The 57,671-nt window shown below is 60.5% G+C and carries 48 protein-coding genes, 1 tRNA gene and 2 pseudogenes; 24 read left to right on the top strand and 27 right to left on the bottom strand.

Going from position 1 to position 57,671, the window contains the following annotated elements; translation table 11 throughout:
• Positions 1-97: 97 nt before the first annotated feature.
• Positions 98-592 carry a septal ring lytic transglycosylase RlpA family protein gene (locus tag CWO91_RS11475; protein WP_208753014.1) on the top strand — a complete coding sequence of 165 codons (495 nt, stop codon included), beginning with the start codon at positions 98-100 and terminating at the stop codon, positions 590-592.
• Between the two features lie 63 nt (positions 593-655).
• Here CWO91_RS11475 and CWO91_RS11470 read toward each other — a convergent pair whose 3' ends face one another.
• Positions 656-1,135: a DUF2269 family protein gene (locus CWO91_RS11470; protein WP_130213551.1), complete on the bottom strand. Its 480-nt coding sequence runs from the start codon at positions 1,133-1,135 to the stop codon at positions 656-658.
• Positions 1,135-2,406 (bottom strand): SDR family oxidoreductase, encoded by a 1,272-nt coding sequence (locus tag CWO91_RS11465; protein ID WP_130213550.1) that lies wholly within the window; start codon positions 2,404-2,406, stop codon positions 1,135-1,137. Before CWO91_RS11465 ends, CWO91_RS11470 begins: the two co-directional genes overlap by 1 nt.
• A gap of 278 nt (positions 2,407-2,684) precedes the next feature.
• On the opposite strand from CWO91_RS11465, the gene CWO91_RS11460 reads away from it, so the two are divergent.
• The 9 genes and pseudogenes from CWO91_RS11460 to CWO91_RS42860 all read left to right on the top strand — a co-directional run bounded on the left by CWO91_RS11460 (position 2,685) and on the right by CWO91_RS42860 (position 11,387).
• Positions 2,685-3,467, top strand: coding sequence for a helix-turn-helix transcriptional regulator (locus CWO91_RS11460; protein ID WP_130213549.1), 783 nt, complete (start codon positions 2,685-2,687; stop codon positions 3,465-3,467).
• A gap of 179 nt (positions 3,468-3,646) precedes the next feature.
• The gene (locus CWO91_RS11455) at positions 3,647-4,507 is read left to right on the top strand and encodes a L,D-transpeptidase (protein ID WP_165405362.1); all 861 of its coding nucleotides are present in this window, start codon (positions 3,647-3,649) and stop codon (positions 4,505-4,507) included.
• An 89-nt stretch (positions 4,508-4,596) separates the two neighbouring features.
• The gene (locus tag CWO91_RS11450) at positions 4,597-5,763 is read left to right on the top strand and encodes a cytochrome P450 (RefSeq protein ID WP_130213547.1); all 1,167 of its coding nucleotides are present in this window, start codon (positions 4,597-4,599) and stop codon (positions 5,761-5,763) included.
• A 359-nt stretch (positions 5,764-6,122) separates the two neighbouring features.
• Positions 6,123-7,073 (top strand): sulfonate ABC transporter substrate-binding protein, encoded by a 951-nt coding sequence (locus CWO91_RS11445; protein ID WP_130213546.1) that lies wholly within the window; start codon positions 6,123-6,125, stop codon positions 7,071-7,073.
• Positions 7,074-7,111: 38 nt separating this feature from the next.
• Positions 7,112-8,064: pseudogene (locus CWO91_RS11440) on the top strand (sulfonate ABC transporter substrate-binding protein).
• Positions 8,061-9,665 carry an aliphatic sulfonate ABC transporter permease SsuC gene (ssuC, locus tag CWO91_RS11435; RefSeq protein ID WP_130213545.1) on the top strand — a complete coding sequence of 535 codons (1,605 nt, stop codon included), beginning with the start codon at positions 8,061-8,063 and terminating at the stop codon, positions 9,663-9,665. The pseudogene CWO91_RS11440 and the gene ssuC overlap by 4 nt, the downstream one beginning before the upstream one ends.
• Before the next feature lie 20 nt (positions 9,666-9,685).
• Complete coding sequence (locus CWO91_RS11430) at positions 9,686-10,522, top strand: ATP-binding cassette domain-containing protein (RefSeq protein ID WP_130213544.1); 837 nt, start codon at positions 9,686-9,688, stop codon at positions 10,520-10,522.
• Between the two features lie 32 nt (positions 10,523-10,554).
• Positions 10,555-11,136: a flavin reductase family protein gene (locus CWO91_RS11425; protein WP_130213543.1), complete on the top strand. Its 582-nt coding sequence runs from the start codon at positions 10,555-10,557 to the stop codon at positions 11,134-11,136.
• 95 nt (positions 11,137-11,231) lie between these two features.
• Positions 11,232-11,387 carry a hypothetical protein gene (locus CWO91_RS42860; RefSeq protein ID WP_008131268.1) on the top strand — a complete coding sequence of 52 codons (156 nt, stop codon included), beginning with the start codon at positions 11,232-11,234 and terminating at the stop codon, positions 11,385-11,387.
• A gap of 141 nt (positions 11,388-11,528) precedes the next feature.
• Here the strand turns inward: CWO91_RS42860 and CWO91_RS11420 are convergent, their stop codons facing one another.
• From CWO91_RS11420 to CWO91_RS11380, 9 genes are all read right to left on the bottom strand, one after another.
• The gene (locus CWO91_RS11420; protein ID WP_130213542.1) at positions 11,529-12,677 is read right to left on the bottom strand and encodes a M20 family metallopeptidase; all 1,149 of its coding nucleotides are present in this window, start codon (positions 12,675-12,677) and stop codon (positions 11,529-11,531) included.
• A 253-nt stretch (positions 12,678-12,930) separates the two neighbouring features.
• The gene (gene flbD, locus CWO91_RS11415) at positions 12,931-14,313 is read right to left on the bottom strand and encodes a sigma-54-dependent transcriptional regulator FlbD (protein ID WP_130213541.1); all 1,383 of its coding nucleotides are present in this window, start codon (positions 14,311-14,313) and stop codon (positions 12,931-12,933) included.
• 53 nt (positions 14,314-14,366) lie between these two features.
• Positions 14,367-14,717: a flagellar motor switch protein FliN gene (gene fliN, locus CWO91_RS11410; protein ID WP_130213540.1), complete on the bottom strand. Its 351-nt coding sequence runs from the start codon at positions 14,715-14,717 to the stop codon at positions 14,367-14,369.
• Between the two features lie 3 nt (positions 14,718-14,720).
• Positions 14,721-15,344, bottom strand: a complete 624-nt coding sequence (locus CWO91_RS11405; protein WP_130213539.1) for a FliH/SctL family protein — start codon at positions 15,342-15,344, stop codon at positions 14,721-14,723.
• Positions 15,344-16,438 (bottom strand): flagellar motor switch protein FliG, encoded by a 1,095-nt coding sequence (gene fliG, locus CWO91_RS11400; RefSeq protein ID WP_128936423.1) that lies wholly within the window; start codon positions 16,436-16,438, stop codon positions 15,344-15,346. Before fliG ends, CWO91_RS11405 begins: the two co-directional genes overlap by 1 nt.
• A gap of 45 nt (positions 16,439-16,483) precedes the next feature.
• Complete coding sequence (fliF, locus tag CWO91_RS11395) at positions 16,484-18,097, bottom strand: flagellar basal-body MS-ring/collar protein FliF (protein WP_130213538.1); 1,614 nt, start codon at positions 18,095-18,097, stop codon at positions 16,484-16,486.
• Between the two features lie 181 nt (positions 18,098-18,278).
• On the bottom strand, positions 18,279-18,554 hold the full coding sequence (locus CWO91_RS11390) for a DUF1153 domain-containing protein (protein WP_002714638.1): 276 nt from the start codon (positions 18,552-18,554) through the stop codon (positions 18,279-18,281).
• 288 nt (positions 18,555-18,842) lie between these two features.
• Complete coding sequence (locus CWO91_RS11385; protein ID WP_130213537.1) at positions 18,843-19,550, bottom strand: flagellar hook assembly protein FlgD; 708 nt, start codon at positions 19,548-19,550, stop codon at positions 18,843-18,845.
• 12 nt (positions 19,551-19,562) lie between these two features.
• The gene (locus tag CWO91_RS11380) at positions 19,563-21,188 is read right to left on the bottom strand and encodes a flagellar hook-length control protein FliK (RefSeq protein ID WP_130213536.1); all 1,626 of its coding nucleotides are present in this window, start codon (positions 21,186-21,188) and stop codon (positions 19,563-19,565) included.
• 351 nt (positions 21,189-21,539) lie between these two features.
• Between CWO91_RS11380 and mnmA the strand changes: the two genes are divergently transcribed.
• The 4 genes from mnmA (at position 21,540) to CWO91_RS11360 (ending at position 24,438) form a co-directional block, all read left to right on the top strand.
• A complete protein-coding gene (mnmA, locus tag CWO91_RS11375) occupies positions 21,540-22,721 on the top strand; it encodes a tRNA 2-thiouridine(34) synthase MnmA (protein ID WP_130213535.1) in 1,182 nt (393 codons plus the stop codon).
• Positions 22,722-22,894: 173 nt separating this feature from the next.
• The gene (locus CWO91_RS11370; protein ID WP_130213534.1) at positions 22,895-23,533 is read left to right on the top strand and encodes a class I SAM-dependent methyltransferase; all 639 of its coding nucleotides are present in this window, start codon (positions 22,895-22,897) and stop codon (positions 23,531-23,533) included.
• 204 nt (positions 23,534-23,737) lie between these two features.
• Positions 23,738-24,094, top strand: coding sequence for a hypothetical protein (locus CWO91_RS11365; RefSeq protein WP_130213566.1), 357 nt, complete (start codon positions 23,738-23,740; stop codon positions 24,092-24,094).
• A 267-nt stretch (positions 24,095-24,361) separates the two neighbouring features.
• Positions 24,362-24,438: transfer RNA gene (locus CWO91_RS11360), tRNA-Met, on the top strand.
• A gap of 549 nt (positions 24,439-24,987) precedes the next feature.
• Here CWO91_RS11360 and CWO91_RS11355 read toward each other — a convergent pair.
• On the bottom strand, positions 24,988-25,887 hold the full coding sequence (locus CWO91_RS11355) for a type I restriction endonuclease (protein WP_245471216.1): 900 nt from the start codon (positions 25,885-25,887) through the stop codon (positions 24,988-24,990).
• A gap of 242 nt (positions 25,888-26,129) precedes the next feature.
• Positions 26,130-26,420 carry a DUF1127 domain-containing protein gene (locus CWO91_RS11350; protein ID WP_130213533.1) on the bottom strand — a complete coding sequence of 97 codons (291 nt, stop codon included), beginning with the start codon at positions 26,418-26,420 and terminating at the stop codon, positions 26,130-26,132.
• Between the two features lie 146 nt (positions 26,421-26,566).
• Between CWO91_RS11350 and CWO91_RS11345 the strand changes: the two genes are divergently transcribed.
• From CWO91_RS11345 to CWO91_RS11335, 3 genes are all read left to right on the top strand, one after another.
• Positions 26,567-28,144, top strand: coding sequence for a winged helix-turn-helix domain-containing tetratricopeptide repeat protein (locus tag CWO91_RS11345; RefSeq protein WP_130213532.1), 1,578 nt, complete (start codon positions 26,567-26,569; stop codon positions 28,142-28,144).
• 272 nt (positions 28,145-28,416) lie between these two features.
• Positions 28,417-28,947: a DUF2380 domain-containing protein gene (locus CWO91_RS11340; RefSeq protein ID WP_245471218.1), complete on the top strand. Its 531-nt coding sequence runs from the start codon at positions 28,417-28,419 to the stop codon at positions 28,945-28,947.
• Positions 28,948-29,150: 203 nt separating this feature from the next.
• Entirely contained in the window at positions 29,151-29,438 is a 288-nt protein-coding gene (locus CWO91_RS11335; RefSeq protein ID WP_130213530.1) for a DUF1330 domain-containing protein, read from the top strand.
• 198 nt (positions 29,439-29,636) lie between these two features.
• Here CWO91_RS11335 and CWO91_RS11330 read toward each other — a convergent pair whose 3' ends face one another.
• Complete coding sequence (locus CWO91_RS11330; RefSeq protein WP_130213529.1) at positions 29,637-29,879, bottom strand: DUF1127 domain-containing protein; 243 nt, start codon at positions 29,877-29,879, stop codon at positions 29,637-29,639.
• Positions 29,880-30,035: 156 nt separating this feature from the next.
• Here CWO91_RS11330 and CWO91_RS11325 point away from each other — a divergent pair, with 156 nt between their 5' ends.
• Positions 30,036-31,613, top strand: a complete 1,578-nt coding sequence (locus tag CWO91_RS11325) for a winged helix-turn-helix domain-containing tetratricopeptide repeat protein (protein WP_130213528.1) — start codon at positions 30,036-30,038, stop codon at positions 31,611-31,613.
• Positions 31,614-31,811: 198 nt separating this feature from the next.
• On the opposite strand, the gene CWO91_RS11320 is transcribed toward CWO91_RS11325, so the two are convergent.
• The 4 genes from CWO91_RS11320 to CWO91_RS11305 form a co-directional block, all read right to left on the bottom strand.
• A complete protein-coding gene (locus tag CWO91_RS11320) occupies positions 31,812-37,754 on the bottom strand; it encodes an alkaline phosphatase D family protein (RefSeq protein ID WP_130213527.1) in 5,943 nt (1,980 codons plus the stop codon).
• Between the two features lie 92 nt (positions 37,755-37,846).
• On the bottom strand, positions 37,847-41,749 hold the full coding sequence (locus CWO91_RS11315; protein ID WP_165405361.1) for an AAA and adenylate/guanylate cyclase domain-containing protein: 3,903 nt from the start codon (positions 41,747-41,749) through the stop codon (positions 37,847-37,849).
• A gap of 701 nt (positions 41,750-42,450) precedes the next feature.
• Positions 42,451-43,194, bottom strand: a complete 744-nt coding sequence (locus tag CWO91_RS11310; RefSeq protein ID WP_130213525.1) for an REP-associated tyrosine transposase — start codon at positions 43,192-43,194, stop codon at positions 42,451-42,453.
• 320 nt (positions 43,195-43,514) lie between these two features.
• Complete coding sequence (locus CWO91_RS11305; protein WP_130213524.1) at positions 43,515-43,769, bottom strand: hypothetical protein; 255 nt, start codon at positions 43,767-43,769, stop codon at positions 43,515-43,517.
• Between the two features lie 104 nt (positions 43,770-43,873).
• Between CWO91_RS11305 and CWO91_RS42855 the strand changes: the two genes are divergently transcribed.
• Both CWO91_RS42855 and CWO91_RS11295 read left to right on the top strand, forming a co-directional pair.
• On the top strand, positions 43,874-44,074 hold the full coding sequence (locus CWO91_RS42855; protein ID WP_165405360.1) for a hypothetical protein: 201 nt from the start codon (positions 43,874-43,876) through the stop codon (positions 44,072-44,074).
• Between the two features lie 801 nt (positions 44,075-44,875).
• Positions 44,876-45,067, top strand: a complete 192-nt coding sequence (locus tag CWO91_RS11295; protein ID WP_130213523.1) for a hypothetical protein — start codon at positions 44,876-44,878, stop codon at positions 45,065-45,067.
• 955 nt (positions 45,068-46,022) lie between these two features.
• Here the strand turns inward: CWO91_RS11295 and CWO91_RS11285 are convergent.
• The 5 genes and pseudogenes from CWO91_RS11285 to CWO91_RS11255 all read right to left on the bottom strand — a co-directional run bounded on the left by CWO91_RS11285 (position 46,023) and on the right by CWO91_RS11255 (position 49,250).
• Positions 46,023-46,226 (bottom strand): hypothetical protein, encoded by a 204-nt coding sequence (locus tag CWO91_RS11285; RefSeq protein WP_130213521.1) that lies wholly within the window; start codon positions 46,224-46,226, stop codon positions 46,023-46,025.
• Between the two features lie 605 nt (positions 46,227-46,831).
• A complete protein-coding gene (locus CWO91_RS44195) occupies positions 46,832-47,032 on the bottom strand; it encodes a hypothetical protein (protein ID WP_091898337.1) in 201 nt (66 codons plus the stop codon).
• A gap of 625 nt (positions 47,033-47,657) precedes the next feature.
• Positions 47,658-47,945 carry a hypothetical protein gene (locus tag CWO91_RS11270; RefSeq protein ID WP_130213520.1) on the bottom strand — a complete coding sequence of 96 codons (288 nt, stop codon included), beginning with the start codon at positions 47,943-47,945 and terminating at the stop codon, positions 47,658-47,660.
• A gap of 510 nt (positions 47,946-48,455) precedes the next feature.
• Positions 48,456-48,714: pseudogene (locus CWO91_RS11260) on the bottom strand (hypothetical protein).
• A gap of 239 nt (positions 48,715-48,953) precedes the next feature.
• Positions 48,954-49,250, bottom strand: a complete 297-nt coding sequence (locus CWO91_RS11255; RefSeq protein WP_130213519.1) for a hypothetical protein — start codon at positions 49,248-49,250, stop codon at positions 48,954-48,956.
• Positions 49,251-49,926: 676 nt separating this feature from the next.
• Between CWO91_RS11255 and CWO91_RS11250 the strand changes: the two genes are divergently transcribed.
• Positions 49,927-50,913 carry an enoyl-CoA hydratase-related protein gene (locus CWO91_RS11250; protein ID WP_165405359.1) on the top strand — a complete coding sequence of 329 codons (987 nt, stop codon included), beginning with the start codon at positions 49,927-49,929 and terminating at the stop codon, positions 50,911-50,913.
• Between the two features lie 116 nt (positions 50,914-51,029).
• Here the strand turns inward: CWO91_RS11250 and CWO91_RS42850 are convergent, their stop codons facing one another.
• On the bottom strand, positions 51,030-51,179 hold the full coding sequence (locus CWO91_RS42850; protein WP_165405358.1) for a hypothetical protein: 150 nt from the start codon (positions 51,177-51,179) through the stop codon (positions 51,030-51,032).
• A gap of 1,129 nt (positions 51,180-52,308) precedes the next feature.
• On the opposite strand from CWO91_RS42850, the gene CWO91_RS11245 reads away from it, so the two are divergent.
• Positions 52,309-53,247, top strand: coding sequence for a metallophosphoesterase (locus CWO91_RS11245; protein WP_130213517.1), 939 nt, complete (start codon positions 52,309-52,311; stop codon positions 53,245-53,247).
• A gap of 7 nt (positions 53,248-53,254) precedes the next feature.
• Here CWO91_RS11245 and CWO91_RS11240 read toward each other — a convergent pair whose 3' ends face one another.
• Complete coding sequence (locus tag CWO91_RS11240; RefSeq protein ID WP_245471213.1) at positions 53,255-53,572, bottom strand: CDP-archaeol synthase; 318 nt, start codon at positions 53,570-53,572, stop codon at positions 53,255-53,257.
• A 272-nt stretch (positions 53,573-53,844) separates the two neighbouring features.
• Here CWO91_RS11240 and CWO91_RS11235 point away from each other — a divergent pair, with 272 nt between their 5' ends.
• The gene (locus CWO91_RS11235) at positions 53,845-54,783 is read left to right on the top strand and encodes a metallophosphoesterase (protein WP_130213516.1); all 939 of its coding nucleotides are present in this window, start codon (positions 53,845-53,847) and stop codon (positions 54,781-54,783) included.
• A gap of 600 nt (positions 54,784-55,383) precedes the next feature.
• Here the strand turns inward: CWO91_RS11235 and CWO91_RS11230 are convergent.
• Together CWO91_RS11230 and CWO91_RS11225 are read right to left on the bottom strand one after the other, a co-directional pair.
• Entirely contained in the window at positions 55,384-56,232 is an 849-nt protein-coding gene (locus CWO91_RS11230) for a class I SAM-dependent methyltransferase (protein ID WP_130213515.1), read from the bottom strand.
• A gap of 238 nt (positions 56,233-56,470) precedes the next feature.
• Positions 56,471-56,788: a hypothetical protein gene (locus CWO91_RS11225; protein ID WP_130213514.1), complete on the bottom strand. Its 318-nt coding sequence runs from the start codon at positions 56,786-56,788 to the stop codon at positions 56,471-56,473.
• A 425-nt stretch (positions 56,789-57,213) separates the two neighbouring features.
• Between CWO91_RS11225 and CWO91_RS11220 the strand changes: the two genes are divergently transcribed.
• Positions 57,214-57,671, top strand: a 458-nt coding sequence (locus CWO91_RS11220) for an adenylate/guanylate cyclase domain-containing protein (protein WP_130213565.1), incomplete at its 3' end; no start/stop codon positions are given.

Genomic DNA, 57,671 nt, shown 5'->3' with positions numbered 1-57,671 from the left:
AATCCGCAAAATATCGGCGCAAGTTTCGTGAACGCTTCCGCGTTCGCTTGCGCCTGTTTGCGGTGCCGGGAACCGGACGACGAAAATCACAGGAGTTATGATGCTGTTCCGCTCGAGCGCCGCAATTTGCGGCGCCCTGCTTGCGCTTGCCGTTTCTGTTACCGTTGCTCGAAGTGAAACGCGTGGGGTTCACTCAAGCACCGTCATCGATACCGTCTCTGGGAATGCCGTCGTTGGCGCTGCATCCATGTACAATCCATTCAAGCCCGGCAAGGAGGAGGGCGGTCCGCGCACAGCATCCGGCGAGCGTTATGATCCCTCTGCCTGGACGGCTGCCATCAAGACAAGCTTGCGCCGGAAATTTGGTGGGGTCCAATTTGGTGTGAGGCCGAAATATGCTCTCGTCGAGGCCGCAGGCAAGAAGGTCATCGTCAAGATCAATGACGTCGGACCACTCAGGCCCGGCCGCATCATTGACTTCAACGAGCGCACGATGCGCCATTTCGATCCAAGCCTGGAGCGCGGAGTCATTAAGGACGTGAGGGTCAGCCCGCTTTCGGGGGACGATTGGACACTGGGACCGGTGGGCTGAACAACCCACGTGGAAGAGGCGGTGCACGTCCCGGACAGCGAGGCTCTGAAGAGGCGCGCCAATTCAGTCCCAGTATGGAATAGCTGGGCGAGCTATCATCAGCCAGAAGATAGCCAGCACCGCTGCGAACGCCGAAAATCCGAAGGCGAACCACCACCGGAAGAGACGGTCATACTCGGCGGGCAGCTTGGCGTCGGTCTCGACCGCACGGACGGCAAGATCGCGCATTCGCATCTGCATCCACACCACCGGCAGCCAGAAGGCGCCGGTCACCACATAGAGTGCGATGGATGCCGCAATCCAGCCATCGCCAAGGGAATACCCGCTCGACCAGGCGAGCCATGTGCCGGTGATCGGCTGCAGGATCACGGCACTCGCTGTGAACAGGAAGTCGGCCAGCACGGCCGTCCGCGCGACCCCCGCGATCTCGCGCGGGTCACCGCGCAGATGCGCCACCAGCATGAAGAAGGCGATGCCGGCACCGGTGCCCAGCAGGACTGCAGCACCGATGATGTGCACCATCTTCACAAGGAAATAGAGCATCAGCGATCCTCTCGGATCGCCATGGCGACCAGATTGAGCATCAGCACCGGCCAGATCTTCAGCATCGGACCAAGCGGATCGGCCCACAGCCGCGGCACCAGTGTCGTACCGATCACGACATAGGTGAGCGAGATGATCAGTGCTGCCCACAGCCCATAGCGGCTCAAAGGTCGCCAAAGAATCGCAAGGCCAATGACGATGTCGGCGAGCGCGCCGGCGATGACGGTGAGAGCCGCGAATTGTTCTTGCAGCCTGCCTTCCCGGACCAACGACATTCCAATTTCCCAGCCCGGGCCGAGCGAGATGATGCCTGTGGCGATCCAGAAAAGGCCGAAGACGCCGAATATCAGCGGCTTGAGCACATAGAGCCGTGCAAACCAGCGTTCTTGCACCGAGGCGGGCTCGCGTGCGAGCGCGACTTCGAGATCGCGCGGCCTCATGCCGGTAACCTGACGCCAGAGCTCGGGATCACCGGTCGCGCCGCGCCGCATCTCGCCCTGTGCCGTCGCGTTGACCGGCGTTGCCCAGCCCAGCATCTGCGCAACGTCACCGGCGCGGTAGGCTGCCGAAGCCGCCCAGGAAGGCAGGTGCAGGCGGTAAGCCGGCCTCCAGCGCAGCCAAGAGCGAAACAGCGCGACCGCGTCGCTGAAGGCCATCCGCCGCGGACCGGCCAGATCAAGCGCGAGGCGGGAAGGTGCGTCAGGTTGCAGGAAGAACACAACCGTGTCGACGACGTCGTCGAGATGCACCGGTTGGATCGCTGCCGTGTCCGGCATGACCGGTAGAACCGATAGTGACGCCAGCCCTCGCAACAGCGCGCTGCCGCCATAGGCGGGCCGTCCCACCACGACCGAAGGCCGCAGCACGACCCAATCGAGGTCCCGCGCCATCAAGGCGGCTTCGCCGTCCCGCTTGGTGCGAGAAAAATCGGTCCGGGCATCGCGATTGCTGCCTATGGCCGAGAACAGGATGACACGGCGGACGCCCGCGCTTTCACAGGCGGCATAAAGCGCCGCACTGCCGGCGACATGAACGCCTTGCATGTCCTGCCCCTGCAGGGCACCCGCCGCGTTGATGACGGCATCGACGCCTGCAAGAAGGCTCTTCCATGTCGAAGCATCGGTGGTCCGAGCAACATCGAGGATGATGTGGCGCGTATCGGGTGCCGCCGCATGACGCGACACCAACACGCATTCATGCCCTTCGGCGGATAGCCTGGCGTGGATTGCCGATCCAATAAGGCCCGTACCCCCAACGAGAAGGATGCGCATTACCGGGTCCTTCGGTTGGCGGCCCAGATACCGCAAACCGCTTCAAACTCTGATGATGCTGACGAATAAAGCGGGGCTGATGCGATCGTTCCTCGCGGCGGAACTGCTGAGTTCGCTGCAACCAGCGCCTAGATTACCGGCCGTTACCGCTTACGCTTCCGCGCCCATCGTGGACACTATATCGGCCTTGGCCCTCGGCAGGTTTTGACCTCGTTGCAGCCTTTCGACCTGTCGCGGTTGCTGGTAAAATCGGCACAAAGCGCTAGGGAGAGAGAACGATGCGGTCTCAGGCGGTGCCTGCACATCCAGCGGCTGGCGATGTCACGTCGGCGGTGCTCGCCATCGGCCGAGCCGATTTCCCGAACGTCCTGATCGATACGCTGCGGCGGCAGGCCGATGTCGGCCATTGCATGGTGTTCGCGCTGAGCCGCGACGGCGCTGCGCGCTGCCTGCTCGATGCCGGCAACATCCCGATCGGCGGTGATCTCAGTGCCGCCTATGCCGGACATTTCCACGAATCCGATCCCAACCGCGATGCGCTGTTCGAAGGCGAGGGCGGTGCGCCGATCATGCTGCCGGCGTTTGCGCCGCGCATGTATGGGGCGCGTTACCGGAAAATCTTCTTCCAGGATTCCGGCATCGTCGACAAATGCGCGACCGCGATCTGGGTCGATGACACCTGCTTCTACGTCAATTTCTACCGCATCGCCGCGCAAGGCCGATTCAGCGCCGCGCAGCGCGAGCGGCTTTGGGCGATTGCACCGGCGATCGGCGCGAGCGTCGCGCGTCATTTTCAGCAGACCGCAACGCCCGATCAGTCTTTAGCTGCCTTGTTCGCGACGAGCGCGCCGCTTGCCGGGCTCACCCCGCGAGAGCAGGAGGTCTGCCGGCACATCCTCGCAGGCTACAGCTCCGAGGCGATCTCGAAAGGACTCGGCATCAGCCTGCATTCGACCCTGACCTATCGCAAGCGCGCCTATGAGCGGCTCGGCATCTCCTCGCAGAATGAATTGTTCGGAATTGTGCTGCGCCTGCTCGCGGGGCCTCATGGCCTGAACTGAGGGGACTCTAAGTCCGCGATATCTATTTTCAAAGCGGATATGCCGAATTTCAAAGCGGATACGCCGAACAAGAACTCGGCGTTAACCACCGCTAACGGTTCCAGTCTGAGCGACATCGCTTCGAAGTTTCTTAAATTTTGCTGGGTACCTCTTCCAGGCACAGTGACCTGGGGAAAGATATGGGTAAGCGGGCGAAACGTGGAAAGGCAGAGACGCTCGCGATACCAATGGTCGCGAGAGTCGCGATTGGCGCCGTGGCCGTCGCCGTAGTGGGGTACAGTTTGCTGTCTCGCCCGACGAGCGTGCAACCGATACGAAAATCGGCCGCGCAACAAGCCCAGGCGTCGTCAACTCCGGCTTACGTGGCAACTCCAGTTCGTGCATCAGCGCCAGCTCCGGCTCCGATTCCGGCCCCGGCGCCTCCGGTCGAACCACCAAAAGCCGCTGACGGTCCCGGAGCACTCGTTCGGCAGGTGGTTGACTACGCCAGCCATCAGACGCCGGGCACCGTGATCATCGATACCGGAAACACTTTCCTTTATTTCGTTCTGAACGACAGGCAAGCGATGCGCTACGGCATCGGTGTCGGCCGCGAAGGTTTCACATGGTCCGGTGAGCAGACTGTGGCCCGTAAAGCAGAATGGCCGGATTGGCATCCGCCTGCGGAGATGGTCTCGCGTCAGCCTTATCTGCCACGGTTCATGGCAGGCGGTCCCGGCAACCCGCTCGGCGCTCGGGCGATGTATCTCGGCGAGACCGAATATCGAATTCACGGCACCAACAACCCCGATACGATCGGGAAGCGGGTTTCGTCCGGCTGTATCCGGCTGACCAATGAGGACGTCGTGGACCTTTATGAGCGGGTGAAAGTCGGAGCGAAAGTGATCGTGCTTCCGGCAACCGCTGCCCGTCGACCATCCCAGGGAACGCCGACCGACGCCGCTTTCCGGTTGCCGGACCCGGCATCGCCGTCGAAGCGGCCCTCGGCGGCTAACGCGCAGATGCCGTCATCTGGACCGAAGATCGCCGAGGTTCAGTAATTCAGTCCGTCCCTATCGCTAGGGACAGACGCCTGCCGCGGAGTTCGGTAGTCTGGCCTGGAACAAACGAGAATCCAGGGGAGACCGCCTTGAGCACCGCGCCGCGCATCGACATCGACCCCGATACATTCTGGGCCGACCCCTATCCGATGCTGGCGAACATGCGCAAGGAGGCGCCCATCGCCTTCGTGCCGCAGCTCGGCTCGACACTGCTGACGAGCCGCGACGACATCTCGATCTCCGAGAAGCAGATCGACGTGTTCTCCTCGCACCAGCCCGCGGGCCTGATGAACCGGCTGATGGGCCACAACATGATGCGCAAGGACGGCGAGGCGCACCAGGTCGAGCGCCGCGCGATGTTTCCAACGGTGTCGCCGAAGACGGTGAAGGCGCATTGGACCGCGCAGTTCCAGGCCCATGCCGACCGCATCCTCGACGCGATCGAACCCGGGCGCATCGATTTCATGCGCGACTTCGCCTTGCCCTTCTCCGGCGAATGTCTGAAGTCGATCACCGGCCTCACCAACATCGGCTTTCAGGACATGGACGCGTGGTCGCAGGGCATGATCGAGGGCATCGCCAACTACGTCGGCGATCCCGCGGTCGAGGCGCGCTGCCATGCTGCGACGTCGGGCATCGACGCCGCGATCGACGACATCCTGCCGGTGATGCGCAAAAATCCCGACCAGAGCATCCTCGGCGTGCTCCTCGCCTCCGGAATGCCCATGGAGAGCGTGCGCGCCAACGTCAAGCTCGCGATCTCAGGTGGCCAGAACGAGCCGCGCAAGGCCATCGCGGGCACGGTATGGGCTCTGCTGACCCATCCCGACCAGCTCGATCTCGTCCGCAAGGGCGAAGTGTCCTGGCTCCAGGCGTTCGAGGAATATGCCCGCTGGATCTCGCCGATCGGCATGTCGCCGCGCCGCATCGCAAGACCCTGGAGCATCCGCGACGTCTCATTCGAGCTCGATGAGCGCGTGTTCCTGATGTTCGGCTCGGCCAATCGCGACGAGATGCATTTTGAGCGTGCCGACCAGTTTGACGTGAGACGAGACACGTCCAAGAGCGTTGCCTTCGGCGCCGGCCCGCATTTCTGCGCCGGCGCCTGGGCTTCCCGCGCCATGATTGCCGACGTCGCGCTGCCAACCGTGTTCGCGCGGGCGAAAGAACTTGAGTTGGCTGACGACGAGCCGGTGCGGATCGGCGGCTGGGCCTTCCGCGGCCTGCTCAATCTGCCGATGAGATGGCGGCCTTAGTTCGGCAATGGCTTGCCTATCCCCTTTGTCGCACGATGTCATTCTGCCACTGTTTTGCCCGACGCGTCAAACGAATTTCGTAAAATAAGAAATACGTGTTGAAGCAAGACGTTGGCTACTGTGCATGGGGTTGTTTTCGCATTTCTTAATCTCGGACCGGGTGCGTGCGATTGTCACATTCGCGTGCAGAAAAAATTCGCGCTGCATTCGCTTCCCCGGTTGAAAGATTGATCATGCGCGCTGCCTCGCGCGCAGTGCGCGTATCGCTATTTCTCCGCACGTCTCGACACCTCCGATAAGTCGCGCCATCATTCGAGAAGCGCGAATGAATGATGGCCGCGCGCGGCCGGGAGTGTTGAATGCAGCGTCGCAACTTTCTGAAACTTTCCGTTGGAACTGCTGCCGCAGCGGCGTTCGCGTCCCGCGCCAACCCGCAAGGCCCTGTGAAGGAAATTCGTATCGGCTATCAGAAGACCGGCGTGCTGGTCATCACGCGTCAGCAGGCCGCCTTGGAAAAGCATTTCGCTCCCTTAGGCATCGAGGTGAAATGGGTCGAGTTCTCCTCGGGGCCGCCGATGATGGAGGCGATGAATGTCAGGAGCGTCGATTTCGGCGCGGTCGGCGATTCCCCGCCGGTGTTCGCCCAGGCCGCGGGCGCCGCGATCGTCTATGCTGCGGCCCAGCCCATTACCAACGGCCAGGGCATCCTGGTGCCGAAGGATTCGTCGATCCGCACGATCGCCGATTTGAAGGGCAAGCGTATCGGCTTCACCAAGGGCTCCAGCGCGCACAACATCGTGGTGCAGACCCTGGAGAAGGCGGATCTCACCTATGCCGACATCACGCCGGTCTATCTGACGCCGCCGGATGCCGGGCCTGCCTTTGCCAATGGCAGCATCGAGGCCTGGGCGATCTGGGATCCGTATTTCGCGATCGGCGAGACCAAGCGGGGTGGCCGCATCCTGATCAATTCGCGCGACGTCACCAGGACCAATTCCTTCTACATCGCCAATCGCGAGTTCGCGAAGAACCATGGCGTCATCCTGCAACAGATCGTCGATGTGACGACTGCGGCTGGAAAATGGGCCGAACAGCACCGCGACGAGGTCGCCAAATCGCTCGCCGCGATCACAGGCGTCCCGCTGGACATTCAGACCGTCGCGGCCAATCGCGCGAATTTCGTGGTCGGCCCCGTCACCGACGACATCGTCGCGACCCAGCAGGGCGTTGCCGACCGCTTCTACAAGCTCGGCCTGATCCCGAAGCCGATCGTCATCCGCGACATCGTCTGGCGCAACCCGGCAGCCTGATCGTGCCGACCAGCCTTCCCATCCAAAAGAGTTTGAACATGAGGCGTATCATTCAGCGGCTGATCGCGGCCATCGTGCTGTCGATCGGCATCGTCGCCGCCGCCGTCGGCACCTCCTATGGTCAGGACAAGGTGGTCCGCATCGGCTACCAGAAATACGGCAAGCTGGTGCTGCTCAAGAGCAAGGGCACGCTGGAGCCGAAGCTAGCTGACGCCGGCTACAAGGTGGTGTGGACCGAATTCCCGTCGGGCCCGCCGCTGCTCGAAGCGCTCAATGTCGGCGCCATCGATCTCGGCAACACCGGCGAAGCCCCGCCGATCTTTGCGCAGGCCGCCGCGCGCCGATCCAGTATGTCGCCTATGAGCCGCCGGCGCCGAAGGGCGAGGCGATCCTGGTGCCGAAGGATAGCCCCCTGAGGTCGGTCGCCGACCTCAGGGGCAAGAAGGTTGCGCTCAACAAGGGCTCGAACGTCCACTACCTCCTGGTCAAGGCGCTGGAGAAGGCGGGCGTGAAGTATTCCGAGATCGAGCCGGTGTTCCTGGCGCCGGCCGACGCGCGGGCCGCCTTCGAGCGCGGCGCGGTCGATGCCTGGGTGATCTGGGATCCGTTCCAGGCCGCGGCGGAAGCGGCCACCGGTGCGCGCACGCTCGCCGACGGCACCGGCATCGTCGCCAACTACCAGTTCTATTTCTCCTCCAAGAAATTCCTCGAAGCCAACCCGAAGATCGTCGACGCGGTGCTCGCCGAGCTCAGCGCGGTCGACGATTGGGCCAAGGGCGACATCCATGCGGTGGCCGAGCAACTGGCGCCGTCGATCGGCCTCTCGGTCCCTGTGGTCGAGGTCGCGCTGAAGCGGCAGTCCTACGGCATCAAGCCGATCACGGATGCCGTCATCTCCGATCAGCAGCAGGTCGCCGACGCGTTCTTCGCGTTAGGTCTGATCCCGAAGGCAATCAAGATTTCCGACGTGGCGCGCAAACCAGGAACATGAGCAGCACGATGAGTAAGCAAGCGAACGCCAACATCCTCTGGTTCCTGCCGACCCACGGCGACGGCCGCTATCTCGGCACCGGCATCGGCGGCCGCGAGGTCAATTTCAACTATCTGCGCCAGATCGCGCAGGCCGCCGATCAGCTCGGCTATTTCGGCGTGCTGCTGCCGACCGGGCGGTCTTGCGAGGATTCCTGGATCGTCGCCTCGAGCGTAGCGCCATTCACCGAGCGGCTGCGCTATCTCGTGGCTGTCCGCCCCGGCCTGCAATCGCCGAGCATGGCGGCGCGAATGACGGCGACGCTCGATCGCATCTCGAACGGCCGGCTCCTCGTCAACGTCGTCACCGGCGGTGATCCCGTCGAGAACAAGGGCGACGGCATCTTCCTTGGCCATGACGAACGCTACGAGGTCACCCGCGAGTTCCTGAGCGTCTATAGCGACCTGCTCGCCGGCAAGACGGTCAATGTCGAGGGCAAGCACATCCACGTCGAAGGCGGCAAGCTGCTGTTTCCTCCGGTGCAGTCGCCGCGCCCGCCGCTCTATTTCGGCGGCTCGTCGGATGCCGGCATCGACGTCGCCGTCGATACCGTCGACAAATACCTCACCTGGGGCGAGCCGCCGGCGCTGGTGGCCGAGAAGATCGCGAAGGTGAGGGACGTCGCCGCTGCGCGCGGGCGAAAACTCTCCTTCGGCATCCGCCTTCACGTGATCGTCCGCGAAACCAATGAAGCGGCCTGGCGCGCCGCGAACGAGCTGATCAAGCATGTCAGCGACGACACCATCGCGCTGGCGCAGAAGAATTTTGCCCGCATGGACTCCGTCGGCCAGCAGCGCATGGCGCAGCTCGACGGTCTGATCCAGTGGATCGTGCCGCTCGCCATCATCGCGATCTGGCAGGTCGCGAGCGTCACCGGCTTCGTGCCGACGCGGGTCCTGCCGGCGCCGAGCGACGTCGTGCTGGCAGGCTGGAAGCTGCTGCTCTCCGGCGAGCTCGTTCGCAACATCTGGGTGTCATTCTGGCGCGCCTCGATCGGCTTTCTGATCGGCGGCAGCATCGGCTTCGCGTTCGGGCTCGCCAACGGCCTGTCGCAGCTCTCGGCAAAGCTGACCGACACCACGCTCCAGATGGTGCGCAACGTACCGCATCTGGCGCTGATCCCGCTGGTCATCCTCTGGTTCGGCATCGACGAGAGCGCAAAGCTGTTCCTGGTGGCGCTCGGGGTGTTCTTCCCGATCTACCTCAACACGCTGCACGGCATCCGCACGGTCGATCCGCAGCTGATCGAGATGGGCCGCATCTACGGCATGACCGATGGCGAATTGTTCCGCCGGGTGATCTTCCCGGGCGCGCTGCCCTCGATCTTCGTGGGCATCCGCTTCGCGCTCGGCATCATGTGGCTGACGCTGATCGTCGCCGAGACCATCGCGGCGTCCTCGGGCCTCGGCTACATGGCGATGCAGGCGCGCGAGTTCATGCTGATCGACGTCGTCGTGCTCTCGATCCTGATCTATGCCCTGCTCGGCAAGCTCGCCGACAGCGCCTCCCGCGTGCTGGAGCGGGCGACGCTCTCCTGGCACCCCGCCTTCCAAAAACGTTGAGCAGAAATACTGGGAATCACATGCAGACAGCGCTTCGTACCTCCCTTCCGGAAACCGAGCTCGCCAGCCGCGCCAATTTCGCGCCGCACGCCCGTGTGGTGCGCGAGGAGCGACCGACGACTACCGCCGGCCTGCCGCTCAGCATCCGTGGCCTGCGCAAATCCTTCGGCGACAACGAGGTGCTGCGCGGCATCGATCTGCACATCCCCGCCGGCCAGTTCGTCGCGATCGTCGGCAAGAGCGGTTGCGGCAAGAGCACGCTGCTGCGGCTCATCGCCGGTTTGGAAAAGATCGACGCCGGCAGCATCAGCTTCGGCCAGGATGTCCAGCCCGAGGACATCCGCGTCATGTTCCAGGAGCCGCGGCTGCTGCCCTGGGCGCGCGTGCTCGCCAATGTCGAGGTCGGCCTTGGCCGCGATCGCGTCTCCGGCGATGCGCATGCGCGCGCCGAGAAAGCCCTGGGCGAGGTCGGGCTGGCCGACAAGCGCGACCAATGGCCCTCGGTGCTGTCGGGCGGCCAGAAGCAGCGCGTCGCGCTTGGCCGCGCGCTGGTCTCCCGCCCGCGCGTGCTCGCCTTTGACGAGCCGCTCGGCGCGCTGGACGCGCTGACCCGGATCTCGATGCAGCGTCTCTTGGAGCGCGTCTGGCGCGACCAGGGCTTTACCGCGATCCTGGTGACCCACGACGTCGCCGAAGCCGTTGCCTTGGCCGACCGGGTGCTGGTGATCGAGGAGGGCCGGATTGCCCATGACGTCACGGTTAACGCGGCCCGGCCTCGCCAGCGCGGTTCGGCCGAGCTTGCCGGCCTCGAAGGCTCGATCCTCAGCCACCTGTTGTCGGCGGACGATCGTACCTAAATACAGGGAACCCCACTTCGGGGAGCAACGCCATGAATGTAGTGCCCCGCGATCTCATGACCGAAATCCCCGTCTCGTCCGCCGATTTCCGCGGCGCCATGCGCCATCTCACCGGCGGCGTCAGTATCATCACCGCCGGGCGGGGCAGGGACATCACCGGCATGACGGTGACCTCGGTGACCTCGCTGTCGGTCGAGCCGCCGACGCTGCTGGTCAGCATCAACAGGGACGCCTCGTCCTTTCCATTGATCCGTCGCCACAGCGCCTTCGGCGTGAACATCCTCAATGCCGACCAGCTCGATGTCGCCGAACGTTTTGCCGGCAAGGGCGGGCTGAAGGGCGCCGACCGTTTCGCGGGCGCGCAGTGGGTGACATCCGTCTCGGGTGTTCCGCTGCTGGTGGACGCGCTCTCGGCGTTCGATTGCGAGGTCGAGGAGATCGTCGAGCGGCATTCGCATGGCATCGTCATCGGCCGTGTCAGGGATATCAGAAGCTCGACCCGCACCGCCGCGCTGGCCTATTGGCATGGGCAATATGTGGCCGTCGACCAGGACGAAGATGCGGCCAGGCTCGCCGACGTCAGCGTTCCCGCGCGCGTCCGGCGCGGCATTTGATCGCCACTGGCCGGCGGCCCGCAGGCTGGCCTTTTTCCCGTCATCGCTCTAGAAGCGCCTCAGCCTTCCCGCCGGAACGGCAATGGAGCGGATGGATGAAGCGCGTCGCGACCTGGGCCTTCTACGCTATCGGCGCGCTCGCGATCGCCTATCTCGCGCTCTACGCCTACGCGATGTTCAGCGGCCAGCCGATCGTGCCGGGCGACCCCATCCACATCTTCCGCAAGCCCGACGCGCCGAGTTATTCGTGACGGTCTCGTAGGGTGGGTTAGCGAAGCGTAACCCACCACTGTTTACGTCCGCGGAGATGAAAGAGGTGGGTTACGCCGAGCGGTCTGCGCTTCGCGCAGTCCGCAGGGCTAACCCACCCTACGCAGCTGCGGCACCCAACTTCACCCCCGCAAAATCGCCAGCGCCAGCGCCTGCGCGCGCGGCACTATGCTGTCGAGCTCGAGATATTCCTCCGGCGTGTGCGCGAGCCCGCCGACCGGCCCGAGGCCGCAGATGGTCGGCGTGCCCACTGCGGCGGTGAAACCGGAATCGGCGCAGCCGCCGGAGAACTCGCCCTGGAGCGTGGTGAGGCCGACCTGCCTTGCGGCGGCCTGATAGCCTTCAAACAGCGCCTTCGAGTCCGCGCTCTGCACCACCGGCACGAACTCGCCCTTGATCGTCAGCGTCGCGCTGGTGCCCGGCACGTAGGACGTCGCGACGATCTGTTCGATCGCGGCCATCACCGTCGCGCGATCTGCGGGATCGACATAGCGCAGGTCGATCTGGCCTTCCGCGTAAGGCGCCGTGGTGTTGACCGATTGCCCGCCCGAGACCAGGCCGACATTGAGCGTGATGCCCTTGTCGAGATTGGTCAGCGCGTGGATCTGCACGATCTTGTGCGCGAGCTCGCCGATCGCGCTGACGCCGGCGGCGAAATTGGCGCCGGAATGCGCGGCTTTGCCGGTGATGGCGACATGCATGAAGATGCCGCCCTTGCGCCCCGTGACGACGTTCCCCGTGGGGCGGCCCGGCTCGGAATTGAACACGGCGCGCGCGGCGCGTCCTTCGCGCTCGATCACCGGCCGCGAGGAGGGCGAGCCGATCTCCTCGTCCGAGGTGATCAGAAGCTTGATCGGATGCGGATTGCCGCCGAATTTGTGGAAGGCGGTCGCCACGAACACGTTCATGACGAGCCCGGACTTCATGTCGGCAACGCCGGGTCCATAGGCGCGGCCATCTCGAATCGTGAATGGACGCCGTCCGGCCTCGCCCTTGCCGAACACGGTGTCGCGATGCCCCATCAACAGCACCGGCTTCTCGTTGCTGCCGGGCTTGGCCACCTCGGCATGGATCGCGTCGCCAAACGTGCCGTGGCTTTCGCGCCGGAACGGAATGCCGTGCTCGGCAAAATGCCGCTCGAACCGCGCACCGACCGCATCGACGCCCTCTTTGTCGTAGGATCCGGAATCGATGTTCACGACATCGCGGAGCAGATCGATCATCGCCTGCCGCTGCGCCGCCAGCCAGTCCCTGATTTGAGCTTCAGACATGCTTATCCTCGTGTGGTTCTCACGGGGGTTATAGAGCCTCGCGCTGGCGCGACCTAGTCGCCGGATGCGGTGCGGCCATGCCGATGTTCAGAGCGCAAACCCTCAATGTCGTCCCGGCGAAGGCCGGGACCTATACCGCGGAATCCCTTCGCCGGGACGACACTGAGGGTGTGGCAATCGCTTGCGCAATCACCACCAAAGAAAATGCCCGGGCCAAGCCCGGGCATCTGCATTCTCAATCAGCGTGGCCGCCTCACGCCCCGATCGGCACGCGCGGATATTCACCCGGCGTGCCCGCGGGCGGGATCGGGATGCCGCCGTCGGCGTATTCGTTGAGCTTGTTGCGCAGCGTGCGGATCGAGATCCCCAAGATGTTGGCGGCATGGGTGCGGTTGCCGAGACAGTGCTTCAGCGTCTCCAGGATCAGGTCGCGCTCGACATCGGCGACGGTGCGCCCCACAAGCGCCCGCGTCACCTGCTCGGCGGCCATGGTCGCATGCGCCACCGCCGGCGCGGTCTTGGCGAGGTCGAGGCGGTCGCCGTCGGGCGTGATGATCGCGTCGGCGCCGATCTCGTCGCCCTGCGCCATCAGCACGGCGCGATGCATGGTGTTTTCGAGCTCGCGAACGTTGCCCTGCCAGCGGTTGGTGGAGAGCACGCGGCGCGCCTCCGCCGAGATCGGGCGCAGCGGCACGCCGTTGGCCTCGGCATATTTCTTCACGAAGTGCTGGGCGAGCTCGAGGATGTCGGCGGGACGCTCGCGCAGCGGCGGGATCTTCAAATTCACGACGTTGAGGCGGAACAGCAGATCCTCGCGGAACGTGCCTTCGCGCACGGCTTCAGCGAGGTTGCGGTTCGAGGTCGCGATGATGCGAATGTCGACGGCGACAGGCTTGGTGCCGCCGACGCGGTCGATCACGCGCTCCTGGATCGCGCGGAGCAGCTTCGATTGCAGGCGGACGTCCATCTCCGAGATTTCGTCGAGCAGCAGCGTGCCGCCGGTCGCTTCCTCGAACTTACCGATGCGGCGGGCGATCGCGCCGGTGAAGGCGCCCTTTTCGTGGCCGAACAATTCGGATTCCAGCAGATGCTCGGGAATCGCGGCGCAGTTGATCGAGATGAACGGACGCTTGGCGCGTGCCGAGCGGGTGTGGACGTAACGGGCCAGCACTTCCTTGCCTGTGCCGGATTCGCCGGTGATCATCACCGAGGCGTCGGAGCCCGCGATCTGCTGGGCGAGCTTGATCACCTTGGCCATCGCCTCGTCGCGATAGACCAGCTCGCGGGAATCATTGGCAACGGCAGCCAGCACCGCGGCGATCAGCTCCGGATCCGGCGGCAGCGGGATGTATTCCTTGGCCCCGGCATGGATCGCGGCGACCGCGGCGCGGGCATCGTTGGTGATGCCGCAGGCGACGATCGGAGCGTGGATGTGTTCGGCCTCCAGCCGCATCACGAGGTCGCGGATGTCGAGCGCGACGTCGACCAGCAGGAGGTCGGCGCCCTTGCCGCCGCGCAAGACGCGCATCGCCTGCTCGTGATCCTCGGCATGGGTCACGGTGGCGCCGTTCTCCATCGCGATCTTGGTGGCGGTGGTGAGCTGGCCCTTCAATGTGCCAACGATGAGAAGCCGCATGTCAATCTCCTGTCCGTCTGGTCGCGCTGCCGCGCGTCATTCCCGTGTATTCGCTAGCCGCGTTCGGTCTTGATGATTTCGGTCATGGTCACGCCGAGCTTGTCCTCGACCAGCACCACCTCGCCGCGGGCGACGAGACGGTTGTTGACGTAGATGTCGATGGCCTCGCCGACGCGGCGGTCGAGCTCGAGCACGGTGCCGGGCCCGAGCTTCAACAGCTCGCCGACATCCATCTTGGAGCGGCCGAGCACGGCCGAGACCTGCACCGGCACGTCGAACACGGCTTCGAGGTCGGCAGCGACGCGCGCCGCATATTCGTCCTCGTTGTAGCCGACGTCGGTGCCGGCAGGCGGCATCGGGCCGTTGAGATCGGGCAGCGGGACATGTCCGTCGGTGTCGCTCATGGCTTAATTCCCCCTGCGGGACGCGATGTAGCGTCCGACCATGTCGTCGATCTTGGCCGCGATGGCGCCGCGCTCCAGCACGACGCCGCCATCGGCCCATTCGATCCGGCAGTCGCCGGTGGCAATCTCCGGCTCGGCCAGGATCACCAGCCGGCCTTCGAAGCCGCTCTGTTTGGCGAGCCGCTCGATCTTGTCGCGCGCAGCGTCGTAGAGCGCGTCGTTGATGCGGACGACGAGATGCGGCGTCGCGACCAGATGCGAGAAGCAGTCCTTGACCAGCGCGACGATCTCGCCGAGCGGCTCGGCGGCGACCAGATCGGCGCACAGCTTGCGCGCCACCGCGACCGCGACGTCGACCGCTTCGGTCTCCATCTTGGACTCGATGTTGCCGATGCCGGAGGCGATGCCCCGGATCGCGATGTTGATCTCCTCCATGGCGAGCGCGACGCGGCGGTCGCTCTCGGCCTTGGCCTCGCGCTGGCCGGCGGCAAAGCCGTCCTGATAGGCGCGTGCCTCGGCTTCCGCGACCTTCTGGGCGATCTCAGCCGCCGTCGCGGCCTTCTCGCGCGTCGAGCGCTCGGGTGCCGCGAAGTCGGTATCGAACAGGAATTTTGCCGGAGCGCCCATCAGTACACCAGCTCGTCGTCGGCGCGGTTCTTGGTCAGCATGATTTCGCCCTTGGCGGCGAGGTCCTTGGCGAGGTTGACGAGCAGCGCCTGGGCCTCGTCGACGTCGCGCAGGCGCACCGGCCCCATCGCCGCCATGTCGTCCTGCAGCATTTTGGCCGCGCGCGAGGACATGTTGCCGAAGAAGAAGCTGCGGACGTCCTCGTTGGCGCTCTTGAGCGCGACACCGAGCTTGTCCTTGTCGACGTTGCGCATCAGGGTCTGGGCCGAGCCGGAATCCAGCTTGACGAGATCGTCGAAGGTGAACATCAGCGCCTTGATGCGCTCGGCCGATTCCCGGTTCTCCTCTTCCAGCGAGGTGATGAAGCGGGTCTCGGTCTGGCGGTCGAAATTGTTGAAGATTTCCGCCATCACCTCGTGAGCGTCGCGACGGCGGGTCTGCGACAGGTTGGACATGAACTCGGTGCGCAGCGTCTTTTCCACGCTCTCGATCACCTCCTTCTGCACGGCTTCCATCTTCAGCATGCGGTTGACGACGTCGAGCGCGAGCTCCTCCGGGAAGATGCCGAGCACGCGGGCGGCGTGCTCCGGCTTCAGCTTCGACAGCACCACCGCGATGGTCTGCGGATATTCGTTCTTGAGATAGTTCGCGAGCACCTCTTCCTGCACGTTGGAGAGCTTCTCCCACATGTTGCGGCCGGCGGGGCCGCGGATCTCGTCCATGATGCCGTTGACACGCTCCGGCGGCAGGTATTGCTGGAGCAGCCGCTCGGTGGCGTCGAAATTGCCCATCAGCGCGCCCGAGGCCGACATGCGCGAGACGAATTCGAGCAGCATGTCCTCGACGGTGTCGACCTCGACGGTGCCGAGCGTCGACATCTCCAGCGAGAGCTGGCGCACCTCGTCGTCGTCGAGCAGCGACCAGATCTTGCCGCCATATTGCTCGCCCAGCGCCAGCATCAGGATCGCGGCACGCTTCGGCCCGCCCAGCGCTGCGGTCTTGGCGCCGCCCGCGCGGTTGCCGGCGCGCTGACCGAGCGTGGAGATCACGCTGGTGATGTCGTTGGAGTTGGCATTTTGCAGATTGGCGGCCATGTCAGATCACTTCTTGATTCACTTGGCAAAGTTACTTGGCTTGCGTTATTTCGCGGGTTCGGTCAGCCACTGGCGGATGATGGCGACGGTTTCGTTGGGGTTGCGCTCGGCGAGCTCGCCGACGCGATGAACGGACTGGGCGTGGACCTGGCCCTGGATGGTGGCGACGTCGATGGCGCTGGCGGCGCCGCCCGGCAGCAGCGGCTGGCCGGTGGCGGGTGCGGCCTCTTCCGAAGCGGAGGGGCCCGTCAGCACGCCGGAGATGGCGGCGGCGACTTCGTCGGAGGCGAGAATGCGCTTGACCAGCGGGCGGATCACCAGGAACAGCACGACCAGGCCGAGCAGCATCATCACGCCGAGCTCGACGAAGTACATGACGTCGTCCTTGGTGAACTGGAGCATGCCGAGGAAGCCGCTAGACTCGCCGATCGGGGCGGTGGAGGGCGCATCGGCAAAGCGCAGATTGACGACCTCGACCTGGTCGCCGCGCTTCTGGTCGAAGCCGATCGCCGAGCGCACCAGCGCGGCGATGCGGTCGAGCTGCTCCTTGGTGCGGTCCTGATAGGCCAGCTCGCCCTTGTCGTTCTTGGAATAGATGCCGTCGACCAGCACGGCGACCGAGATGCGGTTGACCCGGCCGGCCTCGGTCACTTCGGTCTTGGTGGTGCGGGAGATCTCGTAATTGTTGGTCTCTTCGGTCTTCTTGCTCTGGTCCTTGGCCGCGACGCCGTTGTTCTGCTGGTTGCCGGGCAGCTCGTTGTTGACGGTGACCTGGCCGTTGTTGTCGGCGGTCATGCTCTGCTCTTCGCGGGTCTGGCTCGAGCGCAGCACGCGGCCTTCGGGATCGAACTTGTCCGAGGTCTGGGTGACCTTGTTGAAGTCGAAATCGGCGGAGAGCTGCACGCGGGCGCGGCCGGAGCCGACCACGGAGGAGACGATGTCCTCGACCTGCTTGCGCATCCGCTTCTCGAAGGCGATGCGGCGCTCGTCGCCGACCGCCTGCTCCGGATCGGTCGCGGCGCCGTCGGCCAGCAGCTGGCCGGCTTCGTCGACGATCGAGACCCGCTGCGGCTTCAGCCCATTGACGGCGGAGGCGACGAGATGGCGGACGGCGCGGATCTGCTGGGCTTCCAGCGAGCCGCGGACGCGGACCACGATCGAGGCCGACGGCTCCGGCGCCTCGCGCGCGAACAGCGGGCGCTCGGGCAGCACCAGATGGACGCGGGCGGCCTGGATGCGGTCGATGGCGCGGATGGTGCGGGCGAGCTCGCCTTCGAGCGCGCGCAGGTGATTGATGTTCTGGACGAAGGAGGTGGTGCCGAGCGCGTCCGACTTGTCGAACACCTCGTAGCCGACGCCGCCGCCCTTGGGCAGGCCGCCCTCGGCAAGCTTCATCCGCAGGCGGGTGACCTTGTCCTTGGGCACCATGATGATGGAGCCCTCGTTGCGGATCTCGAACTGGATGCCCTGGCGCTCCAGGTCCTTGATGATGCCCGAGGAATCCTCGACGCTGAGGTCGGTGAACAGCGTCGTCATCTGCGGCGTGGTGACGCGCATGATGACAAACGCAAAGAAGCCGATGAGCGCGGCGGTGACCGCGATCATCGCCCCGAATCGGGCGGCCCCGATACCTTTCAGGAAGTCGACCAGACCTTGCAAGCAACCGCCCCAACAGATTCGGCCGCTTTCACTGGAAAGGCCGAGTGGGCAATTATTGCCTAGGTGATGGTTTCGATATGGTTAACGAAGATTAAGAGGTCGGACAAAAGTTAACACCATGAAAAATCGGCCTCGCAGGGCGAGGCCGATTTTCGTCAAAAGCTGCAGATTTCCGGATCGCTTACTGGCGATATTGCTGGATGCGGGTGGTGCGAAGACCCGCCAGACCGTGCTGGTCGATGGAAAACTGCCAGGAGAGGAATTCGTCGACCGTCAGGGTATAACGGCTGCAGGCTTCCTCAAGGGAGAGAAGTCCGCCACGCACAGCGGCGACGACTTCGGCCTTGCGGCGGATGACCCAGCGTTTGGTGCCGGGTGCAGGCAGATCCGCGATCGTCAACGGACTGCCGTCCGGCCCGATGACGTATTTTACCCTCGGGCGATGGGGTTCTGTCATGGCGTACTCACAAACTCTCAACCACTGAACTCACGCCGTAACCCTACGCCCCGCGGCTTAAAAATCCGCTAAGCCTAAGGCTTCAATACAATTCTCGTTGAAACTGGCTGGAACGCGCTCGTCTCGGCCGGCGGGACGGGCGCGTCCAGGCCGGTCGAGGGGACTTCGTAAATACTTTACTAACGAACGAGGCCTGCGGTGACACCGCAAAGCCCCTCAATTGTCGTCCCGGCCTAGTGCGCAATTGCGCACTAGGCCGGGACGACACTCAATTTGCAGCGCCAGCCCTCAATTGCTGCCGGTGGCGATGATGCTCTTGACCTGGCTCAGTGTGTAGCTGGCGCCGTCGATGGTGAGCAGCGGCGGCGACTGGGTCAGGTCGACCGACGACACCGTGCCCTGCACCTGCGCGGCGATGCCGACAGTGTTATTCGCCACGTCCTTGCCCGTGGCCGAGATCGTGTACTTGCCGTCGGGCCATTGCGTGCCGTCATTGCCCATGCCGTTCCAGGTGAAGGGGATGTCGGTGCCGGCGGCGGCGGTATATTTGCCGGTGAACACGGTCTGGCCGCTGGCATTGGCGACAGTGATGTCCACGGTCGAGTCGGTTGGCACGTTGAGGTGCCAGGTCGCCGACGATTTCGTCATGGTCGCGGTCGAGCCGTCGACCAGAGCGGTCTTGCCGACGAAGCCCAGCGCCTGGGTCGCCTGCGTGGTCTGCTGGAGGGTGACGAGCTGGGACAGCGAATCGTTGGTCTTGAGCTGCTGCTCGACGCCGGCGAACTGCACCAGCTGCTGGGTGAACTGGTTAGTGTCGAGCGGATCCAGCGGGTTCTGGTTCTGCAGCTGCGTCGTCAGCAGCGTCAGGAAGGTCTGGAAGTTGCCGGCGAGCGTCGATCCCGTGGTCGAGCTCAGCGAGTTCGACGAGGAGGATTTCGGGATGTCGGTCGTCCCGGAGACGACGGAAGGTGCGGTGGCGGCATTCGCGGTGGCCATGTCGAATACTCCTTACACTCTGATATCGACGCCGCTGCTCGGCCCATACATGCGGCCGTAGCCGCGCCCGACGGGCGCTGCTGCAACGGTTTCGTCCTCGCTGATGATCAGCCGGCGGGCATTGCCGCCATTGTCGTTGTTCTGGCCGGAGTTCTGGCCCGATGAATTCTGGTCGCGCAGGCTGAAGGACAACCCGTTGCTGCCGGTCTTGAAGCCGGCATCGTCGAGCGCGCGCTGCAATTGCGGCGCGTCCTGACGCAGCATTTGCAGCGTTTCCGGCTTCTCCACGGTGAGATGCGAGGTGACCTGGCCGTTGCGGTCGACATTGATGCGGACGTCGATCCGGCCGAGCTCGACCGGATCGAGGCTGATGTCGAAGCGGGACTTGCCGGCGCGCACGGCGGCCGCGATCTCGATCGGGATGCCGCTGATCGGCACCGCCGTATGGGTTGCCGCGGTCGCGGTGAGCGTCGCCGTCGATGCGGCAGCAGTCGAGGTGGTATTGGTCAGCGGCGCCTGCACGGCGGAGGCGGCTTGTGCGCTGGTTTCCGTCGGGGCGACAGTTGACTGCGGCCCCGCATGAGCGTGCGTGGCGGACGCGCCAGGTGCCGCATCAGCGGTGCGCTCGGTGCCGGCCGCCTTCGCATCGGTCGTTCCGCCATCGCCTTGTGGCTTGGCGGCCTGCGGATGCGTGGCGGCGGTGAGGGTCGCTGCGCCCGCTGCTTGCGGCGTGGCGGCGTTCGCCTTGCCGGCGTCCTGGCCGATATTGGAGATGTCGGTCTGGGCCTGCGCCGTGGCCGCGGCCTTGAACGAGGTCTTCGGCGTGCCCTGGTCCACGGCGGCGATCAGGCCGCCATTGGCTTTCGCAGCGGTCGCGGTGGCCTCGCCCGTGCCGGTCGCGGCCTCGCCGAGCGTGGTCGTGGTGTCCGCATCGACCTCGGCGCTCGCCGTCTTGGCGCTCTTGTCGCCCGCGGTGGCAGTGTCGCTCTTGGCGCCCTGGATCTGCGCCGCGGTGGAGGCGCTGGCGGCGAGGCCGGCGGCGGCGATCGTCAGCGGGGAGGCGGTGCCGGTGGCCTGGTTCGCAGCCGCATTCGGATCGACCGGCACGACCGGCGCGGCAATGACGATCGCATTCGGATCGGGCGCGGCGACTTGCGCCGCATCGGCCGGCGCGGCGGCAGCCGCATCGGCGGCAACGGTGTCGGTGCCGTCGGTCTTGTCAGCCTTGGTGTCGTCGGATTTGTCCGCCGATTTGGCGTCGGAGGCCTCGACCTTGTCCTTGGTCTTGCCGGCGTCCTTGGCCGGATCGGTCGTCGTGTCGCTCGTCTCATCGTTCTTGGCGGGCGCGGACGCGTCGGTGTCGTCGCTCGCCTTGCTCTGCGAGGACTGATCCGTGGACGACGTGTCGCGCGCAGCTCTGTCCGAGGAGGACGACGAAGACGAAGCATCGCTCCGGCGCGGCGCGGTGTCCTGCGCCTGCGAGGCTGCGTTGTTGCTGATCGCCTGGGTATTGCTGTCGACCAGCGAGCCGAAGGAGTCGGCCGCGGAATTATCCTTCGCCGCTTGCGACCGGGCAGGCTTTTGCTGCGCGCTCTGGACTTGCACGCTTGCCACGACATCTGACGTCCGACCGACCACAGGCGACCCCTTGGAAACATCTTCGGCATGGAGGGTAGCAAGGAGCGGGCCAGCGTCCTTTCCTGTCTATTTTAACAGCAAAATCAAAGCCTTGCGAAATCGGGCGACCGCCGCGAGGCCTGCTGCGACCCCATCATTTCTGCCTCCCCGGCAAGAATTGCCCTAAGCTGGCCGCCCGCGTGATTGCTTCACCGGAATGCCGCCTATATTAAAGAGGTTACTCTCAGCCGCTTTCGACCGGGCAGTCGTGCCCCCCGGGGGAACCAGGGTTCCCGGGGATCGCCCGATATCCCGCCGGAAGCACAGGAAACGCGGATCACGCCACGCCGCCGTCACAACGCTTTAAGGCCCATGCTCAACAGTCTGGATCTCGAAGGCCGTCCTGAGGACACCAGGGTCGTCGTTGCCATGTCGGGCGGCGTCGATTCCTCGACGACGGCTGCGCTGCTCAAGGCTGAGGGCTACGACGTCATCGGCATCACGCTCCAGCTCTACGACCATGGTGCGGCGACCCATCGCAAGGGCGCCTGCTGTGCCGGCCAGGACATCCACGACGCCCGCGACGTCGCGGCCAAGCTCGGCATTCCCCATTACGTGCTCGACTACGAGGACCGCTTCCGCGAGTCCGTCATCGACAACTTTGCCGACTCTTACGCGCTCGGCGAGACGCCGGTGCCGTGCATCGAGTGCAACCGTTCGGTCAAGTTCCGCGATCTCCTGAAGACCGCGCGCGAGCTCGGCGCCACCGCGCTCGCCACCGGCCATTACGTCGCCTCGCGCCGCCTGAATGACGGCTCGCGCGCGCTGGTGTGCGCAGCCGACGCCGACCGCGACCAGAGCTATTTCCTGTTCGCGACCACGCGCGAGCAGCTCGACTTCCTGCGCTTTCCCTTGGGCGACATGACCAAGCCGCAGACGCGCGAGCTCGCGCGCCGCTTCGGGCTCGCGGTCGCCGACAAGCACGACAGCCAGGACATCTGCTTCGTGCCGACGGGGCGCTACACCGACGTCATCACCCGTCTGCGGCCGAACGCGATGGACCCCGGCGACATCGTCGATCTCGACGGACGCGTGCTCGGCCAGCACAACGGCATCGCCAATTTCACCGTCGGCCAGCGCCGCGGCCTCGGCATTGCGGCGACGGCGCCGCTGTTCGTGGTGCGCCTTGAAGCCGCCAATCGCCGCGTCGTGGTCGGTCCGCGCGATGCCCTGAAGATGCACCGCATCGTGCTGCGCGACGTCAACTGGATCGGTGACGGCGACATCGACCGCGCCATCGGCGGCGGTCTCGAGATGTTCGTGCGCGTGCGCTCGACCCGCAGCCCTCAGCCCGCGTGGCTGCGCGGCGGCAATGGTCATTACGAGATCGAGCTCGTCGCCGGCGAGGAAGGCGTCTCGCCCGGCCAGGCCTGCGTGTTCTACGACGCGCCTGGCGGGCAGGCGCGCGTGCTCGGCGGCGGCTTCATCCAGAGCGCCGCGGCGAAGGTCGGTACGGCCTCATTGCGGCCGCTCGCGGAAGCCGTGCGCGGCTAATCATGACGAAATTGAATCGCACTGCCGCGGCACCGGAAGTGCGCCCCCTCTCCCGCATCCGCCTTCGCCAAGGCTTCGGCCGACAAGAGCGGGAGAGGCTCAGACCGCGCGCGGGGCGACTTTTGAATCCACCAACACGCATCACACATTAGAAGCGCGCAAGGGCAGGGGGCATGGCAGCAGACATCTCGCGGGCCGGGGTCGAGAAGGCCTATGGCCGCTGGGCGCCGGTCTATGATCTCGTGTTCGGCAAGGTGTTCGACGCCGGACGGCAGTCGACCATCGCGGAGGCCGACCGCATCGGCGGCCGCATCCTCGACGTCGGCGTCGGCACGGGGCTATCGCTCTCGGACTATGCGCGCACCACGAAAATCTGCGGTGTCGACATCTCCGAGCCGATGCTGCGCAAGGCACAGGCGCGCGTGCGCGCGCTGCGGCTCTCCAATGTCGAAGTGCTCTCGGTGATGGACGCGAAGAATCTCGCCTTCCCCGAAAACTTCTTCGATGCGGTGGTCGCGCAATATGTCATCACCGCCGTGCCCGATCCCGAAGGCACGCTCGACGAGTTCGTGCGCGTGCTCAAGCACGGCGGCGAACTGATCCTCGTCAATCACATCGGCGCCGAGACGGGCCCGCGAAAACTGTTCGAGCTCGCCTTCGCACCCGTAGCCCGCCGCCTCGGCTGGCGCCCGGAATTCCCGTGGGCCCGCCTCGCCAACTGGGCCGCAAGGCACGGCGGCGTCACGCTCGCCGAGCGCCGTCCGATGCCGCCGATGGGGCATTTTTCGCTGATCCGCTACCGCAAATCGTGATCATGATTGGACTGGCGCGCAGCCGAGCAAACGGTGCGCTCCCGCGAGCGGAGGAAGGCTCTCTCCACCAGCGATATCCCGCGAACTACTCCGCCATCGGCCGGTGCCAAACTCGCAATGACGATGGGGGAAAACCGGGCATCACCCCTGATCACATCGCGCTTGGCCTGGGAACAGGCCGCGCGCCCAGCGCGTTTCTTTTCCATGCGCACGACATCAAACATCATCCTAGCGGGCCTCCTGATCGCCGCCTCCGGTAGCGCGATCGCGCAGGCCCCGCCCGCCCCGGCGACGCCGCCGCAACAGACCGCGCCGCCGTCTCCGCAACATCCGACCAATTGCACACCCCAGGACCGTCCGAACCGCCAGCCTGACGGCACCACCACCGGCCAGGCCCGGGAACCGCTAGGCGACAAGCTGGCCAAATCCGAGGGTGTGCTGTGCCCGCCCGCCGGCATCGACCCCGAGATGCACGCGCCCGCGCCCGACACCGGCGCCAACACCCCGGTGATCCCACCCCCGGGCAGCCCCGGCGGCGATCCGAACGTGAGGCCGAAATAGGAAGTTCCGTATCCCCAAACTCCGTCATGCCCGGGCTCGTCCCGGGCATCCACGTTCTTGGGGCCGCCAGCGAGGGCGTGGATGGCCGGCACATGCCCGGCCATGACGAACTCATTGAAAAAGAGGCCGTATTCACAAGGCGGCTTGTCCCTTCGTAGCCTTGGCGAAGCCGGAAAAAGGCGGACCACTTTGCTTGACTTCCCGCCGCCCCCTTCCTTATATGCCGCGCGTTCGCGAGATCGGCCGTTTCGGCCCTCGCGACCCTGTGGCGGGGTAGCTCAGCTGGTTAGAGCACGGGAATCATAATCCTGGGGTCGGGGGTTCGAGTCCCTCCCCCGCTACCAAGATTCCATCGCGGTATCAGCTGGTTACTGAGATCGTCCTCGCTGACTACTGACCCCGTAGCACATCGGTAGCGCAGTCTGCGCCGAGTCAGCGGCAAACGAATCCTTGCTACGCAGATTGCATTCGAAAATCCTGCAGGCGTTGCTGAATGCCGCTCTTCAAGGATTCACGGAGGCGGCTAGACCTCGTGGGGCCAATGCTGAGCCGTTGAGCAGGCCGCTACTACAAACCTAGCTGGTTGCGCATGCTCGTCCGAGGTATCTAGAGGGATATATCGTCGGGGCTCGATGCCGAGGGCAGTTTGAATCCTTCTCGCTCCGCCATCCCACCAAAACTCGTGTCGTACTTAGAGCCGGAAACAGGCCAGAGACTCGGCCGTTTTTCCTGCTTTTCTGCGGGCGGAGAACTCTGACCCGTCATCCCACAGGGCCTGAATGAAGCCGGAGAACCGAATTTTCTCCGAATCTTAGAACCCGCAAAATTGGTCTAGTACGGTATTTCCCGCAAAAACAGCGGCCTCGTTGCGCTGCGGTTTGGATCGCTCTCCCTCAACCCACCAGCGCACGGCGATGGTTTGCAGAACGTCGCGTATCGCGAAACCAGATTCCACTCTCGGTTTCGATCTGCTTCAGATAGGAGCGGCCATTGGCTGCGAAAACAAACGGCACACCGTGGGTGTCCCACGGCCCACCTTCCGCAAGCGAAAAGGTCCCATCGGACTTCATTCCAACCGAATAACGTTCGGCCTGATCGATGGCGGCCGAAACGTTCTTGCGTTTTCGTTTGGCTTCGACGACGCCGATCAGAGTTAAACCGACGAATAGTGCGTAATCGGCGGGGCCGTTCGCGGTGGGCCATTCGGCGATAGCAAGATTGCGTCCCTTCGCGGGTCGGGCGCCGGAACTATGACGAAGCGACTTTGTATCAGCTTCCCATCCACTATCGCGAAGTTGCTGATCAATGAGGTCGCGCGTGGACGCTTCATCGAGATCGATCTTTTTCGCAGCTTCTTCTCCACGCGTAACGAGGTCGAGAAGGTCAGCTTGCGGTGCTTGTTTGGCGGCGGCCTGTAGTTCGTCGAGCGAATTGCGGTCAATGCCGAGAAAGTAGGACAAGTCTTGCCGAAGCTCGACACTCGCCGAGACCTTCTCGCGAGGAGCTTTTGCTTGAAGCTTCTCCTGCTCAGCCTCGTGCGCCAGCGCCTCCCACAGCGCACGCTCTTCCTGGGCCTTTCTCAGGCTCTCCTCAATACTTTCGCGGGCGCGGGAATGCTCTTGAGCCTCGCTTGTCGCTCTCACACGAGCCAGCTCCGCCTCGGCGAGACGCCGCTCAAGTTCTTTCAGGCGCTCGGCGGCCTCGCTCTCACTCTGAGCCGGAGCCTTTTGCGGTTGAACGAATGGTGAGGGCTTGAAATCGGGTTGCTTGCCATACTCGATGGAACCAAACACCAAGCAAACTTTAGCGCTGATAGAGCATCAGGAAAGGTGCCCTCGCCATCATGGACGGCACGATTGCCTATCTTTCGCAGAGCGTGAAAAACATCAGAGACTTCTCTGGGCGTTATTCGCTCAAGGCTGACCCATCCGGGCGGCAAGTCACTCACTCGGCCGCCTCAGCCGCTGAAATGGGATTATCGTCGGTAGAGCGGACGCGGAGCCGCGGTCGGTGCGACCGCCGCTTGTGACCCATGTCAGACACTGGTCCCTAGGAATGGTGCGTTTGTCGCACCGAATATCAGGGAATCATTGGATGTGGACCGGATGCCTCGTGGGTCGACCGAACGGTGCGAGGCGACGTAGTCGATCTCACCGCGCGTCGTCCCGATATCCATTAGCTCCCTGTCACTTAAGTCGAGCAACGTGGCTCGTAAGCTCTGACGGTTGCGCCGTTCCAGAAACGCACCCCAATATCTCCTGAAGAAGCTAGAGGCCCGTGTTGAGTTGGTCTGCCCCAATCCTGTTGCACCATAGGTCGTGCTCATCGCGGCATCTCCTGGTTATTATCTACCCAGACGAGGGTGCCAAGGCAGGACAGAGGACGCTTGACATTCGGCTTACATTTTTCTCACCGGCGGCTTATTCTTTGCGGTGCAACCGATGCTAGAGCCTCGAGCTGAGGGCATGGCAATTGCGCTACATCTTCGAGAACTACGCAATGGACACTGACCGGCGCGAGCTGCATCGAGGAGCGGACGTCGTCTCCGTCGCGCCACAGGTATTCGACTTACTTGATTACCTGATCCGGAACAGGGAGCGCGTGGTCAGCAAAGACGATCTCATTAGAGCCGTCTGGAACGGGCGTAGCGTGTCCGATGCGGCGCTGACGACGCGCCTGAACGTCGCCCGGAGCGCAATCGGCGATTCCGGGGATAAGCAGCGCCTTATCAAGACATTGCCGCGCAAGGGCTTTCGTTTCGTTGGACAAGTGCAGGAAGCGCAAGGACCTGCAAGCGCGACAGTCACCGACAATCTAGAAGAAGAGCCGAAACCCGCTCTTCCCCTCCCGGATAAACCCTCGATCGCGGTTCTTCCCTTCACCAATCTGAGCTCCGATCCAGAGCAGGAATATTTCGCCGACGGCATGGTGGAGGACATTATCGCCGCGCTGTCTCGTTTCAAGGCGCTGTTCGTCATCGCCCGCAATTCGAGTTTCACATACAGGGGGCGCGCCGTCGACGTGAAGCAGGTCGGGCGCGAGCTTGGGGTGCGCTATGTGTTGGAAGGGAGCGTTCGCAAAACGACAAGCCGAGTGCGCATCACGGCACAGCTCCTCGATGCTGCCACTGGGATAAATCTTTGGGCCGACCGGTTTGATGGTGGTCTTGGCGACATCTTCGATCTGCAGGACCAGGTGACTGAGAGCGTTGTCGGGGCGATCGCGCCAGCGGTGGAAAAAGCCGAGATCGAGCGGGCCAGGCGCAAACCGACCGAGAGTCTCGACGCCTATGCGCTCTATTTGCGCGGGCTGTCTCAGACTTATCAGTTTGCCAGCCGGCAAGCGTTCGACGAGGCATTGCGCCTGTTCAACGGTGCGATCCAGCTCGACCAGGCTTTTGCGTCAGCCTACGCCCGTGCCGCCTCTTGCTACGCCAACGCCAAGACCGCTGGCTGGATTTCAGGCACAGCAAACGAGATTGCCGAAGTAACGAGGTTGGCTCAGCGGGCTGTTGAGTCGGGCAGGGATGACGCGCTCGCACTTTCCCGCGGCGGGTGGGCATTAGCGTTTGTCGTTCGTGATCTTGCGCTGGGCGCTGCCTTGGTCGACCGCGCGCTTGTGCTCAATTCCAATTTGGCGGAGGCATGGTTTTGTGGCGGCTGGATTAAAAATTACCTTGGTGAGCCAAAACTGGCAATCGAGCGCTTCGCGCGTGCCATGCGCCTGAACCCGCTTGATCCGCGGGTGATGGGTACCCGAACCGGGACCGCGCATGCACATTTCTTCCTGCGCCAATATGACGAAGCGGCATTGTGGGCGGCCATGGCCTTGCAGGACAGTCCGGACTTTCAACCTGCACTACGCATCGCCGCCGCGAGCAACGCAATGGCCGAACGGCGGGAGCAAGCACATATAGCAATGGTTCGGCTACGGCAGCTGAATCCCGGTCTGCGTGTTTCCAATCTCAAAAACGTGCTGGGCCCTTATCAGCATGCCGAGGATCTCGCGCTATACGGAGCAGGATTGCGGCAGGCAGGGCTGCCTGAATGACAATCGCAGCCAAGGTGCGTCGCCCGTGGCGACGTCGGTTCTTGGCCCGTGGCTGACCGCAGCCCAGAGTGCGGGGATGTCCGCTGTATAGAGGTGACCCCGACCAAGGGTCATTCTGGCTACCGAGGGCAGCCTTTGACCCACTGCAGACATTAGCGCTGCGCTGCCATAGGCGGCCGCGTAGCATTACCAAGGATTAATTTCTTCGATAGGAGGCGGAAAGAATCGATCTTCTAAGATGGCCTCAGTAAGGGGGAGATCGAGTGATCGCCATGCGCCACGGCTCCCTCTTGCACGCTGTTACCACAGCCGGTCTATTCTTGGGATTCAGCCTCATCTCAGATGCATCCGCCGCGACCGCCGACCACGCTTTGACTCTCTCCGTCGACGATTTCAAATATAGAGACACGTCGAACGAGCCCACCGATCTGACGGCCGTGCATGAAAAGCGATTGCGGGCTTTCATGACCGCGCTGCGGGACGATGTCACGGCGGACCGCCGTTTTGAGCTCGTGCCGTCCTCCTGCGCACCAAATTGTCCGACCGACGGACGGGCGTTGCGCGATCGGCTGCGCGCGGCGTCACAGGCCGGCGCGCAGATCCTGATTATCGGCATCGTTCACAAGCTAAGCACGCTGGTGCAGATTGTGCGGATTGCCGCCATCGATACAACAGCCCAGCGCGTCGTGTTCAGAAAGCACTTCCAGTTCCGCGGTGACAAGGACGAGGCATGGCAGCGGGCGGAGCGCTTTGTATCGGAGGAGATCCGCGACCGGCTGCTAGAAAGCAGATCACAGCAATAGGCGACGCGCGGCGCATGTGCATGGCCCCGCGAGTCCGGTTTTGGCCCGTCGCGGCCCTCAGTTGAGACGCCGTATCGCCCGCTTCGGGTTGGCGAGCCGACCAAGCTTATGAGCGCTGCCGAGGGCAGCCTTCGACCGATTGCGGACCGCCGACTAGTCATAGGGCGTGACCAATCCAAGACGGGCACTGCGGAGCATCACAGGTGAAGGCTTATTTCGTCCTCGACATCACTGTGCACTACGGGCGGTTCAAAACGTATATCGATGCTATCCCCGCGACCATCGCGAGACATCATGGCAAGTATGTCGTTCAAGGTGTCGAGCCAACGCCGCTCGAAGGCGAATGGAAGCATGAAAGACTCGTCGTTATCGAGTTTCCTAGTCGTGCAGATGCCGAAGCGTTATTGAGCGATCCTGAGGCGCAGAAGCTCTTCTCAATTCGTCATGCCACGACGACCGGCCGTATGCTTCTCGCTGATGGATGCACCTAGTGCGACGCATCCGCTGCTCGCCCACCAGCGAAGCAATGGCCTGCATCGTTGAGGTCCGCTTCCAGCGGAATAGCGGATCAGATTTGCTCAAGCTGAGTTCTTCGCGTTTTGACCCATACCGGAAGTAGGCTCGGGCAGTATTGCATTTGGTCGTGTTCGCCCGGGCCCACTCACCACTTGGCACAAGATTTCAGTTGTTCATCCAGCGGATCGGATGCCTCGCGGCTCAATAGCTGGATTGGAGGCGACATAATCGATCTCCCCACGCGTTATGCCAATGTCCATAAGCTCCCTGTCACTAAGATTGCACAAGGCGCCTCGTAGTCTCTGGCGTCGGCGCCATTCCTCAAGCTGACCCCAATATCGTTTGAATAGGCTGGGGACGCTCCACGTCGATGCGGTAATCCATCGCGATCCGATTGAGCCATGAGTCGTGCTCATAGCGGCATTTCCTCGGTGTTTTCAACCAGAAGAGGATGCGATGGTGTTAGAGGATTTGCTTAACATTCGGCTTACTTTTCTCTTATCGACAGCTTATTCTTAGACTTGGTGCTGAAACGCTTCCCGCGACCTGCGGCAGTCTGAGGGATTGGCAGCTTGCGCTATCTCTTTGAGGAATACTCATTCGACACCGAGCGGCGCGAGCTACATCGCGCGGCGAATGTCGTCCCTGTTGCTCCACAGGTTTTCGATCTACTCTACTACCTGATCCGCAACAGGGACCGCGTCGTCAGCAAGGACGATCTCATCACCGCTATTTGGAGCGGGCGGAGCGTGTCCGACGCCGCGCTCACGACGCGGTTGAATGCTGCCCGCAAGGCCATTGGCGATTCCGGGGAAGAACAGCGACTGATCAAGACACTTCTGCGCAAGGGCTTCCGTTTCGTCGGAACAGTGCAGGAAGCGACGAGGCTCGTAGGCGGCGTAATCGGCGATACTCCCGTGCAAGGGCGGAGACCGGATCTTCCGTTCCCGGAGAAAGCCTCCGTGGCCGTTCTCCCCTTCAGCAACCTGAGCTCCGATCCGGAACAGGACTACTTTGCTGATGGCATGACAGAAGACATCATCACAGCGCTCTCTCGATTCAAAGCCTTGTTCGTCATCGCACGCAACTCGAGCTTCACGTACAAGGGGCGTGCCGTCGACGTGAAGCAAGTCGGGCGAGAACTTGGGGTGCGCTACGTCCTGGAAGGCAGCGTCCGAAAAGCTTTAGACCGCATGCGCATCACCGGCCAACTCATCGATGCCGCCACCGGAGTACATCTTTGGGCCGACCGGTTCGAGGGTGAACTCGGCAACGTCTTCGATCTGCAAGATCAGGTAACTGAAAGCGTGGTTGGAGCGATCGCGCCAACAGTTGAAAAAGCAGAGATTGAGCGCGCCAAGCGCAAGCCAACCGAAAGTCTTGACGCCTACACTGTCTATTTGCGCGGATTGGCCAGATTTTATCACATTGATAATAACCCGCAGACGATTGAGGACGCATTGCGGCTGTTCAATTGCGCGACTGAACTCGATCCCGATTTTGCGGTCGCGTATGGCCGTGCTGCTTCTTGCTACGCCTATGGTAAGGGCATTGGCTGGTTTTCAGGCGCCGCGGAAGAGATTACGGAAGTAATACGACTCGCTAAACTGGCGGTCCAGTTTGGCAAAGATGACGCGATCGCGCTCAGTGCGAGCGGGTGGGCTTTCGCCTATATTGTTGGCGATTTCGATCAAGGTGTCGCCTTAATCGACCGCGCACTTTTGCTCAATGCCAATTTGGCTGAGGCTTGGCTCTTCAGTGGATGGGTGAAAAATTGGCTCTGCGAACCGGAGCCGGCACTCAAATGCTTCGCGCACGCCATGCGCCTGAACCCATTAGATGCGAGAACAGCGGGCATGCGAACCGGGACCGCGTATGCGCATTTCCTGCTAGGCCGCTATGACGAGGCGGCATCGTGGGCGGCCATGGCATTGCAATACAATCCGGAATTTCCGGCTGGATTGCGCGTCGCCGCCGCGAGCAACGCAATGGCCGGACGCCTGGAACAGGCACGCAAGGCAATAGCTCGGCTCGGGAAGCTCCATCCCACGCTACGCGTATCGAGCATACGGGACCTGGTGCCTCATCGACGGGCCGATGACCTTGCGCAGTTTGAAGAAGCATTGAGGAAAGCCGGATTGCCAGAGTAAGCCTGGTTCATTGGCGCAAGCGAGGCGATCGCATGTCTGCCTTTGGCCCGGAGCTGACATTTGCCTGTGCGCGGACGGGGTCTGCTTTCGAAGGTAGAGCGAATAGTACTCAGCTGACAACGTCGGCCAATGGCCGGCTTACGCCATAACAACTGATACGCGCATCACTTGCTAAAGCCAAGTGTCACAACACTTGGGCTAAGACGCCGCCATCGAGGGGTTGAACAGGAAAAGAGAGATATCACCGCCCGGCTTTAAGCCGGAAGAGCAGTAAAATCTGGCGCGGAGATTCCAATTTCCGGTGCCATTTTGGTTCGTCGTAAGAACGGCAAAGCCATCGCCCGGAAAGAACTGCGCCTTTGCCTCGCATCGATAATGCTGCGCCTGCCCACCCGGCAACGGAAAAGAAAAGTCAAAACGGTCGTTCGTGATAAAATCATCCGGAACGCCATTCGCGAACGTGTAAGGCGCAAAGAGACTAGAGCTGTGAATGGAGTGGAAGCCGCACTGCTTGCCTGTGTCGAGACAGGTCACGCGAGCCGTGACGAGGCTGCTGATGTGCTCATCACCTGACAAGAATACCAAGCCTTCAACCTCGTGATCGCAAATAAATCTAAGCAGTGAATGAAGCGAGTGCGGATAGCCGTCCCAAGCATCTGATTGCAAGGCACTGGCGGACTGCTTCATGACCAAACGTCGCGGCAACAATGCGGATGCTGTCATGACAAACTTAGGACGGTTCTTGTGCTTCGGAGCAACTAACCAGCTACACAGCGCTCCAAATTGTCTTGACCCCATAATTCTTTGCGTCCGCCAGGCAACAGCAGTTCGCGCCTCGCGCTCAGTTCGGGCGTCAGCAAGAAAGAACGGTATTTCCCGATGATACAGTTTGTGCCAGACATGGGGCTGGGGTTTCGGGGCCCCGCGTTCGTATAAGAAGTAGGCGGACAGTCCACGTTCAAGCACACTTTGACCAGTACGAGTTGCTTCGAGGTCCGGATCGTTCGGAGCCCAGTTATCGTTGATCTCGTGGTCATCAAGCATCATCTGCACTTCGAGGTCCATGCGCTGCATGACAGCTTTTGAGCCACGGCCTTCGCCACGACGCTCGTGCGGAATGCGGAACCGCTCATCAAGTACTTTTGGATCGAACAGCCCTGCTGTGGCATCGACATAGATCTGATCTCCGGCAAGCAGTAGCAGGCTCGGAGAATCAGGTTTTCCCAGCAAATCGCTTAGCGTCAAGAGCGATGCGTCGGCTGGACCTCGCGGGAAGTGCTGGGCAGCCGGCATGTGGTTTAAAATGTCGCTTGGGTAAAGACAGCTAGCGACAGCAAATGTGACATCCCCTTGGCACATTGTGTCCGTGATCGAGCCACGCAACAGGCCGCCCCGCAAGTCTCCGATGGTGTCGCACACGAGAGCTTCTGCTACGGCTCGAGCAATGGGAAAGTTTGAGCAGTTTACCTCGTGCGCCTTCATCAGACCCGGCTCACGGGCGCTGCCTCCTATCCCTTCTGCCTGCTCGTAGAGCAACAGGATTAGTACCTCGCTGGCATGGTGGGGCCATTTCGCATTTGGCAGGTCAAAAAACCGTGGCGATCCGATCTGTTGCCGCCGTTGCGTGATCGGTTCGATAATGCAAGCGCCTGCCTGAAGGAGACTTGCGTCGCTGGTAGGTATCCCAATTTGTCCATCGGGTTGTAGAAAGCGGAACCGCTCACCGACTTGCCGCACCGGGAGGACAACAGCCTTGAGGGCAGATCCTCGGCCAGCGCCGTCGCATGCCTGTATCCGGATCGTGCCGGCTTTCGCAAGGACCTGCGTCCTCACGCCGAACGCCGGCGCGAACGCTCGATAGGTCGTTGGAATGGGAAGTGCTGCCAGTTTTGTGGTTTCCGGCTCACGAGCCGGTACCTGATCAGGGACGGCAAGATACTTCGCTATCACCCGGCATACGGTCTGCGCGTGCTTCCCAATCAGGCAGTCTTGATGGCCATGTCCGCTTATTCGCCACGTCAGGTATGAAGGTGTTCCTACCGAGAGGGATTGGCTGCTTTGGTCAATCAAGCGCTCGATTTGCTTCGCCGTTTGCGACGTGGTGGTCTGGCAACCGTCCGCGACTTGTGCAGAGGGAGCTAACGCCAGTCCAAAGCATTTAGAAAGCCACGAAGCAACTGAATGGGTGAGGATCCCAAATGAGTTCGATATGCGTTTGTTGTCGGACGCTGGATCCTCTCTGAACGCTTCATTGAGATACGGCACGCCGGCCTCTCCAAGAAGATTTCGCATCATGGTCAGCGTCGCTACATCGACCAAACCGTTTTCCTCTCCATGTATCGACATCATCGGGAAATCGAAGCGCTCGGAAATGCGGCTAGGCGTCACGTAATGATTCACTCCGCGGCGATCAGTGACGGTGTTGAAAGCCGCGAAATGAATTACTTGAGATACAGTCTCAAGGCTGATCGGACCGAAGAAATCATCCAGCCTCGCAAGTATACCCTTCGAGATGTTTCTCAGCGAAAAGGTACGACCGTAAAGAGCGTCCATTCGGTGCCGAGTCCCGGCCCACGGAGTGGCGAATGGCGGCAAGAATGGATTCTCACGCTTGAATTCGTGTCGAGGGAGGGACATGGCAGCCAATGCACGATCGAGAAGCTGTCCCCCAAGCGAAGCTGTTTCCTGAGGACTAAAGGCGTAGGTATCTGATGATACAAACCGCCTGGCGTACCGCATGATATAGGCCGCAAGGACGTTGGTTCGGCTCAGTATCATTACAGGTCCGACCTGGGAGAAAACGACCCGACCGATCCTTTGGTGTAAGCGCCTCTGTCGCTGCCCATCCCCAAGCACAGCCATGCTGAACATCGCTGCTCCCATACAGTGGGCAACCACATCAACTTTGACATAGTCCGAAAGCTGGCTCCCCTGTGCATCAGCGATGTGTTCGATAGCTATAGGGATGTCGTGATCCGCCATGACCTCAAACGGCCAATCGCCCGTGGCAGACGGGAGTCCAGCGCTACAGCGCATGTCCAACACCCATACATCGCGACCTGCATCGTACAGAGTCTGGGCTAAGTTTCCCGGCACGTCAGGGTGAGCGAATGTCGTGCCGCTGGCGCTGTATCCATGAATGAGGAGAACCGGTCTTGTGATCTCGACGTTGGCTGCGCGTCGTGGCGAGCCATTGTAGCGGGTTAGCCGTATGCGCGCGGGGGGCGAAGCTAAGCTGTCTACCGTCAGCCAATCCACCTCGGGTGGCGGCAGATCGGGCAGTCGTCCGGGTAAACGTTCGGGTACCCGGTCCGGCGGAGGGTCTGGTCGGCGAAAGCTCAGCGCATGGCTTTGCATCGAGACCCGAACCAGATAAAGCACGAAGGATAGCAAGTCGATCAGTGATGACACGCCGTCTTGCTGTTGCACCACACGCAACAAGGGAATCTGTTGGCTCGCAAGATATCGCTTATTCAGTCGTAAGGTAGGCAGCTTGCCAAATATTGGCCTGCATAACTTGGGAAACACCTCGACCGACATCTCCAGCAGCTGCGTGAAAGGACTAGATGCTCGAGCATAGGTTAGCCGCTTGACTGCGCGAATACTGCTTCCACTCAACGCACTAACGTCAAACTCAGAAGAGTGAATTACCTGGCCGACCGTCAAATCGTATTCAATAAGGCGGACGATTCCCGCGCGTGAGCACAAGGACAGCAATCCGGCGATAAAGTCTTTGGCCCGCCTATAGAAGGACGGCATAGGCCTAGGTCGATCTAGCTCAGGTCGTAGATGAAGATGCTCTTGAATGCGTTGCACTCCCCAGTGGACCCCATCTCGCAGTCCCCGATTGACGAACCAGGCATACACGGCTCGCGCAGTAGAAAGATAAGGAATCGAGCGTTCAGTCGAAAACAAGCGCAGCTCGCCAGAGACCTCCGCCTCTAGCGCGACATCTCTAGGGTCGGCTTTATCAGACACCGGATCGTAGTTTTTGCCCGGCTTGAGTATCTGAAGCCTTGCTTTGCTGGAGTTAATCTGAAATCCGCGTAGCTTGTTCGGGCGATATGCTGTCAAATCAGAGATCGCCGCTGGCTCGCTCGTGAGCGTTAGTTGTACTTGGCTGACCTCACGACGCCCGTCACGCGTCTTAAGTCTTAAGCGCCCTCGTACTTGTTCCGTGAGCTCAATAAGCGTCGATTTCGGATTGGTGATGGTCGAAGGGATAGCATACGTCGGCCTCTCCGTTGGAGGCATTGTGGGCTCAGTCGTAATCCTGAGCCGACCACCAGTTAAGCGCCACTCCGCTTTGAGCTGCGTAATGGCACGAAGAGATAGAACTGATATTGTAAGTGCGGGATTGATCCCCAGAGATGTAGGGATAATTGAGCCATCTAGAACGACCAAGCCGGGATGCACAGAAGTCGCGCCCGAACCACCCGCGTCGAAGACGCGCCCGCAATGGTCAGTGACCCCCTGGCGGACGTCATTGCCCATCGCGCACCCACCGAGGGGATGCACGGTAACGAGCGGTCCTCGCTGTCTGCCGAACAGACGCTCCAGCTCCTCTGCGAAAGGCCGCCAGAGGAGATTATTAACTACTCGCCCGCCGATCCTTGACTTCGCCATCAATTCCTTGAGCCGCCGATGATGTTCATCGAAGCGACGGTCCATTCGAAGCGCTGGCCAGTGGACCGTGAGCAGCCCGTCTGCATCGTCACACAAAGCCTTGTCGCCGAGCGTGAGCTCACCGTCCGCATCATCACGAGCAATCATCGCGAGCACGAGGGAGTGTTTCACTGCATCACGATTGACGGCTGCATCATCATGCTTTGGACAATCACGCTCGTACCGTCTCCACGGCCTTTGGCCTAGTTGATTAAGGACATCGAAGGATGTGATGGCTTCCTCGAATAGGCGCCGCAGGGGGCCAGGGACCGCCAAATCTTGAATCACCAGGTCGGATTCGGGGTTTCCAGTCCTCAGATCAATCATCGCCGTGATCGTCGGCCCGATCGCCCGGGGTCCAGACCCCTTCTGCTCTGTGGCTGCCGGAGGCTCTGTTTCGTCGGCTACGGCATTGACGACTTCATTCAAGCCGTAGGCGGTGACGAGCATATCTCCATTTGCCGAAAACTTGCGGCCCAGTTGAGCCGAGAACCGAAGCGCACCCTGCGAGCGCAGCAATATTTCAGTCGATCCCAATGTACCTGCCGACAGAATCAAACGCTTCGTACGAACTTGGAAAGGTGTCAATTGTCGGTCACGGAGGTGATTATCGGTGTGATTGACATGGACAACCCATCCGGCGTCGGCGCATGGAGCAAAGCGGAGGACGGTGGCTCCTGTCACGAGGCGTGCTCCGCTCTGCTTAGCCAAGAACAGTAAATTTAGATCTAGGGAGTTCTTTGCGCCGTGGTTGCAACCGGTTGCACAATCTCCGCACATCGCGCATTCATTAAGCAACACTCCTGCGCTGTTTGCGGCGCTGGACGTGGAGACCGTTATTGGCAGCAATGTTGTCGTCGCAAGCCTGTTAAGTTGACCAGTTTTTTTAAGAACCCCGACGTGCGTCACGGGGAGGGGGCTTGCTCCTAAAGAGTGACGGAGTATGCCCGCCAGCTCGAAAAGCGTCTCGTCGACGCGGATAGCGTGGGGCCAGCGGCCTTCGCGGAACACCTCACTTCTCGGCATCTCCATAACGCCAGCATTAATAAGTGAGCCGCCGCCAAGTCCAGAGGCAACAACCGTAACGGCATCTTCGCTCGAGCGAACGTCATAGAGGCCGTCATGAGCTCCCATTGGACGTTTTGCATCGGGGGTCATGAACCGAACACGACCTGCTAAATCCGCCTGGCGAGACGGAAATGCTCCCGACAAGTATTCTTGTCCGCGTTCGAGAATGCATACACGTAGTGGCTGGCCATCCTCATCGGTACAGGCGCTGAGCTCTGCAGCAGCAATTGCCCCGCCATACCCGCTCCCCACAATTACAACATCAAAGTCATACTCACCGTCTCGTTGTAACGTTGGGTTCGCTATCCGCGGGTACTTATCAACCAGCGACTCAAGCCCACAAGACAGCCACATTGTTTGCTGGTCAGGTGCGGAAGGGAGCTCACGAGGAGAATCTGTCGGGCGCATAGCATGAGATCCTCAATCAAATAGGCTTCGAATGTCCCGCGCCAGAACACTGTGGTCCGGCTGGAACCCTAAAAAGACCATGCCGACAAAAGTTAAATTCGATCTTGGCGACGCCTCATTTCAGCGGAGATCATCGCTCTGTCTTGTCGCAGCGAGAGCTCATCCGCGGCTAGCAAAGCCTGGTTCCATGCCGTGAACGCGTGATCTTTCTCACCGTCCAACCAATTTGAGACCCCTTTCCATAGACGGTATTGTGCTCTCCCAACGGGAAAGGCGAGGCTATAACGCTTCAGCTCATATAGAGCTTGAGTCTCCCACTCACGCCACTGATCGTATTCTCGCGATAGGCCGGTCTCGCGGCCACGAAGCAGGACTTCACAAACCCCAGATATTCCAACGAGTATGCTATGCGAGGTCGGACGATACATCCCGCGCAACAGCCGAAGCGTCTCATCGACTGCCTGGAGGCTCTCGTCATTGTATCCAACCCGCGATAGCGCTAAGGCTAAGCATCCCTTCGATGACACAAACGCGGCAAGGTCAGCGGATCCGAACATCGCGGAGGTAATAAGCTTTAGTAGATCGATCGCTTCGCGAGGTCTGTCGGCCTGGAGGGCACATAGCGACTTGCATCGCAATGCCCATATTTCTTGCTGGGTGTTTCCGCTGCTCTGAGCGCGCGATAGAAGCGCGTTCGCTGTGTCCTCCAAACTGGTCCAATCACCTCGATAAAAAAGAGACCAGAATCGGATCACCTGCGCGTTAGACCATCTCAATTGATCGCCTGCCTGCAAGCTGAGCTCTTGCGACTGCTTGGTGCGATAGTCAACCGCAGGCCAATTGCAGTGGCCAACCTGCCAGAGAGCATCCAAGTAGCACACGTGTGAATGTATCGCCGGATCACCCAGGCTCACGGCCGCGTGTTCCGCCTTCCTGATGAAATATTCGCAGGTACGACGAAGACCTACGAGCCCGAAGCCAGATGCGACTTGCGAAGACGCTATGGCTAGTTCCGTTGTGATCCCGGTTCGTTCAGCATGAACGACAGCCTCGATAAGGTGTCGCATGCTCTCGAGGAAGCGAAGCTCGAAATAATCGACCATTGCCGCCTGACTATGGCATCGAGCCATCTCTCGCTCCCAAGCCAGGGCAGGATCAGAGTATCTAAAGGTTCTTGGAGGAAAGAGCTGCTGGAGGAGAAGCCTTGCCGCACTTGCGATAAGACGGCTGAATCCACTGATGGACGAACTCCTAACTGACTCTCCAGCTAGGGTAAGCGCTCGACGAACTGCGACACCCTGAGCATGAATGTCCCCTCGACAGTACTGAGCTTCTGCTAGCTGAATCCGACGCCGCACCGCTATTAGCTTTTGCTCCTTACTCAAAACGGGTTGGCGGGGCTCATGGCTGAAACATATGCTGAGAAAGGCTTCAACCTCTCGGAAGGCGCCGACCTGCAACGCTTTGGCAGCGGCGATCTCGGCGTAAGTGACCGCCTTATCGTTCTGGCCAGCGGCTTCGAAGTGCTGGACAAGAGCTGCTATGTCGCCGCCAACAGCTGCGCCTTCTGTTTGTTCTAGCCAATCAGCTAATGTTCCATGGAATCGTTGGCGCAGGTCGGCGGGGATGGAGCCATATACGACATCTCTAATTTGATCATGCCGAAACTCGTATTCTCCGTCGCTTCCGCTGCTTCGAATGAACTGCGCTGCCACAAGTAATTGGAGATCGGTCCGAATAGCCCGTTCAGGTACTTGCTTCAGCAGGACCTTGAGAGAGTTCAGCGAAAACGACCGCCCGATGACAGCTGCGGCCTTTAATACCTCCAAGATCTTAGGCTCTAGTCGATCTATTCGCTCTCGAATGACGCGCTCGACGCCTTCGAAGTACCGAAGCTCGTCGAGTGGCCGAAGTGAGCGCCAGCAGCCGTCGCGAATAGCTACCAATCCCTCAGTCTTTAGAGTCAGTGTGATCTCCTCAGCGAATAGAGGATTACCACAAGCTAGTGCAGATATCCTGTCGGCCAGATCGCGCCCCGGAGGGGCTGCGCCAAGCACACGAGCGGCAAGCTCGCGAATTTCACCATCATTAAGCTCTTCGATTGTCATGAAGCGGCAGAAGCGACTTGGATCCTCCAAATCGGTTCCTGATGCGGTTGTTCTCGCCGCATCAGCGCGGCGCTGAATGGCCCGGAGCTCTTCGGGTGCCTCTTCGGATCGTACGCATAGCACAATCAGTATAGATGATCGACTGGCGAGCACCCACTCGACTAGCCTCCAAGAGGCGGAATCCAGCCACTGGCTATCCTCGAGAATCAGAATCAGCGGGTGACGGTCAATCACGGCGAGTAAATCACCGACGAGCCGCATCGTTGCATCGCCCCGGTGAGCTGCCTGTAGGTGGCGCGTATTATCATTTTCAGAAATCGCAAGATCCAAAACGCCGCCTAGCAATGGTAGCCGTTCTAAAATCGTCAAATCGTCCTCCACAGCAGACCTAATCGCATCCAGTACGATGTGACCTTCTGTGTCCGCAGGCAAACCCAAAAGAGATGTCAATAAACGCCGCCACGGTAGAAGCGACGTTCTTCGATCATCGCGCTCGGCTCGTGCCACAGACACCATCGCTCCTGCCGATCGGAGCTCTTCAGCGAACGAAGCGACTAGCGTAGATTTCCCGATGCCAGCTTCGCCTTGAATGACAAGGAGTCTCTTACCGCCATTCTGTACTTCTTCGAATGTACGCGCCAAAGACTCCATTTCGTTGCGCCGGCCAACGAGAGATGTGAACCCAGAACCGGCTTGGTGCTGCTCCATCGGGCGAAAAACTGCTGCCATATTCCCTAGGCCCGCTAATTGAAGCGTGCCTTGCGGTGCAAATTTGAATGCAGTTCGACTGGACCGCTCTGTTGGCGCGTCGCAGAGAACGCCTTTCTCGCTAGCTGTCATTAGTCGCGCGGCGCGATTGATTGGCGCGCCGTGCCACATAAGCTGGCGCCGTCGCGCGCTTCCAACAATTCCTAGAAATGCGTCGCCGGTAGCGACACCCGTCGATGAGGCAAACCCAAGCCGGTCTACCGTCTGACAAATGGCGTGGGCAGCATCGACAGCACGCCGCGGATCATCTCGATGGAAGTTGCCGCGGGTTCCAAATGCAGTAGAAAAGACAAGCCCCTTATCATCATAAAAGAATTCTCCGAGCGGACCTCCGCGAGATCTCGCAATGTCCTGCAATGCGACGCATAGAGCTTGATGTTGCGATAGTGCCGAGGGATCTAAGCAGTTGAGTCCAGTTATGCGTGTGAAAACCGCGGATACTGGTCTTATCTCGTCTAGCATCGATAGATCATCATTGGCCGGTCCGAGAGGATCGAAGTCGAGCGCCAGCGATCCTTGGATGTGGACCGGTCTTGGAGGTTGCAGACGCTCTCTCAGTTGCGATGGCAGAAATGCCGTTAGCCATTCAGTCGGAGCCTTGTGTATACATGGGGGTTCCACGGCAGAGAAATTTAGTGCCACGGTCGAGCCTGTCTTCAATGCGGCTTTCGCTTCAGCAGACAGTTCGTAACTCCAACTGCGAGCGATGCCTTGGCACGAAGCAGCTTGGGCAACGGCTTGCCCACCCGCTATCAGCTTCCAATCGGGCTGATCACCCAGAGCGGCGGCCCAAAGTTCACCAGCGCCTATCCCAATATGAAGTGCTGGAGTAATTTCACTGACGCCGCCTCGCCTAGCATCCTTGCCGCGCCGGCAGATAATGGCGGCGCACTCACTCGCTTTTCTGATGGCGGCGCCAAGACGGTCGGCTTCAGCATCCCAGTACGCCAGTAACGAGTCCCCGGCGAAGTACAGAACTTCACCTCCGAGCTCTACGACATGCTCGGCGCATGAACCGTATGAGTTGCTCAGAAGTCGCGGGAGTTCTTCAAGCCCCTCTCGCCCGCGGTGCGCGAGTTGTTCTACGAGCGCCGTGTATCTCGATACATCAACGAACATCACGGCTGCGGGAAAGCGTATTGCCACTGGCCGGCGGCCTTCGCTGCCGTGGAGTCGATCGAGCAGCTTGAGTGGAAGAAAATCATCAAGCAGAGAATGGTACCCATTCATGTTCTGCTTCCAGTATCTTCGCTCAGCGCGAGCGGGCAAAAAAGTTTCAAATCATGTCTTGCGTGATCAACGCTCGATAATCCGGATTGCGAGCACGCCATCAAGCTCTCCATCAAACGTACAAAATAACCGCCGCACCTGCAACTGGCGGTCCGGTGTGAAGTGGATCACATCAATCCGGTGGGAAAAGGCGTATGCTATAGATTCGCGACAGCTCGCAATTTAGCTGAGTGCGCTCCTTAGTAAGCTACTCATGTGCGGAACTGCACTTGAGGTGCGGCTGCGTGGCCTCACATGGGAGCTAGGGCAGGCAATTCGATCAGCTCAGAATCTTTCACCTTGGCTCGGTTTGCCGCTGGTCGAGTTCTTCCATAAAAACGCATACGCGAACGGGAAGACGGGCCTGGAGCTACGGGCATTCACTCGTGGCACGCCGCGCGGCTTATTCGGCAGCATCGGCGTGATGGCAGACCAGTCCGTCTCGTTGTCGGCCGAGATCAACGCCGCAGGGTCAAGAGGGATTTTCGCGAAAGGCGGATAAGCTGCGTCGCCGGCGCCTCCTTGGCGCGCCGGCCATGAGCGGTCGCCAGTCAATTATAAGCGCAAGGATTTAGATGTCGGCCACAGTCCGGGCGCGCCGCACTGGAGTTCGATTCATGGCCCGGGCGGTCTCGTTGCGAGGGCCGCCCTCGTCCACGCGCTGGAAGCGTGACACCATGCGCGCGGGCGATCGTGTCGGAGAAGGTCTTATTGCCAAGGGGACGACCGGTGCGCGTGGCCGCCCTGATCCGATCGGACACGTCGCGTTGGAGCCCGACGGCGACGAAGGCATCAACTGTGCCGATGCGCTGGGCGAGCGGTGCGGTGTCGACGAGATCGTCAGCGCCGGCCTGGTGTGCGCGGAAGCTGCTCCAGGGCCAGAGTTCGACCCGGCTGGCCAGCCGGGCGCGCACGGGATTGAGCAGGACATAGCGGGCGGCTTCCAGAAAATGCAGCTCGTCGAGCGCGACGGAGTAAAACCGGCTCTGCCACAGAGGGCCCTGGCGGGAGCGCCGCCGGTTGCTAGTCCGGGCAAACCGGCGTGCCGTTTCAGCGACCGAGCGGCTGAGACCTTCGGCCGTGGAGGGGGTGAGTATTAGATGCACATGATTGGGCATCAGGCAGTACGCCCAGACCCCGGTGGCTGTGCGGCGTGTCAGCTCGCCAAGAAACAGCAGATAGTCCCGGTAGTCCTGATCGTCGTGGAAGACGGGCTGACGATCGACACCCCGATGGGTGATATGATGGGGGTGGTTCGGGGCGGCGAGGCGAGCCGTCCGCGGCACGATGAACACTCCAGGTTAAGGTGTCCCCATTTTTCGACTTTCGAGCTTCGCGCGAGGCCCGAAGATCGCACCCGCAAGCCGCTCGCTCGCTACAGCACTGTGTGGAAGCGCGCTTCGCGAGCGGCTTGCTTCGTAATCAGCTGCCGTTTCGTTCGTTCTCATCTTAATAATACCCGATTTTTTTCTTGACCGCGGAGTAGTGTTGGTGCCTCAACTGTTTGAAATACCGTTATTTTTTGTTTCGATTATCGATCTTGAGAGACGACTAACTCGAAGCTTAATGGTGCATTTTCGGTATCTTGGGACCGTTTTCGTGCGTTTTCGTACCCTTACAATCTCCCGAAGTCCGCCGTTTTGCGTCCCATTTCCTTGACCGTGCACCCCCGATTTTCGACTTTTCGTTTTATGCCGACATGCTTTTTCTTCTGCCGGCGGGCAACCTGCTGGGGCAGCACCCCGGCGTATTTGAGCGTCGCGGACAGCACCGCGCGGCCGAACGGGTATTTCTCCTCGGCCACGATCCGCGCGTGGAACGGCACGAACGTCTCGCCGCGGGGCCGTGCCAGGTAGAGCGCCGGTGCCACGAGGAGGCATTTGCGGAAGGTCGTGGCGATGCCTCGGATATTCGGGAGGCCATCGCATCCATTGTATCGAGCTGGCAGCCGGTCGGGCTGCTGAGCGTATGCTGTTGGGCGATGACGATAGCCAGTCTGCCGTCGATGATCTGCGTCAGGCCCGCGAACTGGCGCTGCTCTTCTGCAAGAGTGAGGATGCCGTCGAGAGCTTCATCGCGCATTGCGATATCGCGGCGCGCGACCTGCTGATGCCGTATGGCGACGTTCTGATGGTGCTGTCCATCGTGCTGCGTATCAAGCGCACGCTGGACTGAGATCGACAAGATTATCTGGGACGTGGAGGCGCGTAAGGTGTTGGCGAAGGTGCGTAAACGCCGGGCTGAGTGGCGCAAAGGCGAGCTGGCGGCCGAGCGCTTTCGTGCCTCATGTGATCACTCTGATGCCGCAGCCGTGCCACGTTCTGCATCAGATCGGGTGCGTTAATCGAGGTACCAAAGATCGTAAGGCACGGCGGAGGTAACCGGCCTGATGATCTTGAAAGGCCCCGACGTGTAATAGCGTCGGGGCCTTTGACATGATCCGTATCGGTTGCCGCGATTTCCGGACGATGCGAATACCGACGACGAGACGGAAAAAGACCGCCCGAAGGCGGTCGTTTTAGTGCAATGCGCCGGGCCACAATAGATCGGGATCAAACGTAACTTGGCCCAGACTGACTACAGCTAACCATCGTCCAACGCGCGCTGCTTCACAAATTTAGTTGCAGTATTGAAATGGAGCGGAGTGCGCTTGCGGCTTGAGAACCTACGCGTGTTGTAGCGCAGCATGGCTGATTTCGCGAACAAAGAAAAACGGCTCCAGTTGTGGGACTGGAGCCGTGACCTTCCTAAAGAGCGCCTCGATTTTGGGGGGCTTGGAGGACTCGGATCTGAGCTCAGCTTTCACTGGCGTCAACGCTCCACGAATCGAAAGACGAAAAGTAAGACGATTGCGCTGTCATCAATTCGACCGTCAAACACCGGACTGTCGCTCACAAATCTCAATCTGCGAGAGTTTGACTTCGACGCATCAGAAATAATAGGCTTGCGTAAAACAAGCCGAAGGGGAGGTTCGCAGTGGAGAAGGTACGACGCTTGCGCGCGATGGGTTCGCTCTGCCGTCAAAATGCCGCGTACAATAGCATGAAGAAGTGGAAGCTCCTCGCGGAAGCAGAATACTGGGAGCACCTAGCTGAGCTTGAGCTGTCGTCCTATTTCGAAGAATGTAATGCCGTCAGCTCGACCAGTTCGCATGATCTGGCCGCGTGAGAAAATCTGCAATCCGGCGGACGAAATCACTCTGAAGCCCAAAGTGTGGCCAACTCTTCAAAAATCAGGGAGCGTGCAGTGAGTAACCCCAATCGGGTGTACGACCGCGTTGTTCTGTGCCAGCGCGCTCAGGCGCTCATTTCTCAGCTTGCCGAACTGGAGATCCTTCGAGGCCGAGTGCAGGAGGCCGAAGAGAATACACTTCTTCGTCGATCGGCAGCCCTGGTGAGGTCAACCATTCACTAATGGGCGGCATCCTGCAGGCTGATTGCCGGAGGCGTCTTTCTATGGTGCAGCTCAGTGTTCGGGACTGGAAATGACTCTGCGACGTTTGCGCCGATGAGCAGCATTTTAGCGATGAGTCTGGAGGTGCATAAGCATGGCGTTGCAGGCTTCCTCGGCCTGCGCGAATGTATCGAAGGGCGAGCCGCCGATCTTGGTCGCGCCTTTGCTCACACGGAGTGGACGCCATGAAGCCATATAGCCTGGGCGTCCGTGAAACCCGGGACCGTTAGGGCTCTCGTAAGTGATCACGAAAGAAAAGCCGTTGCTGCTTGCGCTCCATACTTCCAGATGCTCGACGGCACGGTGGAATTGAAGGGCCATCAGGTGACTACCCTTTCGGCGGGCCCAGCGCTTCGACGGCCCGAATGCAGATTTGCGCCGGGGTCTTTGAGGCCGGTCTGGCCGATCTCAATGATCTTCTGGGCGATCAGTTCGGTCAGTGGGAATTCCGATCTTCTACGCCAATGGTACGCAGAGCCTGCTCGTAGGCAGACGAAAGTCGGGCGATCTCTTCCGGCCCGAGAAGCAAGCATTGTAGCGAACAGTCTGTTTTCAGCTCCTGAGGTTATGACGCCGGGCTCCTAGGCACTCGGCCCTCGCCTTGTTGCGCATCGGTTCCCAATACAGCCGCGGCGCGACGTGATTTGTTAGTCAATCTGCTGGTTCGAACTTAGTGCACCCGCTTCTGCGGCGGATGACGACATAGCTGATCGCCGACTTCTGCACTCATCAGCAGAAGTCTCTGCTCCAACTGCTCATTGACAAGCATCAAGGCCCTAAGAGCGCTCCACAGATCACCGTCGCAATGGGCGACGATCTCATCCACAGCTTGCCCGTATTGGTCAAGAATGAAGTCGGTACCAACGTGTGACATGCGAACAACCTCCAAGAAGTGTTCGTGCAGTAGAACACCCCTGTCCAAATGTGGAAATCCGGGGCTCTACGGTTAGCCGAACCAACGGCGCAAAATCGGCCATGGCTGACCAAGCCTTCGCGCACAACGTATGAGATTAGCGTTCCTTCGCCGGACGTTTGGATATTGTCGAGCCGAGATAATGTCGGCTTTGCGGTAGGCATCAAGCCAATCGACCGCTGCGGCCATTGGGTCAAAGGACACGTTATCCGGACGGCAAACAAGTACCCTTCTCAACAGGCACCACTTCGGTCAATGTTCGAGAGGTGCCGCACGGCGCTTTCAAGGTTGTTGGCGATAAGACCGTAAAAATTCTAACCGTGCACATTGTCGATAAAGGCAAACCGCTCTACGACAAGCCGCCGCCTAAGTAAGGTGTTTGGAAGGCGCTCATTGGTCCTTGATTGGTGCGCGCCTTACAGTCGCGAGGCGGTCAACTAGGCGTTTCGTCTAGAACGGTCGCTCTCGTGGCACATCCAACAGCACTGTGAGCCAGGAAAAATTGGCTAGTGGGTGATGCTGTAGAGGTTGCAGAGAGAGAACCCCCGGCCGCCGATCCACGCGGACTAAATCATTCCCTTCTTGGTGACCCGCAAGCTGCGAACGTAATAGCCCTGTCTCTGAACGGCTGACTTGATCTCGTCGCTGACTTTGAGAACTCTTTTTCTGCTCTTGCGCCACTTACTCCGAGAGCAAACGACGGGTATTGCAGAGCCATTGCTTAGAACAAGCAAGTCGCGCTTGTCATTGCGATAGACATCAAACATTTTGCGTTCCCGCTGATCGTATCGAAGTAAACACGAAATTTCTTTCAATCGTTCTGATCGACAGCTTACTATCTCGAATGGCTGTGCGGGTTGTAAATGTGCAACGCTCGGCGCATTCTGCTGCGCCATGTTCCAGACCGGGAACGAACTCAAGAGGCGCTTGGCGCACTAGCACACTTGCTGTCGGACGGCGGCAACCTCAAGAATGCCAGTCCACGCTCCAGAATCTTCACTGCGCGAGGACTGGGAAGCCAACCGGGAAGACCTGGTCGCGTTCTGGCGATCGGGTGAGTACACCGATGCTGAATGCTAAGCCGTGGTTTCTTGTATGTGGCAATCTTATACGCTGCCATGGCCAGCAAGGAATTTGGACTAAGCACTGCGGCCGAACGCGAATGCCGGAGGCAGATGCAGGCGTTGAAGTTCGAGCCTCCGAAGCCTGAGCGCATTTGCCTAAGAAGCGCTGTGAATGAATCTGACAAGAGACGCAGCAATTTGGACGGACGCTTGTAATGATGGAAAGAGGACAAGAGCGAACCCGACCAAGTAACACAGAGTAGCGGCCAGCCTGCTGAAGTAGCGACCTCCATCAAGTGTCCTATAAAAGTCATTCAATATTGTCAGCTTAAGCCGAGGTGTCTGATCGAGGTTTTCCTTTGAATGTATTAAGATCACTTGATTGAAGCCAGAATGCGGGCTGCTTTGTTTCGGAGTCTTCAAGGAAGGCACGCTTCAACAAAGCGCTCTTTCCAACTCCTTTGTGTCCAACCAAAATCCGAATCGGTAAGTCGGCAGTGAGCGACTCGTAAGCGCGATTGTAATAGAAATACTGGACAAAGCGTTTGGGGTCTTCGTTCTCAGCATCATCGGCACCGAAGAGAAGTTCTATGGTTTGATCGTTGAATTTCGGCATCTGAAAAGCCCCGGCCCAAGCGCGGCGAGGAATTGCTTCCGCTGCACCATTCTGGTTCTTCTAGTTTGTTCTCGAATCGAAAGTGTACACGGTGGCACGATGCAGGGTAGCGGCGCGAGGTTTATGGGGCTTGTCCCCCGGTTATTCGCAAGGCCACTTGCCTCCACGGCCCCTCGGGCTGAGGGCGTACCTGCCGAGGGCGGCCCCCTGCTATCTGTGCCTGGGGGCGCGGGCGGAGGCGAAGGGGCCGGTCGGCCGAGCAAAAACTTCGGCCGCACCTCCGCGCCCCGTCTGCGGCACACCTCGCACATCAAGTAGGTTTCGAGATCGGACAGGCGGACGTCGTCGGGCTATCGATACGCAGTCACCTCGACATGATGGCTGCAGCGGTAGTCGGCGCAGTAGACCAGCACGTCACGGATGCCCATCGCCCGCATATGGCCGAAGGTGATCTTTTGCGGGCGGGTCATGTACTGATAGTCGGTGGAACACCGTCAGCGCCGTGCCTTCTCAATCCCGGTAGCCCTTACACTTGGTCTCTTCCTTGTACTCGCCCGTGCTTGCCCCATTTGCGCTCGATCTTGCAGGGGCCGCGATAATTCTCCTGTTTGTATTCGCGGTCGTAACCGTAAGCGCGGAATGGGCCTCGATCCTCATAGCCCCACCGGCCCTTGCCGCTTTCGTCCTTCCAAGGATCGGCCACTGCCGGTCCCAGGGTTGTGGTGAGGGTGGTCAGTACGCCAATCGCAGTAACAACTACGTATCGCATTGTCCGGCTCTCCCTTGCTGCGGCTGGACAACCTTTGGACAGGGGAAGCGTTCGCGGCTGGACCCAGCCTCCCGTGGCGGGCTTGCAGAGGGGCTGGAGCTGGCCAATGCGCTGGCGCTGGCGGCCTTCCTGCCGCAGAGCGCGGAGTAGTGAGGGAGTGGACTACTGGGTTTTGGAACCCCGGTAGATGACGGCCGGGCGGATCGGCGGACGGACCCGCACGCCGGGCTTGGTCATCATCATGGCTTAGGCAGCAACAGGATCAGCAACAGCACCAGGGCAAAATCCAGCGCAAGCGCAAAGCTGACGCTGTCCGCCACCGATGATACGGCCCTCATCATGATCGACGCCGTTGGCTGCGGGCTCAACGGCAGAGCGGAATCACTACCCATCTTGCTCTGGACACGTGGCGGCGGAAGATAGGGCGCATAGGCCAGAAGCTCCGCGTGTCGTTTGCGCGAGATAACGCCTCGGGTCCCATAGCCAACGATGAAACCCAGTCCAACCGCCGCGAGCAGTATCATCAAGCCGAGCATACGATCACGCCTTGGGTAGAGTTAGCAGCCCAGCCCGAGCACGGTGGGATTACGCAAGACGATGGGCTGTGGTTCCTGATGGGCTCTGCGCCTCGCGCGGAGGCTCGCGGAGGGGCTGATCCCGAAAAAATTTTCAGGGATAACGGATTGGGACACGAACGGAGACACACCAGACAAATAGCATTGATTTACCTACACTTTTCACCCTTTGCGAAGCCCTGCGCAGGGGAAAGGCGGCTTGAGCAGGGCTATGCCACAGACACCATAAACTCACCAGAAAGGTGTCGGGGGGAACGTAGGTAGCGCTCCCCCGCTACCACCTTCCCCCACAACCGGTTTGGGTAGGCCTTTTCCCCAAATAGGGCATTCAGCCGGCCTGCTATCATAGCGGTTGAGAATGACCGGATGCAGTGCGACTTCTTTCGGAGCTACGTGGACCTGGCGGCTGTGAGCGGACCGAAGCAGAGTATCGCAGGCTTTCCCTGCCGTTGCCCGTTCCAAAGAGCCAAGATCAGCGCGAGTTGGATCGCGCTAGCGACAACGGGCGCACAGCGCCGCCGTGTTCGATTGTGAAGCTATGCTTCACACCCTGAGAACGTTATCTCGGATAGTTGCTGGCGAAAAACCATCATATCTCTTCTGCGTCGTGCGAAGCATACAGAAGAGGAGCCCGCAAATGACCGGCGGCCTTGGCGAACCCAACGATCGCAGTGACGTATCGAAACAAGTTCATCCGCGGCAGCCGGCCGAGGAATTCTCCGGCACGCATACAGGGGGATTACATCGCCGGGCGTTTTTGGCTGCCGGCGCGACCGCTACGGTCCTCGGGGCCGGCCCGAGCTTCGCGCAGAACCAGCCGCCTGCTCCGACCGTCCAGGCAGCGATGCCGAGCAACGTCAGGGTGGAACGGCTGGACGGCTCGATTCTCAGCATCGGCATTCGCCAGGACGGTGACCGTGTCGAACTGTCGAGTGTTATCGGCTTGGGCCGTTTGATGTACATGCTCGATCACGACGACGCTCTGCGTGTTGCGGTGCTCTACTCCCAAGGTCCCGACTTTGTCGGCGGCGTCTTGGACGCCGACAGCTGGGCACCGGTCCTGCGGACTGGCCGCTTCCCGGAAATTCCCCAGTTCGTAAATCCGGTCGGCACCATCCCGCCGCGGCGAGAGAAGCCCCTCGTTGTCGCCGTGCAGGGCAAATGCCAAGGCGCAGGCCACGAGCTTTTTCTCGCCGCCGATGTCCGGGTTGCCGCTAGCAATACCGTATTCGCACAGCCTGAAGTCACCCGCGGCCACTTCCCGGCCGGTGGCGCGCCGATCACGTTTGTCCGCGAAGCGGGCTGGGCGAATGCAATGCGTTACATGCTGACGGGCGACGAATGGGGCGCCGACGAGGCTTACCGAATGGGTCTCGTCCAATTCGTGACGCCGCCCGGAAAGCAACTCGATCGCGCCATCGAGGTCGCTCGCAAGATCTCCGCAGCAGCGCCGCTTGGCATTCGTGCGACGATGAATTCGGCGCACCGTGCGCTTAGCGAGGGTCAGGAGGCGGCCTATGCGACGCTGTTCCCCGAACTTGCCAGACTAGCACAGAGCGACGACCACGAAGAATATTTCCGCGCGCAACGGGAGAAACGTGCTGCTGTCTTCCATGGACGCTGATCCCTGACGTCTGGATCGGCTGCCACGCCGCTGGATGCGGAGCGGAAGACGACGCCTGACGAGGCGTCGTCGATTTCGTCCAGGGCGTCGCGCGCGTCTCGACCTGCTGGTACCCTCTACCGCTGCTCGGTGGCGATGCGCAAACCCAAAGCAATCAGGACCATTCCGGTCACGCCCTCTATGAGGCGACGCACGGTAGGACGTTGAAGTGCATTCCGCACCTTGTGGATAGCTGCGGCATAAAATGCGAGCCAGAGGAAGGTCATACAAGATAATTCCAAGAGCGAGCAGTGTCGCAAAGGTCGAGCCGCCTATCGGTGCGAACTGGTCGCCTGGACACCCGCGGCCTGGGCGGACGTGCTGGTCGTCATACAAAGAAACTTAAAGACGGGGTTTCTGTCCATTACACGCCCACCTAAACGTCGCGGCCAATGGCAAACGTTCGTTTATCAACTGAGCATGCCAGCTCGCGAGGCCAGATCCCAAGATTCGCTGCGCCAGCACAGCTCGTTTCGTGCGCCTCATACCAGGCCGAATGCTCAGCGGGGCAATCGACGTTCAAGCCATGGCGAGTTTGCTCAACGCTTGGGAGGCGAGCGGCGATCGCCTTCAGTGAACCTGCTTCAAGCGGCTGATCGCCTCATTGAACAGATCAGGTCTTTCGACGCTGTTCGGGACGGCGTTCCTACCGACTGCCAGGTCGCAGCGCGAACGATTGATGCAGATGTCGTGTCGAATTGCGGCATGGCCAGACCGCATCAAGAACGCCAGCCAGGCCGCACAGCTATGCGGCCTAAACCTTCAATAGAACCTTCAACAGAACCTTCAGACTCATCAATGTGGACCGATGCCGAGGCGAGACTGCGGGCTTTTCAGGCTAAAAGAACCAACTGAGGTCACTCAGAACCGCATGGCTCGCAGATTAGGGCCAGAGGGTTGGCTGCTGTTGGGTGAGCTCAGCAACGCGGAGCGAGAGCGCCTCACAGCATTGGAGCGTCGTCACCAGCTTGACGATGAGACGCTGAGACAGGCGGTGCTACGCGCGCGCTCTGCGCGATGAGGCGGGAGGTTCCCACGGGGGGCGGTCAAAAGTCTGGAAGCAGACCTTCCGGACCGGTTCCCCTGGTTCATACGCAAAATTCCAGAATTAAATACAAAAAGCCACCCGCCTGGGGCGCAGGTGCGGCGAGCCATGACCCAAAGCGACATTGAGCTCATAGCGAAGTTCCACACGCACAATAGGAAGTTGCACACGTCCAGCAGGTTTATAAGAAAAGCCGGAAAATCTTCCTGGACTTTGTGCTGCCAAGCAGCCAGCCGAAAGGAATATCCTGAAGAGTTGGCAAGCCCTGGTGCGCCCATGGAAGGTTGAGCCGATTCGGAGGAATTCGTTCCATGGACGAAGATATCCTACACAAATTGGAGGGGCGCCTCGGACCGCTCCATGCGAGACAGCGATTGGCTATCGAGACGGTTCATGAGGCACAGATCTTCGGCCACGGCCTTCTCTCCTTTCACATAGAGAACTGGTATCCGGTCCATTCTGTCGTCCGAAATGCACTCAAGTTGACCGGTCTCTACTGGCGCGGACGCCGAAATACAGAAAGCATTCTCGTCAAACGGAATGATGTTGTGTTCAAGGAGCTGCCACAGCTTTTCGACGGCTTCACCATACTCCACCTTAGCGACATGCACGTGGATATGAATGAAGCTGCCATGCAGCGCCTTATCGAACTCGTCGGCGACATGCGCTACGATCTATGTGTTCTAACCGGGGACTATCGGGGGAAGAATCTTGGACCGTTTGAGGCTACCTTGAACGGCGTTGCACGAGTGCGAGCTCATCTAAAGGAGCCCGTTTATGGGGTTCTAGGCGACCACGATACCATCCAAATGGTTCCGGGGCTGGAAGCCATGGGAATACATATACTGCTTAACGAGAGCGAGGTGATCGTGCGCGGCGATCAGCAAATCTATCTAGCCGGAATCGATGACGCTCATTGCTTCAAGGCCGACGATATCGAAAAGGCTGCGTTGCAGATACCGTTTGGCGAGTTCTCCATCTTACTGTCACACACACCGGAGATCTATCATCCGGCGGCTCATGCCGGTTTTAATTTGTTGCTGAGCGGGCATACGCACGGCGGGCAGATCTGTCTGCCAGGATCTATTCCGATCATACTTGATGCAGTATTGCCTCGACAGATGGGGGCAGGAGCTTGGCGGTATCATGACATGGCCGGCTACACCTCTGTCGGTGCTGGATCGAGCGTCGTTCCTGTTCGCCTCAACTGTCCACCAGAAATCGCCCTGCACTGCCTTCGTTCGGGCTAACGGCGGGCTAATATGGTTCGTCGCGCAGGTGGACCCGGAATAGAAAACGAGACAGAATTACCGCGCCAATAAAAAAGATCCCGACGCCAAGCGCGACGTCTGCGATCGTCAATGAAAGTGCGCCGCGGCATGCCAGCATCGGAAATACGGATTCGGGAATCTGATCGAGCCCGAGTGCCTGGCTGCTAGGCGGAGAGTTTAGGCGGCGCTTCACGAAACTGGAGAACAAATCGCCGGCCATAGCCGCAACCGCGACGATTGCACCAATCGTCAGATCCAAACCGATAAGTGGGGCGCTTGCTGTCGTGACGAGGAATGAAATCAAGACACCGCGGATGGTCTTCGATGGCCCAAACAACGGCCGCCCATCAAAAATATGGTGCCGGCATCCAGCGGAAAGGAAAAACGTGAGCCAAAAATCTTCTTCGCAACGATCGGTGTGCCGTTCGCCAACGTCATTAAAACCAACAATTGCAGAATATGCACAAGTTGCATTTCTTCAGCTTAGCTTATAGTTGCATCCGCCAGGGTCGGGCTGATGCTGGCCTCATGGGAATACGCTATATCTACCCGAAGGCCGATCAAGGGGGCTAGCTGGTGGACGAAGACATTCTGCGCAAACTCGAGATCCGTCTCGGGCCACTCCACGCCCGGCAGCGATTGGGGATTGAGCGAGATCATGAAGCGCAGGTGTTTGGCCAGGGCCTCACATTCTTTCACCTTGAAAACTCATCCTGGGCCGAGTGGATCATTCGAAATGTTCTGCGGGCAACGGGGCTTTATTGGCGTGCACGCCAGAATGCAGAACGCATTCTTGTCAGGCGGAATGACTTGAGGTTCGAGAAATTACCGCCCCTCTTTGAGGGCTTCACCATTCTCCACATTAGCGACCTTCACGTGGATATGAATGAAGTTGCCATGAACAGACTCATCGAGCTCGTTGGCAGCATACAGTACGATGTGTGTGTCCTGACTGGCGATTATAGGGGGCGGACTTTTGGGCCCTTCCAGCCCGCGCTGGATGGTGTCGCGCGATTGGGAAATCATCTGAAACAGCCAATCTACGCCGTGCTCGGCAACCACGATACGATTCAGATGGTTCCGGGGCTCGAAGCCATGGGCATTCGCGTGCTGCTCAATGAATGCGAAACAATCGTTCGTAAGGATCAACGGATCTATCTGGCGGGAATCGACGATGCACATTTCTACAGAGTGGATAACATCGAAAAAGCCGCTCTCTCGATACCCCGCGGTCAATTCTCGATTTTGTTGTCTCACACACCGGAGGTTTATCGCCAGGCTGCCCATGCCAATTTTGATCTCATGCTGAGCGGACACACCCACGGCGGTCAGATTTGTCTCCCCGGATCCATTCCAATCAAGCTCGAGGCGGTGCTGCCAAGACGGATGGGGGCGGGGCCTTGGCAGTACGGCGATATGACCGGCTATACTTCCGTTGGTGCGGGCTCGAGCGTCGTTCCCGTGCGCCTCAATTGCCCGCCGGAAGTAACCTTGCACCATTTACGTCGCGCCTGACGCTCACCTAATACCGTTCATCACGTACATGAGCCTAAAACAAGAGTCGGGGAGAGAAGTAGCTCGCCGAAGCGAAAACACCCAAACACCCGAGGCGTCGGCAACCGAAATTTCCTTCTAAACCCGCCGATGGCACCGCTGACGGGAAGAATGGCAACGTGCTGTCTGGCACTTGTTTCGAAGTGTCCTGCTTTCCATGCTGAACCCGTTTTTGAAACGAAGCGATTCAACAGGTCATAGGTCGGTGTCAGGTTTTCATCCTGTGAACGGCTCCACTACCAGTACGTGAGTGCCATGAGCAGGGGCACTGTCATTCAACTGCAATTTGTGCAGTGCATGAGTCTCTTCCTGGCAAGTGGACATCGGCCATTAGCCGACGCTTTCAAAACATCTCATTTGCGAATTCGCTCGCCACGCAAGGGGCTGTTGAGCAATCGGGCGCCGTTACGGGACGTTGACGCATCCTCATCGAAACGCGCTTGAAGATAGGATTGGCTAAGAGCGAAATACCGATTGCTCAAACCATCCTCAGACTCTCAAATCGGTATCTCTCATTCACGACACCGATCGGGGATACGTACCAGTCTCCAGCAACGAAAATCAGCGAGAGCCGGTACGATCCGTACAAGCAACGATATCGCGGGGTGATTTTCGAGACGCTTCTTGCGGTGGGACGAACACCGCCAAGTATCCGCCATCGCCTGCGAGCTGATATGTGGCGATCTTGCCATAGCCAACGGCGGACAGTTCGCAACGCAGTAGCTCAATCGGCGTGCCGTGTTTTGAAGTCGGACGCTCGAAGTCGACAACTCCGATCCGCGCGCCCGGCTTCAAAGCGGGCACCAGATTGTAGAGGAAGGCATAGGGTTGGGCAATTTCATGATACATGTGCCCGAGAATGGCGGCATCCAGCGAGGAAGCGGGCAGACGGGGGTCGTGTGGCTCGCCCAGAGCGAATATGACGTTTGTCAGCTTCAGTTCTTCCGTTCGCCTTCCGAGCTCGATGAGGTAATCCCGCCTGACGCCCTGGGCGATGATGAAGCCCTTCGAACCGACTAACCGCGAGACATGGACGGTGTAGTAGCCACTGCCAGCGCCAAGATCACCGACCGTCATGCCTGGTCTCAACTCAAGAAGACCTGCGACCTCGCCGGCCTCATTTAGGAGGTCGCGGTGCTCATGGGCGGAGCGGCTTAGGCTGGCGATCGCCGCAACCGGACGCCGAGGGGAGGGAAACTCTTTCGCAGGGATCCCCGGCACGGCAAGAAAACCAATGTCAACGGCGCATACGGGGGTGATGGCTAGCGCCACGACAAGCGTCACTGTCCGGACCAGCGTGGTCGCGGGTCCGCCCGATGCTGTTCGGCCGCCGCTGTGGCCATAACGAGAGCCAATACAAGTTTGGCGAATGCCGATGCGGACAAACAAGTGATCGCCAAGGCCGCTCATATCGGGCAGGTCATCGTCTCGCTCCCAAGATCAACCCAGCGGCTAACATTTTCAGATGCCTCTACGTTCCTTGTCGGGGTTTGGGAATGATAAAGGGCCGGGCGCCGTACGTCCGCAATCCAGTTCATTAAGGGTAAAACTCGAATTTGGGGAAGGCAGCTCTTTGCTCAAACCGGACGTCTGGTCAGACCGGCAGGTCACAGAAGGGCCAAAAGCAGACCTTCCGGCGTGGTCCAAGTTATCGCTCAGGCGATCCCTGAGCGGTTTGGAAAAGGATCAAAGCTACGACACATAAGAGCACCGTTACCGCAGCAAAAGCCATTGGCGCTGCGGCACTTCCCGCGTAGTCGCGGGCGAGTCCAGCCCCGGCTGGCAAGATTGCCATCGCTGCATAGTACCATGTGTAGTAAACGCCCATGCCGATCGCGCGCGCCTCAGGTCGCAACGCCTGAGCGGGAAGCGCCATAATCAATCCGGGCGGCACACCCATGCCGAGCACGATCGCAGCAAACGCAGCAAGCAAGCCGACGCCGGACGCAAACGGCAATACCAACAAGCCAACCCCGGACGCCCGTTCGAGGCCTGTCCGCTATCAGCTCGAATGCGCGCTGATATCCATGATGGCCCGGAGCACAGCACGCTTCAATCAGAGGCCGGATACATTGATGCAGGACCGCATCTGACAGGTTGACGAAACCTCTTGCAACGTGCGGCCGGACCATACATTCGGGTCAATCGCCTCGGTTTGCCCGCGCCTCAATGAGGTCCGGCCTTCCCCTCACAGCCGACATGTTGACGGCTGGCCAATGTCGTCGCGAAGGGCCAGAAGGCGACATTGGCGGCCCGCACTCGATCTCTATTCAGGCGCACCCCGGGTCAGCACAGTTGACGTTTCAACTTAGCGCATGACGTTAAAGCGCGTTTGGCGCTGCGCTCTGATCCGTCGTAGAGTGTGGTGGGTTGGTTGGTCTGGTGCGGGCCATGGTGCAAGAGCGGGTCCGAGTCGAGCGTAGATTATCAGCGATCTTGGCCGCCGACGTGGCCGGCTATTCTCGGCTCATGCACAATGACGAAGAGGCGACACACGCCAAGCTGACGGCACTCCTCGCCGGAGGTGTCGAGCCCGCAATTGCGCAGCACGGCGGCCGCATCGTGAAGAACACCGGCGACGGGTTTTTGGCCGAGTTTCCAAGTGCGGTCGAAGCGGTGCGGGCTGCCATGCAGTTCCAGTCCCGCATCAATGAACTTACCTGCGACGACGCGGAAGACAGGCGCATTCTATTCCGTGTGGGGCTCAATATCGGCGATATCATCGTCGAAGCCCATGACATCTTTGGAGACGGCGTCAACATTGCGGCCCGGCTCGAGAGCATCGCCGAACCCGGCGGCATCTGTATCTCTCAGACTGTCTTCAATCACGCGCGCGACAAGGTGCCGTT

It is taken from the genome of Bradyrhizobium genosp. SA-3 (assembly GCF_004212635.1).
Taxonomy (GTDB): domain Bacteria; phylum Pseudomonadota; class Alphaproteobacteria; order Rhizobiales; family Xanthobacteraceae; genus Bradyrhizobium.
The sequence above is the reverse complement of the archived record's forward strand: the minus strand, read 5'-3'. Positions and strand labels throughout refer to the sequence as shown.

Excerpts from the sequence above, each read along its gene's own strand:
- CWO91_RS11430 (WP_130213544.1), top strand. The coding sequence starts at position 9,686 with ATGCAGACAGCGCTTCGTACCTCCCTTCCGGAAACCGAGCTCGCCAGC.
- CWO91_RS11330 (WP_130213529.1), bottom strand. The coding sequence starts at position 29,879 with ATGAGCACGACTCATGGCTCAATCGGATCGCGATGGATTACCGCATCG.
- CWO91_RS42860 (WP_008131268.1), top strand. The coding sequence starts at position 11,232 with ATGAAGCGCGTCGCGACCTGGGCCTTCTACGCTATCGGCGCGCTCGCG.
- CWO91_RS11385 (WP_130213537.1), bottom strand. The coding sequence starts at position 19,550 with ATGGCCACCGCGAATGCCGCCACCGCACCTTCCGTCGTCTCCGGGACG.
- ssuC (WP_130213545.1), top strand. The coding sequence starts at position 8,061 with ATGAGCAGCACGATGAGTAAGCAAGCGAACGCCAACATCCTCTGGTTC.
- CWO91_RS11465 (WP_130213550.1), bottom strand. The coding sequence starts at position 2,406 with ATGCGCATCCTTCTCGTTGGGGGTACGGGCCTTATTGGATCGGCAATC.
- fliN (WP_130213540.1), bottom strand. The coding sequence starts at position 14,717 with ATGAGCGACACCGACGGACATGTCCCGCTGCCCGATCTCAACGGCCCG.
- fliG (WP_128936423.1), bottom strand. The coding sequence starts at position 16,438 with ATGGCCGCCAATCTGCAAAATGCCAACTCCAACGACATCACCAGCGTG.
- CWO91_RS11340 (WP_245471218.1), top strand. The coding sequence starts at position 28,417 with ATGCGCCACGGCTCCCTCTTGCACGCTGTTACCACAGCCGGTCTATTC.
- CWO91_RS11245 (WP_130213517.1), top strand. The coding sequence starts at position 52,309 with ATGGACGAAGATATCCTACACAAATTGGAGGGGCGCCTCGGACCGCTC.
- CWO91_RS11455 (WP_165405362.1), top strand. The coding sequence starts at position 3,647 with ATGGGTAAGCGGGCGAAACGTGGAAAGGCAGAGACGCTCGCGATACCA.
- CWO91_RS11250 (WP_165405359.1), top strand. The coding sequence starts at position 49,927 with ATGACCGGCGGCCTTGGCGAACCCAACGATCGCAGTGACGTATCGAAA.
- CWO91_RS11445 (WP_130213546.1), top strand. The coding sequence starts at position 6,123 with ATGCAGCGTCGCAACTTTCTGAAACTTTCCGTTGGAACTGCTGCCGCA.
- CWO91_RS11475 (WP_208753014.1), top strand. The coding sequence starts at position 98 with ATGATGCTGTTCCGCTCGAGCGCCGCAATTTGCGGCGCCCTGCTTGCG.
- CWO91_RS11230 (WP_130213515.1), bottom strand. The coding sequence starts at position 56,232 with ATGAGCGGCCTTGGCGATCACTTGTTTGTCCGCATCGGCATTCGCCAA.
- CWO91_RS11315 (WP_165405361.1), bottom strand. The coding sequence starts at position 41,749 with ATGTTCGTTGATGTATCGAGATACACGGCGCTCGTAGAACAACTCGCG.
- CWO91_RS11370 (WP_130213534.1), top strand. The coding sequence starts at position 22,895 with ATGGCAGCAGACATCTCGCGGGCCGGGGTCGAGAAGGCCTATGGCCGC.
- CWO91_RS11420 (WP_130213542.1), bottom strand. The coding sequence starts at position 12,677 with ATGTCTGAAGCTCAAATCAGGGACTGGCTGGCGGCGCAGCGGCAGGCG.
- CWO91_RS11350 (WP_130213533.1), bottom strand. The coding sequence starts at position 26,420 with ATGAGCACGACCTATGGTGCAACAGGATTGGGGCAGACCAACTCAACA.
- CWO91_RS11255 (WP_130213519.1), bottom strand. The coding sequence starts at position 49,250 with ATGCTCGGCTTGATGATACTGCTCGCGGCGGTTGGACTGGGTTTCATC.
- CWO91_RS11390 (WP_002714638.1), bottom strand. The coding sequence starts at position 18,554 with ATGACAGAACCCCATCGCCCGAGGGTAAAATACGTCATCGGGCCGGAC.
- CWO91_RS11470 (WP_130213551.1), bottom strand. The coding sequence starts at position 1,135 with ATGCTCTATTTCCTTGTGAAGATGGTGCACATCATCGGTGCTGCAGTC.
- CWO91_RS42850 (WP_165405358.1), bottom strand. The coding sequence starts at position 51,179 with ATGACCTTCCTCTGGCTCGCATTTTATGCCGCAGCTATCCACAAGGTG.
- CWO91_RS11425 (WP_130213543.1), top strand. The coding sequence starts at position 10,555 with ATGAATGTAGTGCCCCGCGATCTCATGACCGAAATCCCCGTCTCGTCC.
- flbD (WP_130213541.1), bottom strand. The coding sequence starts at position 14,313 with ATGCGGCTTCTCATCGTTGGCACATTGAAGGGCCAGCTCACCACCGCC.
- CWO91_RS11285 (WP_130213521.1), bottom strand. The coding sequence starts at position 46,226 with ATGTCACACGTTGGTACCGACTTCATTCTTGACCAATACGGGCAAGCT.
- CWO91_RS11365 (WP_130213566.1), top strand. The coding sequence starts at position 23,738 with ATGCGCACGACATCAAACATCATCCTAGCGGGCCTCCTGATCGCCGCC.
- CWO91_RS11320 (WP_130213527.1), bottom strand. The coding sequence starts at position 37,754 with ATGCGCCCGACAGATTCTCCTCGTGAGCTCCCTTCCGCACCTGACCAG.
- CWO91_RS44195 (WP_091898337.1), bottom strand. The coding sequence starts at position 47,032 with ATGTTTGATGTCTATCGCAATGACAAGCGCGACTTGCTTGTTCTAAGC.
- CWO91_RS11405 (WP_130213539.1), bottom strand. The coding sequence starts at position 15,344 with ATGGGCGCTCCGGCAAAATTCCTGTTCGATACCGACTTCGCGGCACCC.
- mnmA (WP_130213535.1), top strand. The coding sequence starts at position 21,540 with ATGCTCAACAGTCTGGATCTCGAAGGCCGTCCTGAGGACACCAGGGTC.
- CWO91_RS11460 (WP_130213549.1), top strand. The coding sequence starts at position 2,685 with ATGCGGTCTCAGGCGGTGCCTGCACATCCAGCGGCTGGCGATGTCACG.
- CWO91_RS11270 (WP_130213520.1), bottom strand. The coding sequence starts at position 47,945 with ATGCCGAAATTCAACGATCAAACCATAGAACTTCTCTTCGGTGCCGAT.